This is a genomic window from Trichococcus alkaliphilus (genome assembly GCF_003008695.1).
Classification (GTDB): Bacteria; Bacillota; Bacilli; order Lactobacillales; family Aerococcaceae; genus Trichococcus; species Trichococcus alkaliphilus.
Genome location: NZ_PXZT01000001.1, coordinates 1 through 57,671, shown reverse-complemented (window position 1 = coordinate 57,671; position 57,671 = coordinate 1). Strand labels below are relative to the sequence as shown.

Annotated in this window: 47 protein-coding genes; 39 read left to right on the top strand and 8 right to left on the bottom strand. The window is 47.2% G+C overall.

Annotated elements, in window-relative coordinates; translation table 11 throughout:
- Positions 1-24 precede the first annotated feature (24 nt).
- The 7 genes from lepA to C7R73_RS00210 all read left to right on the top strand — a co-directional run bounded on the left by lepA (position 25) and on the right by C7R73_RS00210 (position 9,826).
- The gene (lepA, locus tag C7R73_RS00240) at positions 25-1,848 is read left to right on the top strand and encodes a translation elongation factor 4 (RefSeq protein ID WP_106448587.1); all 1,824 of its coding nucleotides are present in this window, start codon (positions 25-27) and stop codon (positions 1,846-1,848) included.
- A 390-nt stretch (positions 1,849-2,238) separates the two neighbouring features.
- Positions 2,239-2,799 carry an alkyl hydroperoxide reductase subunit C gene (gene ahpC / locus C7R73_RS00235; protein ID WP_106448586.1) on the top strand — a complete coding sequence of 187 codons (561 nt, stop codon included), beginning with the start codon at positions 2,239-2,241 and terminating at the stop codon, positions 2,797-2,799.
- Between the two features lie 11 nt (positions 2,800-2,810).
- The gene (gene ahpF / locus C7R73_RS00230) at positions 2,811-4,343 is read left to right on the top strand and encodes an alkyl hydroperoxide reductase subunit F (RefSeq protein WP_106448585.1); all 1,533 of its coding nucleotides are present in this window, start codon (positions 2,811-2,813) and stop codon (positions 4,341-4,343) included.
- Between the two features lie 161 nt (positions 4,344-4,504).
- A complete protein-coding gene (locus C7R73_RS00225; RefSeq protein ID WP_106448816.1) occupies positions 4,505-6,181 on the top strand; it encodes a formate--tetrahydrofolate ligase in 1,677 nt (558 codons plus the stop codon).
- A gap of 190 nt (positions 6,182-6,371) precedes the next feature.
- Positions 6,372-8,267, top strand: a complete 1,896-nt coding sequence (locus tag C7R73_RS00220; RefSeq protein ID WP_106448584.1) for an ABC-F family ATP-binding cassette domain-containing protein — start codon at positions 6,372-6,374, stop codon at positions 8,265-8,267.
- A gap of 19 nt (positions 8,268-8,286) precedes the next feature.
- Positions 8,287-9,234, top strand: a complete 948-nt coding sequence (locus C7R73_RS00215; protein ID WP_106448583.1) for a thymidylate synthase — start codon at positions 8,287-8,289, stop codon at positions 9,232-9,234.
- Between the two features lie 103 nt (positions 9,235-9,337).
- Positions 9,338-9,826, top strand: coding sequence for a dihydrofolate reductase (locus C7R73_RS00210; RefSeq protein ID WP_106448582.1), 489 nt, complete (start codon positions 9,338-9,340; stop codon positions 9,824-9,826).
- Between the two features lie 62 nt (positions 9,827-9,888).
- On the opposite strand, the gene trhA is transcribed toward C7R73_RS00210, so the two are convergent.
- Positions 9,889-10,539 (bottom strand): PAQR family membrane homeostasis protein TrhA, encoded by a 651-nt coding sequence (gene trhA, locus C7R73_RS00205; protein ID WP_234402575.1) that lies wholly within the window; start codon positions 10,537-10,539, stop codon positions 9,889-9,891.
- 183 nt (positions 10,540-10,722) lie between these two features.
- On the opposite strand from trhA, the gene C7R73_RS00200 reads away from it, so the two are divergent.
- From C7R73_RS00200 to C7R73_RS00125, 16 genes are all read left to right on the top strand, one after another.
- On the top strand, positions 10,723-11,346 hold the full coding sequence (locus C7R73_RS00200; RefSeq protein ID WP_161525829.1) for a YpmS family protein: 624 nt from the start codon (positions 10,723-10,725) through the stop codon (positions 11,344-11,346).
- A 15-nt stretch (positions 11,347-11,361) separates the two neighbouring features.
- A complete protein-coding gene (locus tag C7R73_RS00195; RefSeq protein ID WP_086985045.1) occupies positions 11,362-11,586 on the top strand; it encodes a YozE family protein in 225 nt (74 codons plus the stop codon).
- Between the two features lie 21 nt (positions 11,587-11,607).
- A complete protein-coding gene (gene deoD, locus C7R73_RS00190) occupies positions 11,608-12,309 on the top strand; it encodes a purine-nucleoside phosphorylase (protein WP_086628011.1) in 702 nt (233 codons plus the stop codon).
- 21 nt (positions 12,310-12,330) lie between these two features.
- A complete protein-coding gene (locus C7R73_RS00185; protein WP_106448580.1) occupies positions 12,331-13,812 on the top strand; it encodes a S41 family peptidase in 1,482 nt (493 codons plus the stop codon).
- Positions 13,813-13,967: 155 nt separating this feature from the next.
- The gene (gene lepB, locus C7R73_RS00180) at positions 13,968-14,516 is read left to right on the top strand and encodes a signal peptidase I (protein ID WP_106448579.1); all 549 of its coding nucleotides are present in this window, start codon (positions 13,968-13,970) and stop codon (positions 14,514-14,516) included.
- 33 nt (positions 14,517-14,549) lie between these two features.
- Positions 14,550-15,221 (top strand): signal peptidase I, encoded by a 672-nt coding sequence (gene lepB / locus C7R73_RS00175; protein WP_106448578.1) that lies wholly within the window; start codon positions 14,550-14,552, stop codon positions 15,219-15,221.
- A gap of 86 nt (positions 15,222-15,307) precedes the next feature.
- Positions 15,308-16,186, top strand: coding sequence for a ribosome biogenesis GTPase YlqF (ylqF, locus tag C7R73_RS00170; protein WP_106448577.1), 879 nt, complete (start codon positions 15,308-15,310; stop codon positions 16,184-16,186).
- Positions 16,183-16,959, top strand: a complete 777-nt coding sequence (locus C7R73_RS00165; protein WP_106448576.1) for a ribonuclease HII — start codon at positions 16,183-16,185, stop codon at positions 16,957-16,959. Before ylqF ends, C7R73_RS00165 begins: the two co-directional genes overlap by 4 nt.
- Positions 16,960-17,035: 76 nt before the next feature.
- A complete protein-coding gene (dprA, locus tag C7R73_RS00160) occupies positions 17,036-17,944 on the top strand; it encodes a DNA-processing protein DprA (RefSeq protein ID WP_153060326.1) in 909 nt (302 codons plus the stop codon).
- A gap of 115 nt (positions 17,945-18,059) precedes the next feature.
- Positions 18,060-20,129 carry a type I DNA topoisomerase gene (gene topA / locus C7R73_RS00155; protein WP_106448575.1) on the top strand — a complete coding sequence of 690 codons (2,070 nt, stop codon included), beginning with the start codon at positions 18,060-18,062 and terminating at the stop codon, positions 20,127-20,129.
- Positions 20,130-20,146: 17 nt separating this feature from the next.
- A complete protein-coding gene (gene trmFO / locus C7R73_RS00150; protein WP_106448574.1) occupies positions 20,147-21,457 on the top strand; it encodes a methylenetetrahydrofolate--tRNA-(uracil(54)-C(5))-methyltransferase (FADH(2)-oxidizing) TrmFO in 1,311 nt (436 codons plus the stop codon).
- A 71-nt stretch (positions 21,458-21,528) separates the two neighbouring features.
- Complete coding sequence (xerC, locus tag C7R73_RS00145; protein ID WP_106448573.1) at positions 21,529-22,455, top strand: tyrosine recombinase XerC; 927 nt, start codon at positions 21,529-21,531, stop codon at positions 22,453-22,455.
- A gap of 3 nt (positions 22,456-22,458) precedes the next feature.
- Positions 22,459-22,983 (top strand): HslVU peptidase proteolytic subunit, encoded by a 525-nt coding sequence (hslV, locus tag C7R73_RS00140; RefSeq protein ID WP_086628001.1) that lies wholly within the window; start codon positions 22,459-22,461, stop codon positions 22,981-22,983.
- Between the two features lie 16 nt (positions 22,984-22,999).
- Entirely contained in the window at positions 23,000-24,409 is a 1,410-nt protein-coding gene (hslU, locus tag C7R73_RS00135) for an ATP-dependent protease ATPase subunit HslU (protein WP_106448572.1), read from the top strand.
- A 73-nt stretch (positions 24,410-24,482) separates the two neighbouring features.
- A complete protein-coding gene (codY, locus tag C7R73_RS00130; protein ID WP_106448571.1) occupies positions 24,483-25,301 on the top strand; it encodes a GTP-sensing pleiotropic transcriptional regulator CodY in 819 nt (272 codons plus the stop codon).
- Positions 25,302-25,337: 36 nt separating this feature from the next.
- The gene (locus C7R73_RS00125) at positions 25,338-26,210 is read left to right on the top strand and encodes an aldose 1-epimerase family protein (protein ID WP_106448570.1); all 873 of its coding nucleotides are present in this window, start codon (positions 25,338-25,340) and stop codon (positions 26,208-26,210) included.
- Between the two features lie 95 nt (positions 26,211-26,305).
- Here C7R73_RS00125 and plsY read toward each other — a convergent pair whose 3' ends face one another.
- Entirely contained in the window at positions 26,306-26,911 is a 606-nt protein-coding gene (gene plsY, locus C7R73_RS00120; RefSeq protein ID WP_106448569.1) for a glycerol-3-phosphate 1-O-acyltransferase PlsY, read from the bottom strand.
- Between the two features lie 181 nt (positions 26,912-27,092).
- Here plsY and parE point away from each other — a divergent pair, with 181 nt between their 5' ends.
- From parE to C7R73_RS00075, 9 genes are all read left to right on the top strand, one after another.
- The gene (gene parE / locus C7R73_RS00115; RefSeq protein WP_106448568.1) at positions 27,093-29,162 is read left to right on the top strand and encodes a DNA topoisomerase IV subunit B; all 2,070 of its coding nucleotides are present in this window, start codon (positions 27,093-27,095) and stop codon (positions 29,160-29,162) included.
- 26 nt (positions 29,163-29,188) lie between these two features.
- Positions 29,189-31,624: a DNA topoisomerase IV subunit A gene (gene parC, locus C7R73_RS00110; RefSeq protein WP_106448813.1), complete on the top strand. Its 2,436-nt coding sequence runs from the start codon at positions 29,189-29,191 to the stop codon at positions 31,622-31,624.
- A gap of 300 nt (positions 31,625-31,924) precedes the next feature.
- Complete coding sequence (gene pflB, locus C7R73_RS00105; protein WP_106448567.1) at positions 31,925-34,153, top strand: formate C-acetyltransferase; 2,229 nt, start codon at positions 31,925-31,927, stop codon at positions 34,151-34,153.
- A 163-nt stretch (positions 34,154-34,316) separates the two neighbouring features.
- Complete coding sequence (pflA, locus tag C7R73_RS00100) at positions 34,317-35,078, top strand: pyruvate formate-lyase-activating protein (protein WP_106448566.1); 762 nt, start codon at positions 34,317-34,319, stop codon at positions 35,076-35,078.
- Positions 35,079-35,177: 99 nt separating this feature from the next.
- Entirely contained in the window at positions 35,178-36,107 is a 930-nt protein-coding gene (locus C7R73_RS00095) for a manganese-dependent inorganic pyrophosphatase (protein WP_106448565.1), read from the top strand.
- Positions 36,108-36,202: 95 nt separating this feature from the next.
- Positions 36,203-37,027 carry a metallophosphoesterase gene (locus C7R73_RS00090; protein WP_106448564.1) on the top strand — a complete coding sequence of 275 codons (825 nt, stop codon included), beginning with the start codon at positions 36,203-36,205 and terminating at the stop codon, positions 37,025-37,027.
- Positions 37,028-37,175: 148 nt separating this feature from the next.
- Positions 37,176-38,129, top strand: a complete 954-nt coding sequence (locus tag C7R73_RS00085; RefSeq protein WP_106448563.1) for a magnesium transporter CorA family protein — start codon at positions 37,176-37,178, stop codon at positions 38,127-38,129.
- A 141-nt stretch (positions 38,130-38,270) separates the two neighbouring features.
- Complete coding sequence (pulA, locus tag C7R73_RS00080; protein WP_106448562.1) at positions 38,271-40,274, top strand: type I pullulanase; 2,004 nt, start codon at positions 38,271-38,273, stop codon at positions 40,272-40,274.
- Positions 40,275-40,633: 359 nt separating this feature from the next.
- On the top strand, positions 40,634-42,310 hold the full coding sequence (locus C7R73_RS00075) for a peptide ABC transporter substrate-binding protein (protein WP_106448561.1): 1,677 nt from the start codon (positions 40,634-40,636) through the stop codon (positions 42,308-42,310).
- Between the two features lie 54 nt (positions 42,311-42,364).
- Here the strand turns inward: C7R73_RS00075 and C7R73_RS00070 are convergent, their stop codons facing one another.
- Positions 42,365-42,727 carry a DUF3899 domain-containing protein gene (locus C7R73_RS00070; RefSeq protein WP_106448560.1) on the bottom strand — a complete coding sequence of 121 codons (363 nt, stop codon included), beginning with the start codon at positions 42,725-42,727 and terminating at the stop codon, positions 42,365-42,367.
- 169 nt (positions 42,728-42,896) lie between these two features.
- Between C7R73_RS00070 and opp3b the strand changes: the two genes are divergently transcribed.
- From opp3b to C7R73_RS00045, 5 genes are all read left to right on the top strand, one after another.
- Positions 42,897-43,841, top strand: a complete 945-nt coding sequence (gene opp3b / locus C7R73_RS00065; RefSeq protein ID WP_106448559.1) for an oligopeptide ABC transporter permease — start codon at positions 42,897-42,899, stop codon at positions 43,839-43,841.
- Positions 43,842-43,843: 2 nt separating this feature from the next.
- Positions 43,844-44,890, top strand: a complete 1,047-nt coding sequence (gene opp3C, locus C7R73_RS00060) for an oligopeptide ABC transporter permease (protein ID WP_192875225.1) — start codon at positions 43,844-43,846, stop codon at positions 44,888-44,890.
- A gap of 11 nt (positions 44,891-44,901) precedes the next feature.
- Positions 44,902-46,047 carry an ABC transporter ATP-binding protein gene (locus C7R73_RS00055; RefSeq protein WP_106448558.1) on the top strand — a complete coding sequence of 382 codons (1,146 nt, stop codon included), beginning with the start codon at positions 44,902-44,904 and terminating at the stop codon, positions 46,045-46,047.
- Positions 46,047-46,991 carry an ABC transporter ATP-binding protein gene (locus C7R73_RS00050; protein WP_106448557.1) on the top strand — a complete coding sequence of 315 codons (945 nt, stop codon included), beginning with the start codon at positions 46,047-46,049 and terminating at the stop codon, positions 46,989-46,991. Before C7R73_RS00055 ends, C7R73_RS00050 begins: the two co-directional genes overlap by 1 nt.
- Before the next feature lie 160 nt (positions 46,992-47,151).
- Complete coding sequence (locus C7R73_RS00045) at positions 47,152-48,801, top strand: peptide ABC transporter substrate-binding protein (protein WP_106448556.1); 1,650 nt, start codon at positions 47,152-47,154, stop codon at positions 48,799-48,801.
- Between the two features lie 320 nt (positions 48,802-49,121).
- Here the strand turns inward: C7R73_RS00045 and ilvA are convergent, their stop codons facing one another.
- From ilvA to C7R73_RS00015, 5 genes are all read right to left on the bottom strand, one after another.
- The gene (ilvA, locus tag C7R73_RS00035) at positions 49,122-50,384 is read right to left on the bottom strand and encodes a threonine ammonia-lyase IlvA (RefSeq protein WP_106448554.1); all 1,263 of its coding nucleotides are present in this window, start codon (positions 50,382-50,384) and stop codon (positions 49,122-49,124) included.
- Positions 50,385-50,467: 83 nt separating this feature from the next.
- The gene (gene ilvC / locus C7R73_RS00030) at positions 50,468-51,463 is read right to left on the bottom strand and encodes a ketol-acid reductoisomerase (RefSeq protein WP_106448553.1); all 996 of its coding nucleotides are present in this window, start codon (positions 51,461-51,463) and stop codon (positions 50,468-50,470) included.
- Between the two features lie 87 nt (positions 51,464-51,550).
- On the bottom strand, positions 51,551-51,811 hold the full coding sequence (gene ilvN, locus C7R73_RS00025; protein WP_106448552.1) for an acetolactate synthase small subunit: 261 nt from the start codon (positions 51,809-51,811) through the stop codon (positions 51,551-51,553).
- Between the two features lie 4 nt (positions 51,812-51,815).
- Positions 51,816-53,516, bottom strand: coding sequence for a biosynthetic-type acetolactate synthase large subunit (ilvB, locus tag C7R73_RS00020; protein WP_106448551.1), 1,701 nt, complete (start codon positions 53,514-53,516; stop codon positions 51,816-51,818).
- Between the two features lie 359 nt (positions 53,517-53,875).
- Positions 53,876-54,745: a patatin-like phospholipase family protein gene (locus tag C7R73_RS00015; protein WP_106448550.1), complete on the bottom strand. Its 870-nt coding sequence runs from the start codon at positions 54,743-54,745 to the stop codon at positions 53,876-53,878.
- Between the two features lie 174 nt (positions 54,746-54,919).
- On the opposite strand from C7R73_RS00015, the gene C7R73_RS00010 reads away from it, so the two are divergent.
- The gene (locus C7R73_RS00010) at positions 54,920-55,693 is read left to right on the top strand and encodes an ABC transporter ATP-binding protein (protein ID WP_106448549.1); all 774 of its coding nucleotides are present in this window, start codon (positions 54,920-54,922) and stop codon (positions 55,691-55,693) included.
- A gap of 244 nt (positions 55,694-55,937) precedes the next feature.
- Positions 55,938-57,479: a flavocytochrome c gene (locus C7R73_RS00005; RefSeq protein WP_106448548.1), complete on the top strand. Its 1,542-nt coding sequence runs from the start codon at positions 55,938-55,940 to the stop codon at positions 57,477-57,479.
- Positions 57,480-57,671: the final 192 nt, after the last annotated feature.

Here is a 57,671-nt window from a genome sequence, read left to right as displayed (position 1 = left end):
CGTCAGAGAAAGTGAGCAACGATAATGAACTTAGAAGAGATGAAGCAACGACAAAAGAGAATCAGAAATTTTTCCATCATTGCCCATATTGACCATGGGAAATCCACATTGGCGGATAGAATCCTCCAAATGACTGATACAGTCGCCGATCGTGATATGCAAGCACAATTATTGGATTCCATGGACCTCGAGAGAGAACGAGGCATCACCATAAAATTAAACGCCGTCGAATTGACTTACAGGGCCGAAGACGGTGAAGATTACATCTTCCATCTGATCGACACACCTGGACACGTCGACTTTACGTATGAAGTATCCCGCAGTTTGGCAGCTTGCGAAGGAGCTATTCTGGTAGTGGATGCGGCGCAAGGGGTCGAAGCACAGACCCTCGCCAACGTTTATTTGGCTTTGGACAATAACCTGGAAATCGTGCCTGTCATCAATAAAATCGATTTGCCTGCCGCAGATCCTGAACGCGTCAGAGCTGAGGTTGAGGATGTCATCGGGATCGATGCCAGCGATGCGGTTTTGGCGAGCGCGAAAATCGGCTTGGGCATACCTGAGCTGTTGGAACAGATCGTCGCAAAAATCCCGGCTCCGGAAGGTGATCTGGAAGCACCTTTGCAAGCCTTGGTTTTTGACTCGATCTATGACCCATACCGGGGAGTCGTGCTGAATATCCGGATCAAAAATGGCGTGGTCCGCCCAGGCGACATGATCAGATTCATGGCTAACGGCAAAGAGTATGAAGTCATCGAAGTAGGGATTTTCTCCCCGAAACCGATCAAGCGCGACTTTTTGATGGTCGGGGACGTTGGCTATTTGACTGCCGGCATCAAAACGATCCAAGATACACAGGTCGGCGACACGGTTACGTTGGCGAACAATCCTGCCAGCGAAGCTTTGGCCGGCTACCGCAAAATGAACCCGATGGTATACTGCGGTATCTACCCAGTTGATGCGTCGGACTTCAATGACTTGCGCGAAGCTTTGGAAAAACTGCAATTGAACGATGCTTCCTTGCAGTTCGAGGCAGAATCTTCGCAAGCGCTTGGATTCGGTTTCCGTACCGGATTTTTGGGCATGCTGCACATGGACGTTATCCAGGAACGGATCGAGCGCGAATTCGATCTGGATATCATCACGACAGCTCCATCGGTTATTTATCGCGTCAACAAAACCGATGGCGAATTTTTGGAAATCGACAACCCTTCGGAAATGCCCGATGCGACAACCATCGAAAGCATCGAAGAACCGTATGTCAAAGCAAGCATGATGGTGCCGAATGATTATGTCGGTGCCGTCATGGATATCGCCCAGAAGAAACGCGGCAATTTCATCACGATGGATTATTTGGATGATTTCCGCGTCAACGTCGTCTATGAAATGCCCCTGTCAGAAATCATCTTTGATTTCTTCGACAGATTGAAATCAAGCACGAAGGGTTACGCTTCCCTTGATTATGAATTGATCGGCTACCGTCCAAGCAAATTGGTCAAGATGGATATCCTCTTGAACGGGGAAGCTGTCGATGCCTTGAGTTTGATCGTGCATCGCGATTTCGCCTATGCCCGCGGAAAAATCATCACAGAAAAACTGCGCGGATTGATTCCACGCCAACAGTTCGAAGTTCCGATCCAAGCGACGATCGGCAACAAGATCCTGGCACGGACCACCATCAAAGCATTGCGCAAAAACGTACTGGCTAAATGTTACGGCGGGGATATTTCCCGTAAGCGCAAATTGCTGGATAAACAAAAAGAAGGCAAGAAGCGCATGAAGCAAGTCGGATCCGTCGAGGTTCCACAAGAAGCCTTCATGGCCGTCCTGAAGATGGACGAGGATTAACCCAAAAAGGAGTCTGCAGATTCTTTGGAATAAATACAATTAAAGAACGTACCTGGGTAAGCATACAATCCAGGTACGTTCTTTTTCAATTGAGAATGCACATGCCTAATTGAGAATGATACTTATTCTGTTCAGCAGACAGTCGGGTCCTTTAAAGCAATAATTCGTCTGATATTACATTTCCACTGACATCCCCCTGAAGGGCAGGCAACTTTTTGAATCGGGCATCCCTATGTATTTAAAGGTTTTTAGATGGCAAAATCCACGCTTTCCAAAAATGGGAAAATAATTATAGTTATCAAGTGTTAAAACTTGACCGTTAATGACGGATTCTATATAGTTATTGATAGGGATTATTCTAAAATAATTATTATAATTGGAGGAATTGAAATGTCATTAATCGGAAAAGAAATAGTGGAATTTAAAGCGAATGCTTATCACAAAGGTGAATTTATTGAAGTTTCATCGGAAGACCTAAAAGGAAAATGGAACATCGTCTGTTTTTACCCTGCGGACTTCACTTTCGTTTGCCCGACTGAATTGGAAGATCTTCAGGACCATTACGCAACCTTGCAAGGCTTGGGAGTAGAGGTCTATTCTGTATCAACCGACACACACTTCACGCATAAAGCATGGCACGACCATTCACCAGCTATCGGGAAAATCGAATACACCATGATCGGAGATCCATCGCATGCGATTTCGATCGGATTTGATGTCTTGGATGAAGAAGGTTTGGCACAACGCGGAACGTTCATCATCGATCCGGATGGCATCGTGCAGGCAGTGGAAATCAATGCTGACGGCATCGGCCGTGACGCAAGCGGTTTGATCGACAAAATCCGTGCAGGCCAATATGTCCGCACCCATCCAGGCGAAGTTTGCCCTGCGAAATGGAAAGAAGGCGCGGAAACATTGAAACCTAGCTTGGACTTGGTAGGTAAAATTTAAGGAGGCTTCCCATGGCACTAGATACAGAAATAAAAGGGCAACTTGGCCAATATCTTGAACTGTTGGAGTCGGATGTAGTTTTCAAAGCCAGTCTGGGCGATGATGAGAATTCCGGTAAAGTCAGGGAGTTTCTGGAGGAAATAGCCGGGATGTCGGCGAAGATTTCTCTTGAGAATGCAACATTACCCCGCACACCCAGTTTTACGATCACACGCCCAGGAACGGAAAGCGGCATTACCTTTGCCGGACTTCCGTTAGGACATGAGTTCACTTCATTTATCCTGGCTTTGCTGCAGGTAAGCGGAAGGGCGCCAAAAGTGGATGACAGCATCATCAAACGGATCAAAGCGATCGACAAGGAACTCCATTTCGAGACTTATGTCAGCTTGACTTGTCATAACTGCCCGGATGTTGTCCAAGCACTGAACATCATGTCCGTCCTGAATCCGAAAATCTCTCACGTAATGATCGAGGGTGGGATGTTCAAGGATGAAATCGAAGCGAAGAAAATAATGGCTGTTCCGACTGTTTATCTTAATGGCCAATCATTCGCCAGCGGGCGCATGACGATCGAGCAACTGATCGACAATGCCGCCGGTCCGGCAAGCGTGGATGAATTCTCCGCTAAGGACATATTCGACGTACTTGTTGTAGGTGGAGGACCAGCTGGCAACAGCGCGGCCATCTACGCTGCCCGTAAAGGCATCAACACCGGCATGGTCGTCGAGACCTACGGCGGACAAGTGATGGACACTGTCGGCATCGAAAATATGATCGGGACGCCTTACACGGAAGGACCGAAACTGATGGCGCAAGTGGAAGCACATGTGAATCAGTACAAGGTCGACATCATGAAAGGCCAACGAGCTAAAAGTATCCGCAAAAATGATCTGATCGAAGTCGAGCTGGAAAACGGTGCAGTGCTCAAAGCGAAGACCGCTATTCTTACAGTCGGAGCGCATTGGCGCAATGTCAACGTGCCCGGTGAAGAAGAGTTCCGCACGAAAGGCGTCACCAACTGCCCGCATTGCGATGGTCCGTTGTTTGCTGGGAAAGACGTCGCTGTCATCGGCGGCGGCAATTCCGGCATAGAAGCGGCGATCGATTTGGCCGGTTTGGCGAAACACGTATACGTGCTGGAGTTCTTGCCGGAATTGAAAGCTGATCAAGTATTGCAGGACCGTGTCCATGCTTTGAAGAACGTCACAGTCATAACGAATGTGGCGACAAAAGCGATCACCGGGACCGATCAAGTGGAAGCCATCTCCTACGCGGACCGCGCTACGAATGAAGAGCACACCATCGCACTTGAAGGTGTCTTCGTTCAGATCGGCTTGGTTCCGAACACAGCTTGGTTGAAGGATTCCGGCGTTGCGTTGAATGAACGTGGCGAAGTCATCGTCGACAACCATGGTTCAACCAATCTGGAAGGCGTATTTGCTGCCGGAGATTGCACAAACAGTGCTTACAAACAAATCATCATCTCGATGGGTGCCGGAGCGACTGCCGCTTTGGGCGCATTCGATCACCTGATCCGTCAATAAGCTCAAATCCAGAAAGGGATTTCATCTTGAATTCCTTTCTGGATTTTTTGATTTGCCGTAAATGTAAGCAGTTTTATCAATGGAATAGCCATAAAACACGTTCTTTCTCTTGGTCTATGTGCTAAAATGTATGTAAACATGAAGAATTTGGAGTGATGGTTTTGAAGACGGATATCGAGATAGCTCAAGCAAATGAGATGCTTCCGATCAAAGAAGTAGCGGCAACCCTTTCCCTGACAGAAGATGATCTGAAACTGTACGGCAAATACAAGGCAAAAGTGGACATCAAAAAAATCAATTCCTTGAGTGAAGAGGCAGACGGCAAGTTGATCCTTGTCACTGCCATCAATCCTACTCCGGCTGGCGAAGGCAAATCAACCGTAACAGTCGGCCTAGGCGATGCGCTGACACGCATCGGCAAGATAGCGATGATCGCGATGCGCGAACCTTCATTAGGGCCGACGATGGGAGTCAAAGGCGGAGCGGCAGGCGGCGGTTATGCGCAAGTGCAACCGATGCAGGACATCAACCTGCATTTCACCGGCGACATGCATGCCATCACGGCGACGAACAATACCTTATCAGCTTTGATCGATAACCATATCCAACAAGGCAATGCCTTGAACATCGATCAACGCCGGATCACCTGGAAGCGCGTATTGGACATCAACGACCGGGCTTTGCGCAACATCGTCATCGGGCTGGGCGGACCGATCCAAGGCGTTCCCCGCCAGGACGGCTTCGATATTACTGTAGCGAGCGAAATCATGGCGATCCTATGCCTATCGACTTCGCTGACTGATCTGAAGAACCGGATCGGGAACATTGTCATCGGCTATACGTTTGACCGCGTACCTGTCACTGTCAGAGACTTGAAAGTGGAAGGCGCATTGACCTTGCTGATGAAGGATGCTTTGGAGCCGAACCTGGTGCAGACGCTTTACCATACGCCGGCATTTGTGCATGGCGGACCGTTCGCAAATATCGCGCACGGCTGCAACAGCGTATTGGCAACCAAAACTGCCTTGAAATTGGCCGATTACGTCATCACGGAAGCCGGTTTCGGAGCCGACTTGGGTGCTGAAAAGTTCATGGACATCAAAGTACCACAACTAGGCAAGAGCCCGGATGCAGTCGTTATCGTAGCGACCGTGCGCTCGTTGAAGATGCACGGCGGCGTATTGGTGAAAGACCTCAACAGCGGCGAAAATGTCGAAGCGGTCAAAGCCGGCTTCGCAAATCTGCAGAAGCATATCGAAAATATGCAACAATATGGTGTGCCTGTCGTTGTGGCGCTCAATGAATTCACGAACGACACCGCGGCGGAAATCGAAGCAGTCGTCAGCTTGTGTGCGGCACTGGAAGTCGAATGCATCCAGACAGCGGTTTGGGCAAAAGGCGCTGAAGGCGGAGAAGCGTTGGCGAATGCTGTCGTTAAAGCAATCGACGAAAACACAAAAGCTTTCGTTCCGCTTTATGTGGCGGAAGACAGCAGCATCGAAGAAAAAATCGAAACGATCGTCACCAAAATTTATGGCGGCAAAAGTGTCATCTATTCCAAAGAAGCCAAAAACCAACTGCGTCAGTACAAGAAGAATGGCTGGGACCGTTTGCCTGTATGTATGGCAAAAACACAGTATTCCTTGTCGGATGACCAGAAAGCGATCGGCCGTCCGGAAAACTTCGACATCACCATCCGTTCCTTTGTTCCGAAAATTGGAGCCGGGTTCGTCGTTGCGTTGACGGGGGATATCCTGACCATGCCGGGTCTGCCGAAAGAACCGGCCGCCCTTCGTATGGATGTCACCGAGGACGGAGTCGTTACCGGATTGTTCTAATTTTATAAAAACTATAAAAATAGAGAGGGAAACCTCTCTATTTTTTTGACGAAAGCGCTCCTGAAATACGGCTTGATTTTTAGGCCTTCAATGTCCCGCAGCCCAGCCGGATATGTTACAATGTCAAGAGACTATCAAGATCCCTGAACATAAAACGACATGGATTGAAAACAAAGGATGATTAAGACATATGAAAGACTTTAACGCCATTGAGTTAGAAAAATCCTACGGGATGAAGAAACTCTTCAATAAAATATCCTTCACGATCCGTGAAGGTGAACATATCGGCCTGATCGGTCAGAACGGAACAGGCAAGAGTTCCTTGCTGGAGATCATCGCGGGAATCGAAACCCTGGATGCCGGCAGCCTGGACGTGCCCAGTGATTATCGTGTCGGTTACTTGGCGCAAGAACCACAACTGAACAAGGAATCGACTGTTTTTGAAGCGGTCTATGAAGGCGAAGCGCCCATCATCAAGACGGTCCGCGCCTACGAGGAAGCTTTGGAATTGTTGGTGAACGACAGTCTGAATCCGGATTATCAGAACCGATACAGCAAGGCCGAAGCTGACATGAATGCGCAAAATGCTTGGCAAACAGAGGTTCAGATCAAATCCATCCTGAACAGGTTGGGTTTGGATGACATCACGAAAAAAGTAGGCGAGCTATCCGGTGGACAACGGAAACGCGTCGGCTTGGCGCAAGTGCTGATCCAAGCGCCGGACCTGTTGTTGCTGGATGAACCGACCAACCATCTTGACATGGATTCGATCACTTGGCTGGAAAACTATCTTGCCCAATACAAAGGCTCCGTCCTTTTGGTGACCCATGATCGCTACTTCCTGGAGAATGCCGTAACGAAAATCATCGAACTGAAGAACGGCGGAGTGGAAGTCTACACAGGAAACTACGAAGACTATTTGTTTCAGAAGAGCGAACGCGAAGCCATCCAGCAAAAAATGGATGAGAAACAGCTGAAACTCTACAAGAGCGAACTGCAATGGATGCGCAAGGGCGCCAAAGCGAGGACGACTAAGCAACAGGCACGGATTCACCGATTTGAGGATTTGGAAAAGGTAACGCAACAAAGCACGACCGATGCCAAACTCGAAATCCAGTTGGATGGTTCCCGCTTGGGCAAACGCGTCTTCAATCTGGAACATATTTCGCTTTTTGCGGGAGACAAACAAGTTCTCAACGATTTTTCCTATATATTTCAGTCGAACGATCGCATCGGCATCGTCGGCAAGAATGGAGCAGGCAAGACAACCTTGCTGAATATGTTGGCAGGCGAAATAGAGATTGCCAGCGGGAATCTGATCATCGGAGAGACCGTCAAAATAGCCTACTACAAACAACTTTCCGAAGTGCTCCCTGACGATAAGCGCGTCATCAATTACCTGCAGGAGATCGCCGAAGAGGTGAAATTAAGCGACGGCATCATCGTCAGCGTCAAGGAGATGCTGGAAACGTTCCTCTTCCCGCGGGAAACGCACGGCAGCCTGATCAGTTCGTTATCCGGAGGGGAAAAGCGTCGCCTTTACTTGTTGAAGTTGCTGATGACAAAACCGAATGTGCTGCTGATGGATGAGCCAACGAACGACTTGGATATCGATACGCTGACGGTATTGGAGGATTACTTGAACAGCTTCGGCGGAGCCGTCATCACTGTTTCACATGACCGCTATTTCTTGGATAAAGTGGCCGACAAGCTGTTGATCCTGAATGATGAAGGCAAACCGGGCGTATTCTTTGGGGATATGAGCGAATATTTGCTGGTATCCAGTCAAAAGGACAGCGAAACCGCTAAACAGCAAAATAAAAAAGCAGCAGCACCTGTTCCGTCTCAGGATGCGGTCACGGAAAAGACCAAATGGACCTACTTAGAGCAGAAGGAATGGGAAACAATCGAGGACGACATTGCCGCACTTGAGGAAAAAGGGCAGACATTGCAGACCGCGATGGCCGAAAATGCTTCGAACTTTGAAAATTTGACCCAATTGCAACAGGACCTGGACAACACGGAAGCTGCGCTTACCGAAAAATGGGAACGCTGGGAATATCTCAGCCAGTTCGCCAAAGATTAATGCACATAGGAGAACAAAGATGACAAAACAATATTTAGATTTAGCAAGAACTGTCCTGGAAACAGGCGCAACGAAACACGACCGTACCGGCACCGGCACGAAAAGCATCTTCGGCCATCAAATGCGTTTCGATCTGGCTGAAGGCTTCCCGATCCTGACGACCAAAAAAGTCGCTTTCGGCCTCATCAAGAGCGAACTGCTGTGGTTCCTGAAGGGCGACACGAACATCAAATACTTGTTGGAAAACAACAACCACATCTGGGATGAGTGGGCATTCGAGCGTTATGTGAAATCAGCAGATTACACAGGGCCGAATATGGAAGACTTCGGCCATCGGGTCCTGAAGGAAGAGGGCTTCAAAGCAATCTATGCTGCCGAAATGGCCAAATTCCGGGAAGCGATTTTGACGGATGCAGCCTTTGCAGCCAAACACGGTGAATTGGGCAATATTTATGGGTCCCAATGGCGCCGCTGGAAAACGACGCAAGGGGAATTCATCGATCAGATCAGCGATGTCATCGAGATGATCAAGACGAACCCTGATTCAAGAAGGTTGATGGTTTCGGCCTGGAATCCGGAAGATGTCCCTTCGATGGCTTTGCCGCCTTGCCATACACTGTTCCAATTCTATGTGACGGATGGGAAGCTCAGCTGCCAACTGTACCAAAGAAGCGCGGATATCTTTTTGGGGGTGCCGTTCAACATAGCCAGCTACGCTTTGTTGACGCATCTGATTGCAAACGAAACGGGTCTTGAAGTCGGGGAATTCATCCACACATTCGGGGATGCCCATCTTTACTTGAATCATATCGAACAGATCGAGCTGCAACTAACAAGGGAGCCTTTCGCTTTGCCTAAGCTCGTGCTGAAGCATCCGGAGAAATCCATTTTTGAAATGGAAAAAGAAGATATCGTCCTGGAAGGCTACGTGAGTCACCCGGGCATCAAAGCACCGATCGCTGTATAATTTACTGATTACCATACTGAGGAAAAGGAGGTTGCCGCCATCAGGATCCATATAGGTTCCTGATCGATCCGGGCGTTGGCTCGGCTGCGCGGCAAAACATGAGATGATCGCATTATTATGGGCTGAAGACGACAACGGAATCATCGGAAAAGGCGGCACGTTGCCTTGGCACCTGCCGAATGATCTGAAGTATTTCAAGGAAAAAACACTGAACCACAAAATTGTGATGGGCAGAAAAACGTTCGAGGGGATGGGGTCACGCCCGCTGCCGAAAAGGGAAAGCATCATCCTGACGAGGCAAACCGACTACACTCATCCGGGTGTTACTGTCCTGCATGACGTCAAAGAAGTATTGGCGCTGGATAACGAAGAGGAGACGCTATTCATCATTGGCGGTAGCGAGATCTTTGAGCTGTTCCTGCCTTTCGCGGATATCCTGTACCAGACCGTCATCCATGCAGACTTTGATGGGGACACTTATTTTCCGACAACAGACTGGAACGAGTGGGAATTAGTCTCGTCAACCGCAGGCATTGTCGACGACAAAAACCGCTATGAACATGAATTCAAAGTGTTCAAACGGGTGGAATAAGCAAAAAGGGCTGACTCCAATGTTTTTTGGAGTCAGCCCGCTTTTTGCATTTTTTGATTTTATCACACGTAAAGCAATATGCCGAAGTACATGAAAGCTGCGCCTGCCAAAACGAAGAGGTGCCAAATGACATGCATAAAGCCATATTTTTTGTTCGAGTAAAAAATAGTCCCCAAACTGTAACTCAAACCGCCCAACCCGATGAGCACAATGCCGTTCAGGCCGAGTGTCTGGTACATCGGTTGAATGATGAACAGCGCCATCCATCCCATACCCAGGTATAAGAGGGTGGAAATCCCGTTGAATTTTCCGACGAAAAAGATCTTCAGGATAATGCCGATGATTGCGATTGCCCAAACGGCAATGAACAAAGCTCTGCTTTGGCCGTTACGGACCGCAATCAAACAAAACGGCGTATACGTCCCTGCAATCAACAAATATATGGCTGCGTGATCGATGTAGCGGAAAATCTTTTGAAACCGGGTCATACTGAAACTGTGATAGAGCGTCGACGACAGAAAAAGCAAAATCATCGAAGCACCATAAATGGCATAAGCAACGACTTCTGTAACGTTTCCTGATTGGGACCCCTTCAAAATGAGTAAGACGCATCCTGCGATGCTAAGCAAGGTTCCGATTCCATGTGTTACGGCATTCAACACTTCGTTTACGATGATTTTGCGTCTGCCTTCTGTTTGCGGAAAAGTAGTCACATTCATTCCTCCTTGTTGCCTGTCAGCAATTGTTTTTTGGCCAAAGAAAAAAACAGTCTCCAACAACGTCCTTCTGAATGCATTATAGCACATTAAATGGTAAGATTTAAGAAAATAACAGTATCTCTCCTACCTGAAAATGACAGAAAGTTTCACGGGAATATTTTGAAAGGGGCGAATAGAATGGGAACCAATCAACAAAGAAGTGCGAAAAACAGCCCGAATCCATGGAAAATTGCTTTCATCACCTTGTCGCTCGTGCTGGTCATCGCGGTGGTTTGGCTATTCTCGAAAATCACGATGGAACAACCCGCTCAAACTGCAACTGATGCACAAGTCACTGCGCAATCAGAGGATCAGCTTTCGGTAGGATTGTCCTTGAGCAATACCGAATTGGCTGCCATCGCCAACGAATATATGAAGTCCGAGGAGAGCCTGGCCGGTTATTCGGTAGAAATCACGGATGTGGTGACTTTAAAAGGTGAAACTGTCCTGTTGGGATTTACGGTCCCGTTCGCATTGTCAGGGGAGCCGCATGCGACAACCGACGGCAATCTGCAGATGAAGGTGACGGACATTTCCCTGGGCGGGCTTTCTTTACCCGAAAAAGAAGCCTTGAGTCTGTTGGCTCAATTTTTGACGCTGCCGGCATTCGTCAACTTGGATGCGGGCTCGGAAACGGTGCTGATGAACTTGGCCAGCATGGAGCTGCCGAAAGAGAGCGCCATCCGTTTGCTATCCATCGATAAAGGGACGAAAGAATATTCATTTGAAGTAACCATACCAACAGAAAATTTGATAGAATAGAAAGAGGCCTAATTTATGAGACAATCTTTTTACCTTTTCATTCTCACGTATAGAGACCCATACAAAAAAGACGACAAAACAGCATTTGCAAATCGGGTTTCCGAGGATATCGGTTTTCCGAAGCAAATGACCGATTACCACGAACTTGCCGATTACCTGGAGTTGAGCGGAGAGTATACAGAGTTCATGTCCGTCTTTGATGAGTTGTTTGACGTATACGTCGAGAGGAACAGAAATTAGATAAAGAAAGAAGGAAATGAAATGAGTACACACATCGCAGCAAAACCTGGGCAAATCGCGGAAACAGTCCTGTTGCCTGGCGATCCCTTAAGAGCGAAGTACATTGCGGAGACTTATTTGGAGAACGTCGAGCAGTACAATTCGGTCCGGAATATGTTCGGTTACACAGGGACATACAAAGGCAAGCGCGTTTCTGTCCAAGGCACAGGCATGGGCTTGCCTTCGATCATGATCTACGCCAATGAATTGATCACCGAGTACAACGTGCAGAATCTGATCCGGGTCGGTTCGGCTGGGGCGATCCAAAAAGATATCCATGTGCGCGACATCGTCATTGCCCAAGGCGCGACAACAGATTCCAGCGTCGTCAGCAACACGTTCAACGGCCAAGTCAACTTTGCGCCGATCTGCAACTTTGAGCTGATGCACAATGCCTATATGGTCGCGAAGGAACGGAAATTATCCGTCCACGTCGGCAATGTCCTATCCTCGGACCGCTTCTACAACGAAGAGTTGGATAAACAGAAATTGGCTGACTATGGTGTGCTGGCCGTGGAAATGGAAGCTGCTGGATTGTACCTGCTGGCCGCCAAATATAACCGGAAAGCCTTGGCTTTGTTGACGATCAGCGATCATATCCTGACCGGGGAAGAAACGACTGCCGAAGAGCGTGAAACAACGTTCGACGACATGATGCTCGTTGCTTTGGAATCTATCTTATAATCATAAAGAGGTGTAGTATGAATGGGCAACAACGGGCATAAACTTAAAAACGGCAAAAAACGCGGAGTCAAACTCTCCTTCTATTTCCTTTCCTTGCTCATCGTCGCTGCTGCGGCAATCGGCGGAACGTATGCGTGGATCGGGAGAAGCGTCACGCTTCCCTCCACGGAAGAGATCATCCAAGGGACAAACAGTTCGACGTTGGATTCGGCTGCAGCGGACCGCATCGGAGCCGTCTATCAGACGCTTCTCAATAATTATGTCGAAGGTGTCGATGAAGAAGAACTGATCGAAGGCGCCTTGAGCGGCATGGTGGAAGCAGTCGGCGATCCCTACAGTCAATACTTGAACACAGAAGCGAGCGATAACCTGGATGAGACGATCTCCGCCTCATTCGAAGGCATCGGAGCTGAGATCATGTCCTTGAATCAACAGATCGTCATTGTATCGCCGATCAAAGGCTCGCCTGCCGAAAAAGCGGGGCTTTTGCCGAATGACATCATCCTCAGTGCGGATGGCCAGGCATTGCAGGGCCTGACAGCCAGTGAAGCAGTCGCTCTGATCCGGGGCGAAAAGGGCAGTGAAGTGGTTCTGGAAATAGTCCGCGGTGATCAGACTTTCAAAGTGAACATCATCAGGGACACGATTCCGATCGAAACAGTGACATTTGAACTCGATGAAGAACATCCGGAAATCGGCATCGTCCATGTCTCCAGTTTCTCAACACCGACCTATGACGATATCGTCAGTGCTGTAACGGATCTGCGCACACAGGGAGTCACATCCTTTGTGTTTGATTTCAGACAGAATCCAGGCGGTTTATTGGACCAGGCTCTGAAAATCAGCAATATGTTCCTTAACGACGGAGACGTCATCATGCAGACGCAAGAAAAAGATGCCGATCCGAATAAAATAGTGGCAAGCGCAAGCGAGTTCGGTGATTTCAAGATAACCGAACCAACCGTCCTGCTTGTCGATGAAGGAAGCGCCAGCGCTTCGGAAATCGTTGCGGGGGCACTGCAGGAATCTTCCGAGATACCATTGGTCGGGACAACGACTTTCGGCAAAGGCACTGTGCAAACAGTGTATCCGTTGACCGAAAGCAGCGAATTGAAATTGACTGTAGCGAAGTGGCTGACGCCGAACGGCAACTGGATCCATGAAAAAGGGATCGCAGTCGACTACGAAGTCGCACTTCCTGAATACGCCACATTGACGATCATCGATTCCACAGCAACCTATGAAGAAGGAACTGTCTCGGAAGAGGTCAAGAATGTCGAAGCGATGCTGAATGCCATCGGCTACGCAGTCGAGGCGGACGGTTACTATGATGAAGACACTGCCGAGCAGGTAGCGTCATTCCAAGCTGCAAACGAGCTGGAAACAACCGGTATCGTAACGGGTGACACGGCATTGGCGATAGTCGAACAATTGCGGGAAGTCCTTACGGAGAACGATACACAGTACGATAAGGCTGTGGAAATATTGATGGGGAACGAATAATCCGAAAGGTTTGGCAGCTCTTACGAAGTGCCAAACCTTTTTGGTGTTGCTTGGAATATTCGCCTTTGGACCGGTTGCGATTCTTTTTATGCGTAAAATGTGCTAAACTATGAGTGTTGTTTTAGCACATACTATAACCAAAAAGGTTGATACCGATGAAAGTAGATAAAAAGATGCAGGATGGTCTCTGGGATTGGATGAAGGCGATCACCTTTGCCTTGCTGTTGGTGATCATCATCCGTTTTTTTGTATTCATTCCGCTGAAAGTGGAAGGCGCCTCCATGAGCCCTACGCTGGCACAGGGCAACTATCTCTTATATGAGACGTTTTCTGACGTTGATCGCTTTGATATCATCATCTTCAGCAATGAAGAAGGGCAAACGCTCATTAAGCGGGTCATCGGATTGCCGGGCGATTCCATCGCTTACAGCGAGGATCAACTGTACCTGAATGGCGAGCCTGTTGAAGAGTCTTTTCTGGGGACGGAGAAGCAGCAGGGCATGGATGTTTTCACTTCGGATTTTGATTTGCTGACCTTGACAGGAATGGAGACGGTCCCGGAAGGCAGCTATTTTGTGTTGGGGGACAACAGAGTGCGCAGCAGGGACAGCCGGATCTTCGGCTTTGTCGCGCAAGCTGATATAGCCGGCAAAGCAGCGTTGGTGTACTATCCGCTTGAGGATTTTGGCTTTATTCAAAATTAAGTACCAGTTGGATTTATAAGAAAGGGTGATTCGATGTCATTTGGCAATAAAGATCATAACGACCAAGACTCTGGTTTTGTTTCAAGGAACGAAAGATTCGGGGTCGATCAAAAGAAAGAAATCCAACCAGAAAACAGAGGCAGTTTTTTGCGGGAAGCGCTGAATCTGATCCTTTCGGTGGCAATCGCCTTTGTGTTGTTCGTTGTCATCCGGACTTATTTATTTTATCCGTTCCAGGTTGTCGGCGATTCGATGGTGCCGACTTTGGAGACCGGAGACCGGCTGATCCTGAATAAATTGGCTGAAATTGATCGTTTTGATATCGTGGTGTTCCCTGCTCCTGACGGGACCGATGAAGAATATGTGAAACGCATCATCGGGCTGCCCGGGGACGAGATTGCTTATTTCCAGGATGAGCTGTACATCAACGGCGAAAAAGTCGAGGAGCATTATTTGGAGGCTTTGAAAGAGGCTAGCGATCAACAATTGATGTCTGATTTCACCCTGTATAGTTTGGATGCAACAGCAGGGTATTCCGTTGTCCCAGAAGATATGTATTTCGTCTTAGGGGATAACCGCAGTGTTTCCAAAGACAGTCGTGTTTTCGGGTTCATCCCGGCAGCACAGATCGAGGGAACAGCTGATTTAAGACTGTGGCCGCTGAACAAAATAGGCATCATCGATGACAATGGTGCAGTAGAATAAAGGGACAACCGCACACAAGTGTATTTGCACTTGTGTTTTGTCTTGAATGGAAGCAAAAGGATTTACTCAGAAAAGGAAGTGTCAATATGTTAATACAATGGTTTCCAGGCCACATGGCAAAAGCGAAACGTGAAGCGTTGGAAAAATTAAAAATGGTCGATTTGGTGATTGAGTTGCTGGATGCGCGCTTGCCGGTTTCGAGCCGTAACCCTTTGATCGATGACATCATCGGAAACAAACCGAGATTGATTGTCCTCAATAAGGCCGATCTTGCAGATAAGGCAGCCACAAAAGACTGGGTTGAATACTTCAAACAGGATAAGAAAGCGCAGCGTGCCGTTTCGATGTCGACACTGAACAATAAAGATGTAGAGAACATCAAAAAAGAGCTGAAGGAAATGATGGCCCACAAAACGCAGGCGATGATCAACAAAGGCGTCAAACCCCGCGCAATCCGCTTGATGATCCTTGGTATCCCGAACGTCGGGAAATCAACTTTGATCAACAAGCTGATGCAGAAGAACCGCGCGCAGACCGGTAATCGTCCAGGCGTAACCAAAGGGCAACAATGGTTGAAAATCGGCGGCGATTTCGAGTTACTGGACACACCAGGGATACTTTGGCCTAAGTTCGAGGACCAGCTGATCGGACAAAAGCTTGCCTTGACCGGAGCGATCAAGGATACCGTTTTCCATAAGGATGACGTCGCATTATTTGCATTGCGTTATTTTATGCAGTATTATCCGGGCAGGTTGCAGTCTTTCTATAAGGTGGACGAAAAAGAATTCGAAGGAGAGGTTCCAGAATTGTTGATGGAATTGACCACGAAATTGCGCTTTGGCGAAGATTACAGCCGGGCCAGCGAAAAAATCATTTTCGACATCCGCGGCGGCAAACTTGGTCCGTATACTTTGGACCAGGTTCCCGTAAAGGCTGCGGAGGCTGAAGAGGGCTTAGCGGAATGAACAAACCAGTGAGCATCGCTGCCATCAAGGAGCAATTGCAGGGAATCGAATCATTGGATGATCACCGTTGGGAAGCCATCCGAGCCGACTCCCGCAAAGGCGTCCAAGCTGCAGTCAAATCCTGGGAGCGAAATTATCAACTCGATCTTGCCCTAAAAGAGCGGCAAGTCCAGATGATGGTCTTCGAAGAAGAGTTGAAGGCGAAAGGCCGTCTTGCCATCGCAGGGATCGATGAAGTCGGCAGAGGCCCATTAGCCGGTCCTGTGGTCGCTGCGGCAGTCATTCTGCCAGCGGACATCCCTTTCCTCCCGGTCAACGATTCAAAACAACTCTCAGCCAAAAAAAGGGAGCAACTTTACGATCAGATCATGGCCATTGCCGATGTCGGCATCGGATTGATTTCGCCAGAAACGATCGACGCCGTGAATATCTATCAAGCCACGAAACTGGCGATGATGCAGGCAATCGCCAATCTGAAGCAAGAGCCGGACAGTCTGCTGATCGACGCCATGAAGCTGCCGTTGCCTGTTGAACAGCTATCCATCATCAAGGGCGATGCCAAATCCGTCTCGATCGCTGCCGCCAGCATTGTCGCGAAAGTATACCGTGATCGCCTGATGTCCGAGTATGCCCTGCAGTATCCGCACTATGGATTCGAGAAAAATGCCGGTTATGGCACGCAACTGCACTTAGCCGGATTGGATAATCATGGAATCACGTCAATCCACCGGAAGACGTTTGATCCGATCAAAAGCATGCTGAGAGAGCAATAAAAATTAAACAATATAAAAAGCAGAATCCGACTCCTTTCGTATTATCTTAACAGATGGTACGCAAAGGAGTTTTTTTATGGAAATGAACCGCGAAAATCTGACGGTCCGGGATAAACTGATTTATCATGCAATGACCGGCTTGTGCACGCCGAATTTTATGAAGCATCTGTACCTATCCTGGACGAGGGATCCTTTCTATTCAATAGAAGAAATCGTAAACAACTATGTGCCGATGAGCAATGAGAGCAAACAGCAGAAGTTGAAAATGGCGCTCGAAACGGCCTTCAGCAAGACGCCTTATGAAGAACTGAACGCGCTGTATCGGATCAAAAACATCCAAATTTTGACGATTCTGGACAACGGGTATCCGGGAGGCTGGCTGAACAGCTATTTGCCCCCTGTCGTGGTGTTTTGTGCGGGGAATATCGATTTATTGGAGCAGCCTTGTCTGAGCGTCGTCGGCAGCCGCAGTCCGACCTCCTACGGAAAGGCGGTCTTGGACGAAATGATCCCTCCGTTGGTTGCGGAAGGCATCACGCTCGTAAGCGGGCTCGCCAAAGGCATCGATCAAATGGTTCATTCCTGTGCGATCGCAAACGGCGGAGCCACAATCGGTATCATCGGGTCAGGTCTGGATGTTGCTTACCCAAGGGAAAATGCTGCCCTGCAGCGGCAAATGATGGCAGAGCAGCTCGTCATCAGTGAATATCCTTTAGGCTCGAAACCGGAACGATTCCATTTCCCGATGCGCAATCGCCTGATCGCCAACCTTTCGCTGGCCACTTTGGTGATCGAAGCGACGGAAAAGAGCGGCAGCCTCATAACCGCTAATTTGGCGCTGCAGGAAAACAGGGATGTTTATGCGGTTCCCGGAAATATTACCAGCCGTCTCAGTGTCGGCACCAATCAATTGATAAAGGCCGGCGCAGCTTGCGTTTTGAACGCGACTGACGTGCTGGAAGAAATGAAAACGCAGTGGAACTGAAGCACCCGCGAAATAACTTCCATTTGACAAACACCTAGTTTATGGCATAAGATGGGAAACGATTTAAATGACAGAAATATACATACAAAATATTTCGTTGAGAGGAGTCGTTTCTTTGGCTTATAAATATTTAGTCATCGTGGAATCACCTACCAAAGCCAAGACGATAGAAAAGTATCTTGGCAGAAACTATAAAGTGGTAGCAAGTAAAGGCCACTTGCGCGATTTACCAAAGAGTCGCATGGCAATCAATATCGAAAATGACTATCAGCCGGATTATATTTCCATTCGTGGTAAAGGCGACCTGATTAAAGAATTGAAAAAATATGGCCATAAGGCCGAAAAAATTTACCTGGCTTCCGACCCGGATAGAGAAGGGGAAGCCATCTCGTGGCACCTCGCTCACCTGTTGGGTTTGGACCCAGCAGATAATATCCGCGTCGTTTATAATGAAGTAACCAAAGATGCAGTAAGAGAAGCGCTGAAAAATCCAAGACCGATCAACATGGATCTTGTTTCAGCCCAGCAAGCCCGAAGGATACTGGATCGCTTGGTCGGATACTCCATTTCACCAATACTATGGAAGAAAGTCAAAAAAGGTTTGAGTGCCGGACGGGTCCAATCGGTTGCCCTGAAACTGATAGTCAACCGCGAAGAGGAGATTGCTGGGTTCGAACCTGTGGAGTCCTGGACGATTGATGGCACTTTCTTGAAGGACAAACATGTTTTTCAGGCAGCCTTTTATGGCTTGGGCGGGAAAAAGCTGAAGCTGAAGACCAAAGAGGAAGCGGATGCGGTCTTTGAGAAGATCACTTCCAATGTTTTTGAGATTTCCGATGTAACGAAGAAGCAGCAAAAACGCAACCCGGCTCAGCCGTTCACGACTTCCAGTCTTCAACAGGAAGCCGCCAACAAGCTGAATTTCCGTACGCGGAAAACGATGATGATCGCGCAGGAACTCTATGAAGGGATTCCGCTCGGCAAAGAAGGCTCCGTGGGTTTGATCACCTATATGCGAACGGACTCGACACGTGTGTCGGCCGGTTCGATTGAGGAAGCGCATGAATACATCACGGGCACATACGGTCCGGAATATGCCATCGAAAAACAGCGCGAGAACAAAAAGGCCCCATCGGCACAGGATGCGCATGAAGCCATCCGTCCTTCCAGCGTTTTAAGGGTGCCGAGCGAAATCGAAGCCTTTTTGACGAAGGACCAGTTCAAATTGTACCAATTGATCTGGGCGCGCTTTTTGGCGAGTCAGATGACGCCAGCGGTCTTCGATACGATGAAGGTGGACCTCAAGCATGAGGACGTCATGTTCCGGGCGACGGGTTCAAAAGAAAACTTTGCCGGTTACCGCAAAGTCTACGTGGAGGGCACCGCCAAAGAGAAAGACAACCTTTTGCCGGAAATGGCTGTAGGCGACACCGTCTTCTCGAAGGACATTGAACCGAATCAGCATTTCTCACAACCGCCGGCCCGTTATTCGGAAGCGACGCTCATCAAGGCTCTGGAGGAGAATGGCGTCGGAAGACCTTCGACCTATGCTCCTACGATCGAAACAATCCAGAAACGCTATTACGTAAAAGTGACGGCAAAACGTTTCGAGCCAACCGAATTGGGTACGATCGTCAATGGCTTGATCTCCACCTATTTCCCGGACATCGTGAACATTTCCTTCACCGCCGGAATGGAACAGGACTTGGACAGTGTCGAAGAGGGCAATATGGAATGGGTCAAAGTAGTCGATCGTTTTTACAAACCATTCGCCGAAGAATTGGCGAAAGCGGAAGTCGAGATTGAAAAAATCGAGATCAAAGATGAGCCAGCCGGATTCGATTGCGAATTATGCGGCCATCCGATGGTCATCAAAATCGGCAGATTCGGAAAGTTCTATGCGTGCAGCAATTTCCCGGAATGCCGAAACACAAAACCGATCGTGAAGAAAATCAACGTGACGTGCCCCGTGTGCCACAAAGGCGAGGTCATCGAACGGAAATCCAAGAAAAACCGGATATTCTATGGCTGCGATCAGTATCCAGAGTGCGAATTCATCTCATGGGACAAACCGATCGGCCGCGATTGCCCGAAATGTCAACATTATCTTGTTGAGAAAAAGGTCAAAGGCGGCATCCAAGTGAAATGCAGTCATTGTGAATACGAGGAAGATGTACAGAAATAACGTTATGGAGGCATACTATGACAGATAAAACAGTTACCGTAATCGGAGCCGGCTTGGCCGGAAGCGAGGCGGCTTTTCAAATAGCGGAGCAGGGCATCCACGTCGATCTCTATGAGATGAGACCGAAAAAGATGACGCCTGCCCACCATACATCTGGTTTCGCGGAATTGGTCTGCACCAATTCACTGCGGGGTAACCAAGTCACGAACGCCGCGGGATTGATAAAGGAAGAAATGCGTCATCTGAATTCCCTGATCATCAAAGCGGCAGATGCGACCGCTCTGCCGGCGGGGGGCGCACTGGCTGTCGATCGCGACAATTTTTCAGCCTATGTGACGAAAACATTGGAAAACCATCCCAATATAACGATCCATCTGGATGAACTGACGGCATTGCCGGAAGGGATCACGGTGGTAGCGACAGGCCCTTTGACTTCGGAATCATTGAGCCAATCGATTCAAAGCTTTATTGAGATGGAAGGACTGTACTTCTACGATGCCGCAGCACCGGTGCTGGAAAAAGACAGCATCGATATGGAAAAGGTATACTTGAAGTCGCGTTACGACAACGGCGAAGCCGCCTATCTGAACTGTCCGATGACAAAAGCAGAATTCGAATCGTTCTATCGCGAACTGATCGCTGCTGAAGTGGCCCCTCTGAAGGAATTCGAGGAGGAAAAATACTTCGATGGCTGCATGCCTTTCGAAGTGATGGCCTCAAAAGGCGAAAAAACGCTGCTGTTCGGTCCGATGAAGCCAGTCGGGCTTGAGGATCCAAAGACCGGAAAGATTCCCTACGCAGTTGTGCAGCTCCGTCAGGACAATGCTGCCGGCTCCTTGTACAATATCGTCGGTTTCCAGACGCACCTGAAATGGGGAGAGCAGAAACGGATTCTGCAGATGATCCCGGGACTGGAAAATGCTGAAATCGTGCGTTATGGAGTCATGCACCGGAATACGTTCCTAAACTCTCCGAAAATTCTGCGCGCCACCTATCAGAGCCAAAAACGCGATGATCTGTTCTTCGCTGGCCAGATGACGGGTGTGGAAGGATATGTCGAGAGTGCCGCCAGCGGCTTGCTGGCGGGCCTTAATGCCGCCAGAATGGCGGATGGGCAGGAATGTGTCGTCTTCCCGAAAGAAACGATGATCGGTGCCATGTCGCACTACATAACGAACACAGACAGCAAGCACTTCCAACCGATGAACGCTAACTTCGGCATAATCGAACCGTTGGGCGGCAAGAAAATCCGTGATAAACAGCTTAAAAACCAAATGATAGCCGATAAAGCGTTGGCTGCCTTGGACGAATTCGTGCAAACGATTTAAGTTCGTCAGCTTACATTGAAATCTCTCCAACATTGTGATAAATTTAGTCATAAGATGTTGGAGGGATTTTTTTGTCTAATCAAGAATTAATCGATCGATTCATAAACTATTTGGCAATTGAACGGCGCTATTCCGACGAAACGGTCAAAGCCTATCTGTTTGACCTGAAAAAATTCGAATCTTTTCTCGAAGAAAGTGGAACCAGCGACTTGATGGCGGTACAATTGTACGATGTCCGCCTGTATCTGAGTTTTTTGGATGAACAAAAACTGAGCCGAAACACCATTTCGCGCACGTTGTCGAGCTTGAGGGGGTTCTATCATTTCCTGATCCGCAACGACCTTCTTGATGAAAACCCTTTATCCTATATCTCTTTCAAGAAAAAGCAGCTGCGTCTGCCGCAGTACCTTTACGAAGAAGAATTGGAAAAACTCTTGCGTGCAGCCGAGGGGACCGAAATATTGGACTATCGTAACCGGGCGTTGGTGGAATTGTTGTATGCGACCGGAATCCGCGTCAGCGAATGCAAGAACATCAAACTGCAGGATATTTCCTTCGACCTGGGCGTCATTCTGATTTTCGGTAAAGGGAATAAAGAGCGCTATGTGCCGTTCGGGCATTATGCTGCCGCAGCCATCCAGGAGTACCTGGAAATGACCCGGTCGGAATTGATGTCAAAACACAAACGCAGCCACGACCATCTCTTTGTGAATCGCTTGGGCGATCCGCTCACGGCAGGCGGCATTGAATACATACTGAAACAGATCATGAAAAAAACAGGTTTGACCGGGACGCTGCATCCGCATATGCTTCGGCATACCTTTGCGACCGATATGCTGAATAACGGAGCGGATATGCGGACCGTTCAGGAACTTTTGGGACATGCCAGCCTGTCATCCACTCAAATCTATACACACGTAACGAAAGATGCCCTGCAACGGAATTACAACCAATTCCATCCGCGGGCGAAACGGGACAGCAAGAAACAGGGGGAATAACATATGACAACAATCTGTGCAGTGCAGCACAACGGACGTTCAGCCATGGCGGGAGACGGCCAGGTGACGATGGGCGAATCCGTCATCATGAAAGGGACCGCCAAAAAAATCAGACGCATCTATCATGATGAAGTCATCGTCGGCTTCGCAGGCGGCGTAGCTGACGCTTTCACCCTTGAAGACAAATTTGAAGAGAAACTCAATCAATACAAGGGCAACCTGATGCGCGCCTCCATCGAGGTGGCCAAGGAATGGCGCGGCGACCGTGCCCTTCAGAAGCTGGAGGCTTTGCTGATCGTCATGAACAAGGAGCAGATGCTGCTTGTTTCCGGGAGCGGGGAAGTCATCGAACCGGATGACGGGATCCTTACGATCGGCTCAGGCGGGAATTATGCTTTGGCTGCAGCAAGAGCCCTAAAAAGAAGAGGCTCCGATCTTTCCGCTAAGGAAATCGCCTACGAAAGCCTCAAGATTGCCTCAGAAATCTGCGTATTTACTAACGACAACATTATTGTTGAAGAATTTTAGATAGGTGGCTAATATAATGAAGGAACAGCACAACAGAACACCCAGAGAAATCGTCAAGGAGCTCGACCGCTATATCATCGGCCAGGATGCAGCCAAAAAAGCAATCGCTGTCGCTTTGCGGAATCGTTACCGGAGACAGCAACTGGATGCTGACATGCAAAAAGAAGTGACTCCGAAAAATATCCTGATGATTGGGCCTACCGGAGTAGGGAAGACGGAGCTGGCGAGACGCTTGGCGCTGTTGGTCGAAGCACCCTTTGTTAAGGTAGAGGCAACCAAATTCACGGAAGTCGGCTATGTCGGACGCGACGTCGAATCGATGGTCCGCGACCTGGTGGAGAACGCCATCCAGATCGTCGAAAAGCAAAAACGCGGCGACGTGTATGCCAAAGCCTATGAAGCGGCTTTGCAACGCCTGGCCAAAGTCATGAAACCGGGGATCAAAAAAGCCAAGCCCAAACAGGAAGGCATGAATGACTGGCAAAATATGTTCAAAAACCTGGGAATGCCTCTGCCGGAAAATCAGGAAGAGGAAACCGAAGAAGTGACTGCCGAAATCGCCCAGAGCAGAGCGGAAATCATCGAGCAATTGCGTAAAGGTTTGTTGAATAAACGTGAAGTTTCCATAAAAGTGGAGGAAAAACAAGCCAATCCATTAGGTGGCGGCGGAAACAACGAACAAATGATGATGCTGCAGTCGGCATTCGAATCCATGACGCCGAAAAAGAAAATCCAGCGGACACTTTTGGTCGAAGATGCCATCGAGGTGCTCGTGCAGGAAGAAACCGACAAATTGGTCAACAAGGATGATATTTCGCAGGAAGCTTTGAAGTTGGCCGAAATCAACGGCATCATTTTCATCGATGAAATCGACAAAATCACTTCCAAGTCACAAAACACAGGCGAAGTGTCGCGGGAAGGTGTGCAACGGGATATCCTTCCGATCGTCGAAGGCAGCCAAGTTTCCACTAAGTATGGGGCTATCCAAACGGACCATATCTTGTTCATAGCATCCGGCGCGTTCCACGTCTCCAAGCCAAGCGATCTGATCCCGGAACTGCAAGGACGTTTCCCGATCCGGGTGGAATTGAACGACCTCACGGAAGATGATTTCGTCCGCATCCTTACAGAGCCCAATAATGCGATGCTGAAGCAATACATCGCGCTGTTGGCAACGGAGGACGTCAACATCACCTTCACGCAGGAAGCCATCCGAAAAATGGCCGTCATCGCGACAGAAGTCAACCAGGAAACCGATAACATAGGCGCCAGAAGACTGCACACGATCATGGAAAAATTGCTGGAGGATCTGTTGTTTGAAGCTTCCGAAATTCCCGGGACAGATATCACGATAACGGAACATTATGTGGATGAAAAACTTGAGAAAATTGTAGAAAACAAAGATTTAAGAAAATATATCCTTTAAGCATAAAAAAATCCCCTTTAGGTTGGATGAACCTTGCGGATATTTTCTGATGGATGATCGTAGGGGGGAAAACATGGACGAATTATTAGAAAAGTTGAGAAGGATCAACTACATGCTGCAAAAAGAAGGGGGCTTCGTTGATGTCAGCGGCGAAGCGACGGCTTTGCCCTTTACGGAAATGGCGAGCGTGCTCGGCGACATACTGAGCGCCAACACGTATCTGATTGATCTGTCCGGCAATCTGTTGGGCTACAGCGAGGCGACCGATATCAACAATGCCCGCATCAAACAAATGCTGGAGGACAAGAAGTTTCCGGAGCAGTATGCCTGCAATCTGTCTGCGTTGTTTCAGACGACCGCGAACATCGGCATCGAATCCGATTTTACGGCCTTTCCGATCGAGAGCAGGGACCTGTTCATAACGGGTGTCACAACGATCGTTCCGATTTTTGCTTCCGGCAAGCGCTTGGGGAGCTTAGTTTTGGCGCGATTGTTTCCCGTCTTTGACAGCAGCGATCTGATTCTTGCCGAACATGGTGCCACCGTTATCGGCATCGAATTGCTGCATGCCATCAATTTGCGCATGCAGGAGGCAACGCGCGTGACCACACTGGTCCAGATCGCCATAAAATCGCTGTCTTTCAGTGAAATGGAGGCAGTCAAAGCGATCTTTGAGACTTTTCCATCCTTGGAGGAACGCATCACCGCATCAAAAATTGCGGCAGAAAAAAATATTACGCGTTCCGTCATTGTGAATGCCTTAAGAAAACTGGAATCAGCCGGTATTCTCGAGACGAGATCGCTCGGTATGAAGGGAACCTTCATCAGAGTCGTTTCTGCAGAATTGCTTGATGCTTTGAAAAGGGCTTTGTATCCAAAAAATGAACAGTAAGCAAAATGGTGTAAAGCCAAACTAGGGGGAAATGTCATGGAGTTTGTAATTGAAAACCAGCACCTTACGGTAACCGTAAAAGATAAAGGTGCAGAAATCACCAGTGTAATCGCAAAGAAAACCGGCATCGAATATATTTGGCAGGCTGATGAAAAAGTTTGGAACAGACATGCGCCTATCTTGTTTCCTTTTGTTGGACGCTTGAAGGATGATACCTTCCGACATAACGATAAAACTTACACAATGGGGCAACACGGATTTGCACGTGATTCGAAATTTTCGGTGCATGAGCGTTTGACCGACAGCATTACCTTCATCCTTGCGCCGAATGGTGATTTCAAAAATGTTTATCCATTTTCATTTGAACTGCAGTTGACTTATCAATTGTTCGAGAATCAATTGTCGATCAGCTACAAAGTGAAGAATCTGGATGCAAACAAGATGTATTTCTCGATCGGCGGACACCCAGGCTTTAATGTGCCTTTGACGGAAGGGGAAACATTCGAGGATTACTACATCAAAATGACTCCGGAAACTTCCCGCCAGCGCTTGTTCCTGGATGGGCCTTATCTTGCACCAGACAAAACGGTTGAAGTGGAACAAAATAAATTCCCATTGCAAAGGGATCTCTTTTTGAATGATGCCATCATTTTCAAGACGCCGGAACCGACAACTGTGACGCTGGCTTCCGATAAAAGCGAGCATGGGGTCACGATGTCCTATGAGGATTTCGAATACTTGGGCATCTGGACGAAGCCTCAGGAAGACGCCACTTATGTTTGTTTGGAACCTTGGTGCGGACTTGCTGACCGATCGGATTCGGACGGGGAGCTGGAACGGAAGACAGCCATCCAATCGCTTGAACCCGGGAATAAACGTTATTATGTCCATCGGGTCGATTTCTTTTAATTCAGTCGTCAGCTAGGCCCAGCAGCGTTTGTCTTTGGGCCTGATAAAAGGCGGGGCCGTAAATCATCGTTGATTTACGGCCCCGCCTTATTCTGTTATATTTCTTTAGCGCTCTTCGATTTGTAGCCGAAAGGCACTTTGCTTTCCGTTCCATTTTTGATCCGGTAAATATTGGAACGATGGCGATAGATGATGAAGATCGTCAAAAGGATCGTAACGAGCGTCAATGGCCAATCCTTAAAAAAGAAGGAAAGAGCGACCGCCGTAAAACAGACCAAGATGCTGGATAAGCTGACCATTCTGGAGAAGTACAGGTAGATGATGAAAGCAACGACTGCTTCCCCAAAAAAAAGCGGATTGTAGGCCAAGAGGATACCTGCGCTGGTGGCAACGGCTTTACCGCCTTTGAATCCGGCAAAAAGGGGATACGTATGACCTAAGGCTGCAACAACCCCGGCCAATAAGGGATGGATTTCGACTGCCAGCCAGATCGGCAATAAGGTTGCCGCTGAGCCTTTGAGCATGTCCATGATCAGGACGATGATGCCGGCTTTTTTTCCTAATACGCGGAAGGTATTGGTCGTTCCGCTGTTTCCGCTGCCGTATTTGCGGATGTCTGTTTGATAAAAATATTTTCCGATCCAAATGCCTGATGGGATGGAACCCAAAAGATAGGCCAGGACGATGACGATTGCTGTCATTCTCACTTCACTCCTAAGTTGATGCTCAGTTAATATACAATTGCAGTTCATTTTACCATTTTATCCGCAGTTTTCCTATAGGAGGCAGAATTCCGTCTCATTTTTTATACTTTCCAAAGTGAAAGTTATACAGTATGATAGAATAGATGTTCGGTTAGAACAGATACGAAGGAGTTTTTTTATGGCACAAAATAAAGAGAATAAATACAATGATGATTCCATCCAAGTTTTGGAAGGACTTGAAGCAGTCAGAAAACGGCCCGGGATGTATATCGGTTCGACTGATGCCCGCGGATTGCATCATTTAGTATATGAGATAGTCGATAATGCTGTAGATGAGGCCTTGTCGGGTTATGCTGATGAGATCGACATCACGATCCATGAAGACCAGAGCATCAGCGTCAAAGACAACGGACGCGGCATGCCTACCGGGTTGCACGCTTCAGGGGTGCCAACCATCCAAGTCATTTTCACCGTGCTTCACGCTGGAGGGAAATTCGGCCAGGGCGGCTACAAAACTTCAGGAGGTCTTCACGGAGTGGGAGCGAGTGTCGTCAATGCCCTTTCCAAGTGGCTGGAAGTATCGGTCATCCGCGAGAGCACACTCTATACAATGAAATTCAAGGATGGCGGAAAACCTGCCAGCAAATTGACCAAAGCAAAAACCACTGCAAAAGCATCCGGCTCGTTGATTCATTTTTTGCCTGACAAAGAGGTTTTCGGAACAGCGCAGCTGTCCTACGATGTGCTGGCGGAACGGTTCCGGGAATCAGCCTTTTTGTTGAAAGGCTTAACCATCACGCTGAAGGATGAACGAACCGAACAAAGCGATACTTTTTTCTTCGAAGAAGGAATCAAGGAATTCGTTACTTACTTAAATGAAGAAAAGGATACACTGCACGATGTCGTGTATTTCAACGGGGAAGCCGATGGGATCGAGATCGAGTTCTCATTCCAGTACAACGACGGGTATTCGGAAACGATCCTGTCATTCGTCAACAACGTCCGCACAAAGGATGGCGGCACCCACGAAACCGGTGCGAAGACCGCCATCACAAAAGCCTTCAATGAATACGCCCGAAAAATGAACCTGATCAAAGAGAAGGAAAAGAATCTCGAAGGCAGCGACGTCCGCGAAGGACTTTCGGCAGTATTGTCCTTGCGCGTACCGGAGAATTTGCTCCAATTCGAAGGCCAGACGAAGGAAAAATTAGGCACCCCGCAAGCGCGGGCAGCCGTTGATGGACTCATCAGCGAAAAATTGAGCATTTACTTGACAGAAAATGGCGAAACAGCCCAAATGCTCGCCAGAAAATCCTTGAAAGCCAGAGAGGCCAGGAATGCAGCGCGTAAAGCCCGTGAAGAGACGCGTAATGGCAAAAAACGCCAAAAAAACGAATCGCTGTTGTCCGGCAAGCTGACGCCTGCACAAAGCAAAAATCCGAAAAAGAACGAACTGTATCTTGTCGAGGGTGATTCCGCCGGCGGATCCGCCAAACAAGGGCGCGACCGCAAGTTCCAGGCGATACTCCCGTTGCGTGGGAAAGTCATCAATACAGAACGCGCGAGTATGCAGGATATTTTGAAGAACGAGGAAATCAACACGATCATCTACACAGTCGGTGCAGGGGTCGGGGCGGATTTCGACATTAAGGATTGCAATTATGACAAAATCATCATCATGACGGATGCGGACACGGATGGTGCGCATATTCAGATCCTGTTGCTGACTTTCTTTTACCGTTACATGAAACCGTTGCTGGAAGCCGGGAAAATATATCTGGCGCAGCCGCCCCTATACAAAGTATCCAAGGGCTTCGGCAAGAACGAAAAAATCCAGTACGCATGGACCGAAAGGGAACTGCAGGAAAAAATCGACATCATCGGCAAGGGCTATATCCTGCAACGGTACAAAGGACTCGGGGAAATGAACGCGGATCAGCTGTGGGATACCACGATGGATCCTGAAACCCGGACGTTGATCCGGGTGCTGATCGATGACAAGGCCCAAGCGGAGCGCCGGGTCACGACGCTGATGGGGAACAAAGTCGAACCGCGAAGGAAATGGATCGAGAAGCATGTCGAGTTTTCGATGTCCGACAATAAGAGCATTCTTGAGGAAGACATTGCACCAGCGTCCGATAGTGGGGAGGCGCATCTGCAGGAGAAAGTGAAGAAGGAATTTTCGGATCAGCAGACCGCTCATGACATGGAGCAAATTTCGTTAGATTTTGAAAGTGGTGAACTATAGTGGATAATCTGGAAATTAAAGAGCTGATGCTTGAAAACGTAATGGGGGACCGCTTCGGGCGATACTCGAAGTACATCATCCAAGAGCGTGCTTTGCCTGATATCCGCGACGGACTGAAGCCTGTCCAAAGGCGGATCCTGTACGCGATGGATGTTGCCGGGAACACTTCGGACAAAGGCTTCCGCAAATCGGCTAAAACTGTCGGGAATGTAATCGGTAATTACCATCCGCATGGCGATTCCAGTGTCTATGAAGCGATGGTCCGGTTGAGTCAGGATTGGAAGATGCGGGAAGTATTGGTCGAAATGCACGGCAATAACGGGAGTATGGATGGGGACTCAGCCGCAGCGATGCGGTACACCGAGGCCCGATTGTCAAAAATTTCCGCTGAACTGTTGCGCGACATCGACAAGGAAACAGTTGACTTTGTGCTGAACTTCGATGATACCGATCAGGAGCCGACCGTGTTGCCGGCTCGCTACCCGAATCTGCTGGTGAACGGCGCCACCGGTATTTCCGCCGGTTATGCGACAGATATCCCACCGCATAATTTAGGCGAAGTCATCGATGCGACCTTGCATCTGATCGATCACCCTGAGGCGGAGCTCAAAGCACTCATGAAATACGTAAAAGGACCCGATTTCCCTACCGGGGCAATCATACAGGGCTTGGATGGCCTGAAGGACGCCTACAACACCGGCAAAGGAAAAGTAGTCGTCCGCTCGCGCACTTCCATAGAGAGCATCCGCGGCGGCAAACAGCAGATCGTCATTTCGGAAATTCCTTATGACATCAATAAAGCGACACTAGTGAAGCGGATGGACGAAATCCGCATCAACCGCAAAATCGAAGGAATCGCCGAAGTGCGGGATGAATCGGACCGCACAGGGCTGCAGATCGTCGTCGAATTGAAAAAAGAAGCGAATGCAGAGGGAATCCTCAACTATCTGCTCAAAAATACGGATCTGCAAGTGAACTATAACTTCAATATGGTCGCGATCGACGAGCGCCGTCCGATGCAGGTCGGCTTGCACCAAATACTGAAAGCCTACATCCGTCACCAGAAAATCGTCATTACCCGCCGGACGAATTACAGCCTGAAGAAGGCTGAGACGCGACTGCATATCGTGGATGCACTGATCCGAGTCATTTCGATCCTGGATGAAGTCATCCAATTGATCCGTGACAGCAAAGACAAGAAAGACTCAAAACAGAACCTGATGAAGCGGTATGCTTTTTCGGAACCGCAGTCGGAAGCGATTGTTTCCCTGCAACTGTACCGGTTATCCAATACGGATATCACCGCCCTGCAGAACGAAAAGTTGGAACTGAATGAGCAGATTGCGACTTACCAAGAAATCCTGAAACAGGAAAAAACGTTGTACGCCGTGATGAAGACAGAGCTTACCTCAGTCAAAAAACAATACGCGAATCCTCGCCGGACTACCATCCAGCATGAAATTGAGGAAATCAAAATCGATACGGAAGTTCTCGTGCCGGTGGAGGAAGTCGTTGTCGTGATCACGAAAGAGGGCTATTACAAGCGCACCAGCCTGCGCTCATTTGGAGCCTCGACAATCGCAGAAATCGGCTTGCGCGAAGGGGATAAGCCGCTGTTTGTCGGGAAAGCATCGACCCTTGATGCGATCGTGATGTTCACCAGCAAGGGAGACTACCTTCACTTCCCAATCCATGAGTTGCCGGAACTGAAATGGAAAGATACGGGGCATCATATCTCGCAAAACATCCCTTTCGCTCCGGAAGAAAAGATCATCAACGTAGAAATTCTCCCGAACAACAGCGAACCGACCGGTACAATCCTTTTCGTTTCAAAAGAAGGCTACATCAAACAGACACTGATGAGCGACTTCCGGACTTTCCGGGGCTACAGAAACAAAAAAGCGGTCGCCATGAAGCTGAAGAGCGAGGCGGATGCGATTGTCTCCATCCAACGCTTGGAGGATCAACAAAACTATGATGTACTGCTTGTGACCCATTTCGGATTCAGCCTGCGTTATGCCGTGAATGAAGTAGGCATCATCGGAACCCGTGCCAGCGGAGTCAAATCAATCAATCTGAAGGACGGTGACGTTGTGGTTGGGGGTGCCGCCTTTAAAGAAGGTGATGAGGAATTCCCTGTCCTGGTGATCACGCAAAGAGGGAACATCAAGAAATTCAAATCCGGCGAGGTCCCGATTTTGGGCCGCGCGAAACGGGGATTGATGCTACTGAAGGAATTGAAGGCCAAGCCGCACCGCATCATCTTCATGGATTGTGAATTGTCAGTGCCTAACCGTTATGCAATCCGCACCACGACAGGTAACAGCGTCGTGGCGGAAAGCAAAGAAATACCGTTCAGTCCAAGGTATTCCAACGGCAGCTTCGCAATCAATGAGAAGACGGATGGCGAAGTGTCGGACATCGAGAAAGAGTTTGATTTTTCACAAATTAGAATTTTCTAATTAACTGTTATAAACAAAAAGCAAAAACGGAAACTGTGTAATAATACAGTTTCCATTTTTTTATGAAACAGATTTTTCGTCAAAATAAAGGTTTCACTAACTAATCGGAAGCCAGAGGCATTTTTTTATATTTATAAACGTTGATGCAGCAACGTTTATAAAATATTTACGAAAAAGTGACAAAAAGTTCAAAAAAAAGATTGATAGTTGTTGCACTTTCAACTGTACGTGTTATAATATTCATGTAGAAACCTGTTACACATATCACAATGTGAAAGCACTTTATAGGAGGAATATATAATGGAACAATGGCAAGGGTTTAAAGGCAAAACTTGGAAAGAAGAAGTCGACGTAAGAGACTTCATCATCAACAACTTCTCTGAATACACAGGCGACGAAAGCTTTTTGGCTGGTCCTACTGAAACTACTACTCAATTATGGGATCAAGTTATGGATCTTACTAAGCAAGAAAGAGAAGCTGGCGGCGTATTGGACATGGATACAAAAGTTGTATCTTCCATTACATCTCATTCAGCAGGCTACCTGAACAAAGAAAAAGAGCAAATCGTCGGTTTCCAAACTGAAAAACCACTTAAACGCAGCTTGATGCCGTTTGGCGGTATCCGCATGAGCGAACAGGCTTGTGAAGAAGCTGGCTACAAAGTAGACCCAGAAGTTTCAATGATTTTCCGCCAATACAGAAAAACACATAACCAAGGCGTATTTGACGCTTACACTCCAGAAATGCGTGCAGCAAGAACAACCGGCGTCATCACTGGCTTACCGGATGCATACGGCCGCGGCCGCATCATCGGCGATTACCGTCGTGTAGCTTTATACGGTGTGGACTTCCTGATGCAAGACAAATTAAATGAATTCGCTAAAATCGGCGACGGCACGATGACTGAAGAAATCATCCGTTTGAGAGAAGAATTCAGCGAACAATACCGCGCTTTGAAAGAATTGAAAGAATTAGGAAACATCTACGGTTTCGATATTTCCAAACCAGCAACAAACGCTCAAGAAGCTTTCCAATGGTTATACTTCGGCTACTTGGCTGCTGTTAAACAACAAAATGGTGCAGCAATGTCATTAGGCCGTACTTCAACTTTCTTGGATATCTATATCCAACGCGATCTTGAAAACGGAACATTGACTGAAGAAACAGCACAAGAAATCGTTGACCACTTCGTAATGAAATTGCGTATGATCAAATTTGCACGTACGCCAGAATACCAAGAATTGTACTCAGGAGATCCACAATGGGTTACTGAATCAATCGCTGGTATGGCACATGATGGCCGCTCAATGGTCACAAAATCAAGCTTCCGTTTCTTGAACACATTGACTAACTTAGGAGCAGCTCCAGAACCTAACTTGACAGTTCTTTGGTCAACTAGATTGCCTGACGGATTCAAAAAATACTGTTCTAAAATGTCTATCGAAACAAGCGCTATCCAATACGAAAATGATGACATCATGAGCCTTGAATGGGGCGACGACTACGGTATCGCTTGCTGCGTATCCGCGATGAGAATCGGGAAACAAATGCAATTCTTCGGAGCGCGTGCTAACTTGGCTAAAACATTGCTTTACGCAATCAACGGCGGGATTGACGAAACGAAGAAAAAACAAGTCGGACCTAAATTGCAACCAATCACTTCAGAATACCTTGATTACGCTGAAGTTGCTGAAAAATTCGATGTAATGATGGACTGGATCGTAGCTTTGTATGTGAATACATTGAACGTTATCCACTACATGCATGACAAATATTCATACGAGTCATTGGAAATGGCTTTGCATGATACACACGTTGTCCGCACATTGGCAACTGGTGTGGCTGGATTCTCAGTTACAATCGACTCACTTTCTGCTATCAAATATGCAAAAGTTAAACCGATCCGTGACGAAAACGGCATTGCAATTGACTTCGAAATCGAAGGCGACTTCCCTAAATATGGTAACAATGATGATCGTGCTGACCAAATCGGTATCGACTTGTTGAAACAATACATGGGCAAAGTTAAGAAACACCAAACATACCGCAACTCTATCCCTACAACTTCTGTCCTGACAATCACTTCTAACGTGGTTTACGGTAAGAAAACTGGTAGCACGCCAGACGGACGTAAAGCCGGCGAACCATTCGCACCTGGTGCTAACCCAATGCACGGAAGAGATACACACGGCGCTTTGGCAAGTTTGTCTTCAGTAGCTAAGATTCCTTACAAATATTCATTGGATGGTATCTCAAATACATTCTCAATCATCCCTAAAGCTTTGGGACGTGAAGAAGAAGTTCAAAAAGAAAACTTGACTGCCATGATGGACGGCTACATCGCTAAAGGCGGCCACCACTTGAACGTCAACGTATTCAACCGTGAAACATTGCTTGACGCTATGGATCACCCAGAAAACTACCCACAATTGACGATCCGTGTTTCCGGATACGCTGTTAACTTCATCAAGTTGACTCGCGAACAACAAATGGACGTCATCAACCGTACAATGCACGAAATGATGTAATCTGCTTCAACTTGCATATTAATCGTATAAATTTAAACGGATGGATCATTTGATTCATCCGTTTTCTATCAAAGGGAGCGAAAATTCGCTCTTTTTGATAGGAAATATTCCTTACGAGATATACAATGAAGTTAAGAAATAAACGACAGAGGAGTTTTTTGAAATGACTGAACCCTTAAAAGGATTTGTGCATTCAACAGAGAGTTTCGGTTCCGTTGATGGGCCCGGAATCCGTTTTATTATATTTATGCAAGGCTGCCGCATGCGTTGCCAATTTTGCCATAACCCGGACACTTGGAACATCGGCGGCGGCAATGAGATGACAAGCGATGAATTGCTGAACATGGCCTTGCAATACAAGCCTTTCTGGGGGCAAAAAGGCGGCATCACCGTCAGCGGTGGCGAACCATTGCTGCAGATCGACTTTCTGATCGAATTGTTCACGAAAGCCAAAGCCCAGGGCGTGCATACGACTTTGGACACCTGCGGCTTGCCGTTCACTTATGATGAACCATTCTTCAGCCAATTCAACAAACTGTTGGCTGTGACAGACCTGATCCTGCTGGACATCAAACACATCGACAGCGGAAAGCACAAAGAATTGACAATGTGGCCCAACGAAAGCATCATCGAATTGGCGAAATATTTGTCGGAAATCAATCACCCGATTTGGGTCCGCCATGTGCTGATCCCAGAGCGGACAGACTATGATGATTTCTTGATCCGTCTGGATGCTTTCCTGAAAACATTGAAAAACATAGTCAAAGTGGAGATTCTGCCTTACCATAAAATGGGCGTCTACAAGTGGGAAACATTGGGAATCCCTTATCAATTGGACGGAATCGATCCGCCTACCGCCGAGCGCGTCGAAAATGCCAGAAAGCTGCTGCATACGGAAGACTACAAAGGTTATTTGGATCTATAAAATAATACTATTTTTCAAGGAAGAAAAGAGAATTGCCATTGCTCTTTTCTTCCTTTTTTATTATGATAAATTTAGACAATGGAAGAGAGAGTGAATTGAATGAAAAAACTGTTAGTTTTTGGGCACCAAAATCCGGATACGGATGCGATCACATCCGCTATCGCATACGCCTACTATCTGAATCAAACCGGAATCGAAGCAGAAGCTGTGGCACTTGGCTTGCCGAGTGAGGAAACAGCCTATGCTCTGAATCAATTCAAGACGGAGGCTCCGCGCGTCATCGCGACTGCGGCAAACGAAACGGATACGGTTGCTTTGGTCGACCATAACGAAGCGCAACAAAGCGTCAGCGACATCAAAGATGTGGAAGTATATGCCGTCGTGGATCACCACCGCATCGCAAACTTCGAAACGGCTAACCCGTTGTATTACCGTGCAGAGCCAGTCGGTTGCACAAACACGATCCTTTACAAAATGTACAAAGAAAAGAATATCGCGATTCCTGCCGACATCGCCGGCCTGATGCTTTCTGCCATCATTTCCGACACGTTGTTGTTCAAATCACCGACTTGCACACCGGAAGATGAAGCAGCGGCAGCAGCTTTGACGGAAATCGCCGGTGTAGCCTTAAATGAATATGGCCTTGCAATGCTGAAGGCCGGAACGAATCTGGACGATAAGTCGATCGCGGAATTGTTGACTTTGGACGCTAAATCATTCCCGATGGGCGATAAAAACGTCCGCATCGCACAAGTCAATACCGTCGACGTTCAAGATGTTCTGAATAGACAAGTTGAACTTGTTGCCGCTATGGAAACTGAAAACGGTGCGCAAGGCTATGATGTCTTCCTGTTGGTGATCACCAACATCATCGATAGCGACTCGGCTCTGTTGGCTGTCGGCTCGCATTTGGACACTGTAGAGGCCGCGTTCGGCGTCTCATTGACCGAAAATGTGGCCTTGCTGCCGGGCGTTGTTTCACGCAAAAAACAAGTAGTGCCGCCATTGACGGAAGCATTCTCGAAATAATCACTGCGAAAGGGCGGAGCTGCAACTCAGTTAATCTGATATGCATCTTCGCTTTTTTTCACACCGTAAGCAAAGTAGGGAAAGGGGTTGAGGACGTGAAAATTGGGGTATTGTCGGACCTGCATATCGACTCGAACGCAAAAAGGCTGGCGCCAGGACAATCGTATGACCATCTCTTGGCGGAGCTGCTGTATAATCAAGAAATCGACTTGCTTTTGTTGGCGGGGGATGTCTCTTCCGATTACCACGATACCTTTACTTTCTTGGATCGCATGCGTGACCATAACGTTTCGAAAATCCAATTCGTGCCCGGAAACCATGATTTCTGGTCCATCCGCAATCACGAAGAGGATACGGACCGCATTTATCGGCTGTTCAAGGAGCGGGATGAAAATCCTGTCGGAAATCCGTTTCTGATCGGTGATAAATGGGCAGTGGTGGGGAATCCGGGCTGGTATGATTATGGCTTCGCCAGTGACCGCTATACAATAGAAGAGTTTTCCAGGAAAAAGCTGAAAGTCGGCGGGTGGAATGACCGCCAGTATGTGCATTGGCAGAACGATGATCGCTCGGTTGCAGCTGCTATGCAGGAGGAACTGGAAAGCGACCTGAGAGCCGTCAGCGATCGGAAAATAATCATGATGACCCACGTGGTGACGCATCCGCAATTCGTCATCCCGCTACCGCATAAGGTATACGACTACTACAATGCTTTCCTCGGCAGCAAAAGCTATATGCAATTGTATGACCGCTACCCGATTACGCACAGCATCATGGGCCATGTCCACTTCCGTAAAATACTGCAGGAGAATGATACAACTTTCTATTGCGCCTGCCTCGGCAGTGCGCGGCATTGGTATACGGAGGACCCTTACATCGAAATGGCCTATACTATGGAAGAAATCATGGTTGACGTGTAATTGGCAGCTTTCTCTCTAGTGGTTTAGTGACCAGAAAGGGTGCAACCTTTGCGAGAGGCTTATCGCTTTCCTTTTGGCAAAAATAAGTTATGCTTATCTTGTAGGCACGCACATTCAGAATAATACAACAGGTTAGAGGTGGAGTTCAATGAGAGCATTCGACTTGTCGGATAAAGGGGTTTACACTCAGACAAAGAATTGGAAAGCAGCTGATTGGATTCATGTCGAGAATCCGAGCGCCAATGATGTTGAGGATTTAATTACTATTTTCGGCATCCCAAAGGACTACATCATGGACTCGTTGGATGAGTATGAGATCCCGAGACAAGAGAAAGTCAAAAGTGGTGCAGGGGACAACGTCAATCTTCTGATTGTTCTTTTCCCTCAAATGCGGTCGGTTCAGGAAAAATATACGGAATATCATACGTATCCATTATCGATCATAACGATCAATGGTACTTTGATCACCGTCTGCAAAGAAACGCCTTCCTTTTTGACACGCATCATGAAGAATGAATCATTCAAAAATGAACCAGCGACAACACAACATCACATCATTTTGTATATATTATGGGAATTAACGAAGAGTTTTGTTCATCACCTGAGGGAAATCGATAGCATCATCGAGGACCTGCAGATACAAATTACCAGTGCAACCCATAATGAATATTTTTACAAGTTGATTGCCCTTCACAAGAGCTTGGTTTACTTTGAGACATCCATCAATAAAAATCATCCTTTGATAACGGAGTCCATTCAGGACTCGGTGTTAGGAGATGATGTGCAAAGCCAGGAGTTGCTGCATGATATCATCGATATCTCAAACCAAGCAGAAGTGATGGTAACTGAATCAAGCAAGATGATCGATCAGCTGAGTGAAGTGTTTTCGAGTGTCATCGCGAACAACTTGAACAACATCATGAAAGTTTTGACTTCTATCACCATCGTCCTGACAATCCCGACCATCATGGCAGGGTTTTGGGGCATGAATGTCGATCTGCCTTTTGAGAATCATCCGTGGGCGTTCGGCATCACCAGTCTGATCACAATTTTTATTTGCTTCTTAACGGTCTATTGGTTGAAGAAGAAAGATTACTTCTGACATGGAATCTGAATATAGGCAGTTGACATCACAATGGAGCGTAATCGGCAATTATTTCTGCCGGTTACGCTTTTTGGCATGCCTTTTAAGTAACCGGAACTCATCCAGGGTTGGTATACTATAGGAGGGAGGTGATGGGAGATGGTGGAGGATTTCCAGAGTTGGTTGGAGAGCTATGATTTGGAAAAACTCTTCAGCGATAAGAGGGATAAGGAAACAATCGATAAGGAAATGTTTCTGTTCGTCCGGTCGAATGATTTCGACACCTACTTTTCTTATGATGGCGAACTGGGAGCGCTATACGAAAATGAAGGCACACTATTGAGGGTTTGGACCCCGACAGCAAAATCCGTGGAAGTTTGGACGTACACAGATGAGTCCATCAAAAAGCCTTCCCAAAAAATAGCAATGGTGCAGAAACCCAAGGGGATTTTTGAAGCTTACCTGCCCGGTGATCAGCACGGTACCATTTATGTCTATAATATTCTGTTCCTGAATAACCGCGAAACGATCACTGTTGATCCCTATGCCCGAGCAACGACGGTAAACGGCACAAAATCGGTCATTACGGACTTGCTCAGGACGAATCCTGACGGGTGGGGGGAGCGGCTGCCTGCCTTCGGTCTCCCGGAAGAGGCAATCATCTACGAACTGCACATCCGGGATTTTTCCATATCCGAAACGAGCGGGATAACGAACAAAGGAAAGTTCCTTGGTCTGACCGAAAAAAACACTAAAAACCCCAGCGGGATAAGCACGGGTTTGGATTACCTGATTGATTTGGGCATCACCCATATCCAGATTTTACCGATGTTCGATTATGCCACAGTTGATGAGGCGAATCTGAAGGAACCACAATACAATTGGGGCTACGATCCACTGAATTACAACGTGCCGGAAGGTTCCTATTCAACGGATCCCTTTGACCCATTCAACCGGATCTTCGAATTGAAGGAAATGATCCGGACGCTGCATGAAAACGGCTTGAGGGTGATCATGGATGTCGTCTATAACCATGTCTACGATCCGAAAGATCAGGCTTTGGAAAGGACGGTCCCGGGCTACTTTTACCGCTATACTGCGGATGGGTCGCTGGCTAACGGCACGGGCGTCGGAAATGATACAGCATCGGAAAGGCATATGATGCGCAAATACATCATCGACAGCATCAAGTATTGGGCAAAAGAATATCATCTCGATGGTTTCCGCTTCGATCTGATGGGCATCCATGACTCAGTCACGATGAACGCGATCCGGCAAGCGCTGGATAAAGTCGATCCTTCCATCATCCTCATCGGTGAGGGATGGGAAATGAGTACACCGCTCCCCGAGGAATTGAAAGCTTCCCAGAAAAATGCGCAAGCGATGCCGAGAATCGCCCATTTCAACGATTCGATCCGAGTAGCTTTGAAAGGCAGCGACTTTGGCGACGAAACGGACAGGGGCTTCATCAGCGGCAAAAATTATCAGGAAGATCTGCTGATCCGGAACATAAAGGGCGGCATGCATCTTTCCAGCCACAGCAGTTATGTCGATCCGGAACAAGTCATCCAGTATGTAGAGGCGCACGATAATTTGACGCTCTATGATAAATTGTTGCGTTCGAATCCCAATGACAGCGAAGAGGTGCGCATAAAAAGGCATACGCTGGCAACCAGCGTACTCTTGCTGTCGCAGGGTGTTCCCTTCATCCATGGCGGCCAGGAATTTTTGCGCACAAAGGAAGGGGTAGCCAACAGCTACAAGTCCTCTGACGAAATCAATCAGTTTGAATGGGAACGGGTTACGACGTTCCAAAAATCAGTGGCCTACGTGAAAGGTCTGATCGCGCTGCGCAAAAGGGAATATCTGTTCAGGATGCATACCCTCGATGAAATTGATGCGCATTTCACAACGCTCAGCGAGAATTTCAATATCGTTGCCTTTGCCTTGCAGAACGAAGGGAAAAAGTACATCGTCGTTTTCAATGCGAACCGAAGCGATACGATCTTCCGAATGGAGAATGGGAAGTACGCCATCCTTGTCGAAGACAACCAGGTCTTCCTGGATCGAAAAGCCGAAGCTGCCGCGATGGAGAATATCCTGGTCAGAGCCCATACAACGACCGTGTTATACGCAGAAAACCAGAATAACAACGATTTTTAAAGAGAGTTGCGTCTATTTTTTTGTGAAAACGATTGAATATCTCTTTATCATGCAAATATATCAATATTCATATATTAAATCAATGTTTCTTAATAAACAAATGTTCGCCAGCTGTTTTTGCTGTTTTGACAACATTTGGCTTCGCTTACATTATTTTTCGGATGTTCTTACATGCCGTGTGAGATTCTCAATATATATCTAATATCGATATATAAACTCAAAAAAAGTGAAAATATGAATATATTAATCTAATTTTAATCAATTTATTAAATTCCCAAACTTGATTTTAATATCAGTCAGAACTATAATTAACCTTACTATAGAAATTATAGAAACAGAGGGAATGGGGGAAAAGAAATATGGGCAACAAGAAACTTTCATCTTTAGTGTTATTATCTTTAAGCTCCGCACTTGTATTAGCTGCATGCGGCGGAGAGGGAAGCACGGCCGATTCATCAGAGTCTGCAGGTGCGAACGGCAGTGGTCAGGTGTTAAATCTGGTTGAAAGCGCTGAAATTCCTACAATGGATTCTGTGCAGGCTACAGATACAGTTGCATTTACTGCTTTAAGCAACGTAAACGAAGGTCTGTATCGCCAAGGTTTGGACGGAACGGTTGAATTAGGAATCGCAGCAGAAGATCCTACAGTCAGCGAAGACGGTTTGGTCTACACTTTCACTATCCGTGATGAAGCAAACTGGTCAAACGGTGAGCCTGTAACGGCAGCAGACTTTGTTTATTCATGGCGCAAATTGGTTGATCCTGCATCGGCTGCTTCATATTCTTACATGATGGACGGCGTTATCGCTAACGCAACTGAAATCATGGCTGGCGAAGTTGGGCCTGAAGAATTAGGCGTCAAAGCGATCGACGAAAAAACGCTGGAAATCACATTGACTTCTCCAGTGCCATACTTCAAAGATCTTTTGACATTGGCTATGTTCTTCCCTCAAAATCAAGCATTTGTTGAAGAACAAGGCGACCAATATGCATTAAGCAGTGATGCTTTATTGTACAACGGACCATTTGTTTTAGCTAACTGGGATGCAGCGAGCTTATCATGGACCTATGAACCTAATGCAGAGTATTGGGATAAAGACGCTGTAAAATTGGATGCAATCAACGTAGAAGTCATCAAAGAAACTTCCACTGCTTTGAATCTGTATGATACAGACGCAATCGACCGCATGATCTTGACTGGTGAATACGTAGCACAAAGAACCGGCGATCCTGAAGTGCACACAATGCCGACTTCTTCTGTATTCTACTTGAAATTCAACCAACAAAGAGAAGGCACACCTTTAGAGAATGCCAACATCCGTAAAGCTTTAGCTATGGCTTTCGACAAACAAGCTTATGCTGATGTTGTATTGCAAAACGGTTCTATCCCTGCAAACGGATTGGTTCCTGAAAAACTTGCTTTGGACCCTTCAACAGGCGAAGACTACCGTGAACAAAATGGCGATCTTCTGACTTTCAATGCTGAAGAAGCTAAAACATACTTCGAACAAGGCTTGGCTGAATTGGGTGTTGAATCCATCACTTTGGAATTGTTGAGCGATGACACAGAAAATGCGAAACGTTCTTCTGAATTCCTGCAAAGTCAATTACAGACAAACCTGCCTGGCTTGACAGTAACTTTGCGTAATGTACCTTTCAAAGTCCGTCTTGAAGCTGATACCGCCGGCGAATACGATATCGAATTAGCTGGATGGGGAGCTGACTATGCTGACCCAATCAACTTCCTGGAATTGTTCCAGACAGAAAACGGCAACAACAAATCCGGTTACTCCAATGCTGAATACGATGCTTTGATCGATGAAGCACGCACAAACGTGACTGACCTTGATGCAAGATGGGCTAGCCTGCTTGCTGCTGAAAAGATCTTGATGGAAGATGCGGGTATCGCACCTCTGTATCAACGTTCTTACGCAGTTCTGCAAAAACCGTATGTAACAGATTTGGGCGAGCACTTAGTCGGTGCTGACTACTCCTATAAATGGGCTTCAAATTCTGGAACACAGAACGTGGATTAATTAAGGCAATAAAAAATCCATCTGGCATACATTCATGCCGGATGGATGTTTTATTTAAAAAATATAATCCCAGAGACAGAAAATGCTGATCCCCAACAACAACAGACCGATAGTCAGGACATTTTGATAACTTTTCCCGACGGAAGATGATAAAGCATGCGGATTCAATGGTTCTTTGAAGCCATCCTCCTTAGGCTCTCTTCTGAGCGTTTTTCTGACGCTGAAGTGAAAGAAGTCGAAACTTCCGGAAGCCAACACGAGTCCGGATAAACCGATGACCAATAAAAGACCCGCTATCATGAATAGGATGTTGGATGTTTCGGTCCAACTTAAGGATCCAAATTTAATCAGTTGATACACCAATGCACATATAAAAATGAATAATGAAACAAGTACGTTTTTTTTTGTGAGGTTCACTTATTTTGGCTCCTTTTTGTTTTCTCAATTTTAAATGTACAAAAAAAAGAAAGAAAACTCAATTAAAATATGATTTGATTTTGTGTTCATTTTCTTTTTTGTATATTTAAATATGATATACTATCAGGTGCTATTTACAAAATAACTATACAATGGAGGATGACAAACGATGAAAAGTTATGCAAAGTACATCGGCAAGCGTATTTTATATATGGCAATTACGTTGTTTTTGATTGCATCGATAACTTTTTTTCTGATGAAAGCTTTGCCGGGTACACCATACAGTAACCAAGACAAGTTATCTGAAGAACAAATTTTTATCATGAATGAGAAGTATGGACTGAATAAACCGATTCTGGTCCAATACGCAGTCTACATTTTTGGACTAATACGTGGAGACCTGGGTGTTTCGTTCCAGTTCAACAATACTCCGGTTACGGATTTGCTGAGCAGCAGAATAGGACCCTCCATGCAATTAGGGCTTCAAGCAGTTATCATAGGAACGATCCTCGGCATTGTGCTGGGTGTGATCGCAGCGATGAGACAGGGGACTTGGGTGGACACAGTTGCCACTTTGACAGCCATCGTCGGCCGTTCGATCCCTAACTTTGTTTTTGCAGTTATTCTTCAATTGGTATTCGGCGTGTGGCTGAAAGTGTTGCCGATCGCCTTGTGGAATGATGGTTTCCGTTCTTCGATCCTTCCTACGATCGCGTTGAGCATATCCCCGCTGGCCGATTCGGCCCGGTTCATGCGAACCGAAATGGTCGACGTATTGGGCAGCGACTATGTCGAACTCGCCAGAGCGAAAGGTCTGAGCCGTTGGGAAGTCGCGTTCAAACACGGTATCCGTAATGCGTTGATTCCGTTGGTCACCATCATCGGCCCGATGACAGTCGGTTTGATGACAGGTTCGATGGTAGTTGAAAATATTTTTGCCATCCCTGGCATCGGGGAACAATTCGTAAAATCCATCCTGACGAATGATTATCCGACAATCATGGGCGTTACGATGATGTATTCGACCATGTTGGTCATCGTCATTTTGTTGGTTGACATTCTTTATGGTATCATCGACCCTCGTATCAGAGTCGCTACAGAAGGAGGGGAATAAGCATGAGTGAAAATGAATTACGCAATAAAACAGCGATGCCGACAATCACGAAAGACCTTTTCGAAACGGCATCCGAGTCAAGCATGCAGGATAAAGAAAAAATCTCGGCGCCTTCCCTGAGCTTCATGGCAGATTCTTGGCGCCGTCTGAAGAAAAATAAAGTAGCGATGGTCAGTTTGGTCATCTTGATCATCATCACCATGTCCAGCTTGTTGGCTCCAGTCATCGCACCGCATGACCCGAATGCGCAAACTGTCCAGTACGCAAATATGCCACCGAAGATTCCCGGCATCGACATCAATGGACTGAATGGAACAGTGAAGCAGAATGGCGTCGTTATCGATAAGTACGAAGCATCCAACGTTCCAGAGGATGTTTACTACTACCTCGGTACGGACAGCTTGGGACGCGATTTGTTGTCGCGGATCCTTTACGGTACCCGCGTATCCTTATTCATCGCTTTTATGGCAGCTTTATTCAACCTGACACTCGGCGTTGTCTATGGTTTGACATCCGGCTGGTTGGGCGGGAAAGTCGACAATATCATGCAACGTATCCTGGAAATCCTTTCCGGCGTGCCTAACTTGGTAGTCGTTATTTTGATGTTGCTTGTTCTGAAACCCGGCATCAGTTCCATCATCATTGCTTTGGCTTTGACTGAATGGCTTTCGATGGCGCGTGTCGTCAGAGCGCAAACCCTGAAACTGAAAAATCAGGAATACATCCTGGCTGCCCGCACGTTGGGTCAATCACCGATGAAAATTGCCTTCGGACACATTCTGCCTAACTTGGCGGGTGTCATCATCATTCAAGTTATGTTTTCCATTCCATCGGCAATCTTCTTCGAAGCATTCCTGAGCTTTATCGGTATCGGTATTCCTGCTCCGAATGCATCGCTTGGTACATTGATCAACGATGGTTACAAGACATTCCGTTTCTTGCCGCATCTGATGTGGTATCCAGCCGGAATCATGAGCGTCATCATGATTTGCTTCAACTTATTGGCTGATGGACTTCGTGACGCGTTCGATCCAAAAATGAGAGATTAGGAGGTAACCAGATGGAAAATATATTGGAAGTAAAAGACCTACAAATTACTTTTGATACCTATGCAGGTAAAGTAAAAGCTATCCGTGGCGTCAGTTTTGATCTGAAGCCAGGTGAAACATTAGCCATCGTTGGTGAATCCGGCTCTGGTAAATCAGTGACTAGCCGCAGCATCATGCGTCTATTGGCGAACAACGCCAACATTGAACACGGTGAAATCTTGTTCAAGGGCGAAGATTTAGTGCACAAAACCGAAAAACAAATGCAGAAGATCCGTGGTTCGGAAATCGCAATGATTTTCCAGGATCCGATGACTTCTTTGAATCCGACTCAAAAAATCGGCAAGCAGATCGCAGAACCGATCATCAAACACCAAAATATCAGCAAAGAGGAAGCCTACAAAAAAGCTGAAGAATTATTGCAGCTAGTGGGCATCCCAAGCCCTGCGAAAAGAATGAAACAGTACCCGCACCAATTCTCGGGCGGTCAGCGCCAACGGATCGTCATCGCGATCGCTCTGGGCTGCAACCCGGATATTCTGATTGCCGATGAACCGACAACAGCACTTGACGTTACGATCCAAGCGCAAATCCTCGAGTTGATGAAGGATCTGCAGCAGAAAATCAAGACATCGATCATTTTCATCACCCATGATTTGGGTGTAGTGGCGAACGTTGCAGACCGTGTAGCCGTCATGTATGCCGGTAAAATCGTCGAAGTAGGGACTGTCGATGAAATTTTCTACAATCCGCAACACCCTTATACATGGGGACTGTTGAGCTCGATGCCAACATTGGACACTGCAGGATCGCTCTATGCGATCCCAGGGACACCCCCGGATTTATTGGATCCTCCGACTGGTGATGCTTTTGCACCACGGAGCGAATATGCAATGAAGATCGACACCTTGTACGATCCGCCGTTCTTTAAGGTATCCGATACCCATTCGGCTGCTACTTGGTTGTTGCATCCTGACGCACCTTCCGTGAATCCTCCAGAGGGCATCGTGAACCGACAGGCGACTTTCTCAGAAATGAAACTTGCTCCTTCCGATGAATTGAAAGTGATGGACACTGCAGATAAGGAACCGGCTGTAGTGCCTCATGGTAAAGGCCCAGCTATCGATCCGAAAATCACTGAGAAAGGAGGACTGCTGTAATGTATGATACAACAGGACAGAAAAAGATTCTCGAAGTAAAAAACTTGAAGCAGTATTTCAACGTCGGCACAAAGAATGAAGTCCGCGCTGTTGACGATGTTTCCTTTGATATCTATGAAGGCGAAACACTCGGCTTGGTAGGCGAATCTGGTTGCGGAAAAACGACGACCGGCCGCGCAATCATCCGCTTGTACAACCCGACTTCTGGTGAAATCTTTTTTGATGGCACCGAAATCCATACGCTGCATGACAGAAAAGAGCAACTGGCTTTCCGTAAAGATATGCAGATGATTTTCCAGGATCCGTATGCATCCTTGAATCCACGTATGAAAGTCCGCGACATCGTTGCTGAAGGATTGAAGATCCACGGACTTGCGACTACCGAGAAGGAAGTCGATGACCGGGTTGCGGAATTGTTGGATCTGGTAGGATTGAACAAAGACCATTCTTCCCGTTATCCGCACGAGTTCTCCGGTGGTCAAAGACAGCGTATCGGAATCGCCCGAGCCTTGGCGGTGAATCCAAAACTGATCATTGCCGATGAGCCCATTTCGGCTTTGGACGTATCCATTCAGGCTCAAGTGGTCAACCTGCTGATGGAATTGCAGAAAAAACAGAAACTGACTTTCTTGTTCATCGCGCATGATCTGTCCATGGTCAAGTACATCAGCAACCGCATCGGCGTTATGTACTTCGGTAAATTGGTCGAATTAGCGCCCGCAGACGACGTTTACAACAAACCTTTACATCCTTATACGGAAAGCCTGTTATCGGCCATACCGCTGCCGGATCCGGTGTATGAGCGCAACCGCACCCGCTTCACTTATGTTCCGCGTGAAGAGAATGGTGAGCCGGAAGCAATGCGAGAAATCGTTCCAGGGCACTTTGTATATTGCCGCGAGTCCGATGTTCCCGTATTGAAAGCCAAATACGAAAATTATTGATAAAAAAAGTCTGGAACTTGTTCCGGGCTTTTTTGCCATATAAAATTAATGAAATGAAGAGTTTATGAATTTTATATGATAATAATTCCCATATTTTATGGAATATGCTGATTATTTGTAGTATAATATTAAAATACGAAGAGAAAAAGGGGAGAGTTACATGAGGAGATTGAAAAGTTCTTTCATTTTAGCTACAACAGCTGTCATCTTGGCGGCTTGCGGAGGAGACGGCGCAACGGACGATAGCGCAGCAAATACAGCAAGTGAGGGCGCAGGCGGACAAGTTGTCAATTATACGGCACCGACTGAATTGGCGACATTGGATACAACGCTGATGACGGACATCAACAGTTCGAACTACATCAGCCACGCGATCGAAGGCTTATTGAAAATCAATGCAGACGGAGAGCCTGTACCCGCAATCGCAGCCGAAGCCGGCACTGTTTCGGAAGATGGCTTGACCTATACTTATAAACTCCGCGATGATGCTGTCTGGTCAAACGGAGAGCCTGTGACAGCGAACGATTTCGTATTCGCTTGGCAACGTTTGGTTGATCCGGAAGCGGGCGCATCCTACGCTTACTTGGCTGAAACCATCAAGAACGCCAATGAAATCATGGCTGGAGAAATGGATCCTGCAGAGTTGGGCGTAACGGCAGTCAGCGACACTGAAATCACAATCGAGTTGACGCAGCCGACTCCATACTTCGAATCATTATTGGCATTCAGCGCATTCTTCCCGCAAAACGAGGCATTTGTGACTGAAAAAGGCGATAAGTACGGAACAAGCAGCGAAAACATTTTGGCTAACGGACCATTCACTATCGAGAACTGGGACGGCACTGGCCTGACTTGGGATCTGGTGAAGAACGAAGATTACTATGCAGCAGACGAAGTCCAGTTGGAAGAAGTCAATGTTCAAGTAATCAAAGAAACGAGCACAGTCGTGAATCTGTTCCAACAAGGATCAGTCGACAACGCACAAGTGACCGGCGAATTGGTTAAGCAATTGGCGACTGATCCTAACGTAGTCGTTCAGAAAAAAGCCCGCACGGCGTACATCGAATTCAACCACGACAACGTCTACCTGCAAAATGCGAAGCTGAGAGCAGCGATCGGACTTGTCATCAATCGCGATGAATTGGTCAATAGCGTCATCGGCGACGGTTCGACAGCAATCGGGGGCTTCCTGCCAGCTGATTTTGTCAGCAACCCGACGACCGGCGAAGACTTTGCCGCTGAAGCCGGCTCTTATCTGGATTATGATCTGGAAAAAGCACAAACACTTTGGACTGAAGCCAAAGCTGAATTAGGCGTAGAAGAAATCACTTTCTCCTTGGTTGGGGACGATGATGAAAAGAACAAAAAAATCAGCCAATATATCCAAGGACAAATCCAAAATAACTTGGAAGGCATCTCTGTAGAATTGCGCAATGTACCGAAGAAAAACCGTTTGGAATTGGCGAATCAAGATGAATTCGACTTGTTGCAGACCGGTTGGGGAGCGGATTTCGCTGACGCAATCAACTATATGGACTTGTTGTACAGCACATCTGCTTATAACGAAGGACAATATGCGAATGCGGAATTTGATGCTTTGATCGATTCTTCAAAAACTACGAACGCAAACAATCCTGAAGCACGCTGGGCTGACTTGATGGCTGCCCACAAGCTGATCATGGAAGATGCAGCGATCATCCCGCTTTACCAGGAAGCAGAAACCCAGCTGAGAAACCCTAAACTGAAGGGCATCATCTTCAATTCCGTTGGGAATGAATTTGACCTGAGCAGAGCGTATATCGAAGAATAAGAATTTTTAGAACCCAAAGAAGGGCCGACTCAACCGAGTCGGTCCTTCTTTGGGTTTCTGGAGAGCGTGGGAGAAATGATACTTCGCGGTGGTATCGGGTTCGGGGCCGAAAAGATGAATACTTTGGTTTTATTCATCTTTTCGGTAACATATTGGTCTGAAACCATGAATACTTCACAATTATCCATGTTTTCCGCCTGCACAAGGCCTCACCAGTCCGCCACCCGCCGCCAATCAAACCAACAAATCAAAAAAAACTGACGCAAGCCTCTCAAGTGGCTCACGTCAGTTTTTAAGTTACTTTGTAGAATTGGTCCGGATCAGATCAGGAAGGAATACAGTTTGGAATTCTCGTTAACCGAAATGTAATGCGGATCGAATTTTTCGAGCCTGCTGAGCAAGCCCTCGATATCGTCCTTATTTTTCAACAAGATTCCGATCAGTACAGGTCCTTCGCTGCGATGGACCTTTTTCGTATATTCAAACTTGGTGATGTCATCGTTGCCGCCCAATATGTCATTCACGAACTCTTTCAGCGCGCCGGCCCTCTGCGGGAAGTTCACGATGAAGTAGTGCTTCAGACCTTGATAGAGTAGGGAGCGTTCATCAATTTCAGCCATCCGATTGATATCGTTGTTACCGCCGCTGACGATGCAGACGACTGTTTTATCTCTGATTTCATCTTTGTATTGTTCCAAGGCAGAAACGGAGAGTGCGCCGGATGGTTCCGCTACGATAGCTTGTTTAGTGTATAAATCGATGATGGTTCCGCAAACTTGTCCTTCAGGCACAATCAGGATGTCATCGACATTTTGTTGGCAGTGTCTGAAAGTCAAATCACCGACAGTCGCTACGGCTGTCCCATCACAGAATTTATCAATATCAGTCAAAGTCGTCACTTTATTCGCATCAAGAGAAACTTTCATGCCAGGAGCGCCCAAGGACTCCACGCCGATGATCTTCGTTTCGGGCATGGCTTCCTTCATGTAGCTACTGACGCCTGAAATCAAGCCGCCACCGCCGATCGCTGCGAATACCATGTCGGCCGTTTCGCCTTCAGCAACGAGATCCTGGTGGATTTCCACTGCCAAAGTGCCTTGCCCGGCGATCACATTGCGATCATTGAAAGGTTCAATGAAAGTCAGGTTGTGTTCATCCGCATAGGCATGAGCGGCTTCGTTTGACTCGTCGAAGGTATCGCCGATCAGTTTGATTTCAACATACTCTTTCCCGAAATAACGGACTTGGTCTATTTTTTGGGAAGGCGTTGTCGACGGCATGAAGATGGTAGCGTTGATAGCCAAATGATTACAGGTATAAGCTACCCCTTGCGCATGGTTTCCGGCGGAGGCACAGATTACCCCGGTCTCCGTTTCGGCTTCGCTCAGCTGCGAAATGGCATAATAGGCGCCTCTCAATTTGAAGGAGCGGACGATCTGAAGGTCCTCCCGCTTCAAAAAGATGTTGGCATGATACTTCTGCGATAGATATGCATCATGCTGCAAAGGTGTCTGCTTGACCACGTTGCGCAGTACTTTATATGCTTTAAGCACGTCTTCTTTGTTCACTAACTCATCCGTCATTCTATCTGCTCCTAATCTATTGAATACAATGATGAAGAGAGAAGGCTTAAAAATAAGGATGCTCTCAACCTACATCTGATTCATTATTGTTGTTCATTCACGAAAGGCATCATTTTACGCAATTCAGCACCGACTGCTTCGATCTGGTGGCCTTGTTGCTCAGCGCGCATTGCGTGGAAGTCAGGGAAGCCAGCTTTGTAATCGTCAGTGAAGCGTTTAGCGAATGCGCCTGTTTGGATGTCAGTCAAGACGTCCTTCATGCGGTCTTTCACGTCTGAAGTGATGACGCGAGGTCCGGAAACGTAGTCGCCGTATTCAGCTGTGTTAGAGATAGAGTGGCGCATTTTTTCCATGCCGCCCTCATACATCAAGTCAACGATCAATTTCAATTCGTGCAATACTTCGAAGTAGGCGATTTCTGGTTGGTATCCAGCTTCAACCAATGTTTCGAAACCTGCTTGAACCAAGTGAGTTGTTCCGCCACATAGTACAGCTTGCTCACCGAATAAGTCAGTTTCAGTTTCTTCTTTGAATGTTGTTTCCAAAACGCCTACGCGTGTAGCGCCGACTCCTTGTGCCCAAGCGATAGCGATGTCTCTTGCGTTGCCTGTTGCATCTTGGAAGACTGCGAACAAAGCAGGGACTGCCGATCCTTTAGCGAATTGACGGCGAACCATGTGGCCTGGGCCTTTTGGAGCAACCATGAATACATCGATGTCAGCGGCAGGTGTGATCGTACCGAAATGGATGTTGAATCCATGACCGAATGCGATGGCATTTCCAGCTTCTAAGTTAGGAGCGATTTCAGCCGCATAAACGTCAGCTTGTTGCTCATCAGGGATAAGGATCATTACTACGTCAGCTTGTTTTGTTGCTTCAGCAACAGAGAATACGTCGAATCCGTCTTCTTTTGCTTTGTCTGCAGATTTACCTGCACGGATTCCGATGATGACATCATTACCGTTGTCGCGTAGGTTTTGTGAATGTGCATGTCCTTGAGAACCATATCCGATAACGGCGATTTTTTTGCCCTCTAGTGCTTTTACTGTTACGTCTTGATCGTAGTATACTTTAGTCATATTGAAATGACCTCCTTATTTTTTTTATATTCTCAATGCTTTTTAAGCAATTTGATTCGGTCAGTAGGGTAGTGCGGTTGGTTGGAATTAAGCTCTTAGGCCTAAACGCTTTTCGGTGATGTCGGTTGCGCTGATGACGTCGACTTGTTTTTCCAATTGTTTCGTCAATAATTCAGCTGCATCCAAGGTATCGAAGTTGATGCCGACTGTGATCAAAGATACGTCATAATCTTCCGTACCTGTCAGCGTCAAGGTGTCGATGTTGTATTGCGGCTTCAGGATTACTTGCGTGATACGGTTCAAAACGCCGGGTTTATTCACGACTTTGGCTTGGATTAATCTTAGCATCGTCCTACACACCTTCCATTTCGTTATTTGGCCTGCCTGAAGCAACCATAGGGTATACCAATTCATCTTTGGAAATCAGGATATCCAAGACATAAGGACCAGGATAATTCAAGGCTGTCTGGATCGCTTCATCCACTTTATCGGGATCGGATACTCGCGCAGCTGTGATGCCGTAAGCATCAGCCAGTTTGACGAAATCAGGTGAATCCGGAATCTCAGAATGAGAGTAACGGCCTTTATAGAACTTGTTCTGCCATTGATGAACCATGCCCAGTACTTCATTATTCAGGATAAAGTATTTCACATTCAACCTGTTGGCATTCAGGATCGCCAATTCTTGGTTGGTCATCTGGAAACCGCCGTCGCCGACGAAGCAGACAACCGTTTTGTCAGGATAGGCCATTTGAGCACCAATCGCTGCCGGAATGCCGAAGCCCATCGTTCCCAAGCCGCCGCTTGTCAGCAATTGCTTGCCGTACTTGAACGGATAATATTGAGCCGCCCACATCTGATGTTGGCCAACGTCGGTTACAACAATGGCTTCACCATGAGTCAATTCACCGACTTGCTCGATTACATGTTGCGGCTTGATGAAAGTATCGGATTTTTCATAACCGAAAGGGTGTTTCTTTTTGTTGTCCATCACATGGCTGAACCAAACGGAGTGGTCAGGCACTTCAGCCAATTTCGTGTCGTTCAGCATGATCAGAGCCAATCTGGCATCAGACAATACCGGGATATCGGTGTGCATGATTTTGCCGATTTCGGCATTATCGATGTCAACATGGACAATGACTGCATCGGGAGCAAAATTGGTTGGGTCGCTTGCGACACGGTCATCGAAGCGTGCCCCGAAGTTGAGAAGCAAGTCACATTCCATCAAAGCCATATTCGAAGCATAAGAGCCGTGCATGCCGCCCATGCCCAATGCCAGGTCATGTTTGATAGGGAAGCTACCCAGACCCAACAGCGTGTTTACAACGGGAATTTGGTAGTATTCCGCGAAGGCCATGAGTTCTTTTTCAGCCTGGGCATGGATAACGCCTTGACCGGCCAAAATGATCGGTTTTTTGCTTGCTGCGATCGCTTCGTTCACTTTAGCGATCTGCTCAGGCACAGGCAGACATTCCGGTTTGTAACCCGGCAGATTTTTTTCGGGTTGGTTGTACTCCTCGAAGGTGACTTCCTGGATACCGATGTTTTTTGGTATGTCGATGACGACCGGTCCTTTTCTGCCTGTGTTCGCAAGGTAGAAAGCTTCGTGGATGATGCGCGGGATATCCTTGGCATTACGCACTTGATAGTTGTATTTCGTCACAGGTGTCGTCATGCCGATCATGTCCGTTTCCTGGAAAGCATCCTTGCCGATGCCTGCTTCGTGTACTTGGCCAGTGATTACGACTAATGGAATGGAATCCATTTGAGCGGTTGCGATTCCGGTCAACGCATTTGTTGCGCCGGGGCCGCTTGTAACGATGCAGACGCCAGGTTTGCCGGTAGCGCGGGCGTATCCGTCAGCTGCATGGACAGCGCCTTGTTCGTGTCTGGTCAATACGTGATTCGATTCGGATTTGTAGAATTCATCGTAGATGTGAAGAACAGCGCCGCCTGGATAGCCGAACAGAACTTCAACACCTTCATTTTTCAACGCTTCAACAAGAAGGGTTACGCCAGTTTTTGTTTTAGTTTTCATTTCAGATTCCATGTTAATCTCCCCGTTTCTCGTGTTTCCTATGTCCGTTTGCAATATGGATAAAAAAAAGCATCCTCATCAATCAATGATGGGATGCTTCATCCCATTTGATTACCACAAATAGGACTTAAACAATCTGTAAAAAATTTCTACAGTGTTTAACTCCTAGATCATTAAGACGATAATAATGTTTAGTGGATTCATCGTTTTCATATGGGATACCTGATTTCTATATGGATTTGTTATTGCTTAAGTGATTGATATAATCATATAAGATTTACATGAGAGTGTCAACGGTAATTTTCATATTATTTTCACTTATTTCTAATAATTGTCCAAAATGAACGTGCCGGATGATTCTTTTGTGCGGATCAGCGGTTTGACAAAAAGTCCTGCAACTCAGGCAGTTGCCTTTCCGCGGCTCGTTCTGCATATTGGTAGTAAGCATCCAAACGCTGCACGTTCCGTTCCATCCTGCCTATGGAAAGCTGGTCGGGCGCGATGACGAAAGCTTTGTTTTCCTGTTCCAATTGGTCGATCAATTCCATCGATCGGTTGTAGGCGATGTGCCGCTGTTCGATGGCTGCAATGACTTCGGGATAGGCCCGCAGTTGCTGCCGGATGATGGCATTGAAGCGCTGCTTTTCCTTGATGTAGCCACGCGGACGCGTCAGCAGAATCACGTGTTTTTGGTTGCCGTCTGCGATCGCTTTTTCGATTGGAAGCGAGTCGACGATGCCGCCGTCCAGATAGAATTTGCCATTGATCTCGGTAGGCGGCATCAGCAACGGCACAGTGGAAGAAGCTCTGATTTTGAGCGCCAATTCCTCGGTGGTTGCGATGTCTTCCTTGTCGAAATACACAGGCTCTGCGGTATCCATGTCGGTCGCAACAATCTTCATGGAAGCCGGATTCTGCTTGAAAGAATCGAAATGAAAGGGAATGTCGGTCGTGATCGCATCTTCATAGATGTATTTGGTGTTAAAATAACCCTGGCCATTGAGCAGGTATTTCATCCCGGAAAAAGCCGGATTTGCGGCGATATCAACAAATGAAGCTTTTGTGCGGGTAAGATCTTGGCTGATATAATTGATGCCATTGACCGATCCGGAAGAGACCCCAATCACATAATCCAAGTAGATTTTTTGACGCAGCATTGTGCTGATGACTCCTGCGCAAAAGACACCCCGCATGGCGCCCCCTTCTATGATCAAGGATACTTTTTCTTTGTTTTGTTCCATACATTTTTCACCTCATTCTATAGTATAGATGACATTGCGGTGTGATGCGATGCTTTTCTCATTTTTATACTGCGTATGGTGTGTGCTGGCGAAAGCCTTTTCTGCACGCGGCAGATGTGGTATATTCGCAATATAGATACCCAAGAACCACAAAACTTTAGATGGGGTGATGGAATGATCAGATTTGACCACGTGAATGTCATTCGCGATAACCGGAAAATTTTGAACGACATCAATTGGCACGCAAAAAAAGGCGAGCACTGGGCCATACTCGGCTTGAATGGCTCCGGCAAGACAACCTTGCTGCAACTGTTGAACGGCTATCTGTGGCCCAGCAGCGGCAAACTGGTCGTGTTGGGCGAGACTTTCGGGCAGACTGCCATCCCCGACTTGCGCAAACGGATAGGCTGGGTCAGCTCGGCCTTGCAGCAACAGCTGAATCCCAACGACATCGCCGAGCACATCGTATTGAGCGGGAAGTTCGCTTCGATCGGCGTCTGGACCGTCCCGACTGAAGTCGAAAAACAACAGGCGCTGGACCTGCTGATCAAATGCGGCGGCAAAGAACTGATCGGGTTTCGCTACGGCATCCTGTCCCAAGGGCAACAGCAGATCATTTTGATCGCTCGTGCTCTAATGGCCGACCCGGAAATTCTGATTTTGGACGAACCCTGCAACGGCTTGGACCTGTTCGCAAAAGAAAAACTTTTGGAGGATATCCAGCGGATCGCCGATGAGCCTGAAGGGCCGACAATGATCTACGTCAGCCACCACACCGAGGAAATCCTGCCGTGCTTCAAGAAACTGATGCTGCTGAAGGACGGTTCCATCCATAAGACAGGCAAAACAAGCGACTTGCTGAAAGAGGAAATCTTGAATGATTTCTACGAAAAACCGGTGCAGATGATCCGCATGTCCAAGGACAGGCTGGCGGTTTTTCCGAAATGAAGCATCTGAATCAATAGAAAACAGTGGCGAACCCAAGTATCTGCATATTGGGTTCGCCACTGTTTTTTTAGCATTGCCTTCACAGTTGAAAAGATTGTGCATAAAATATAAAAGTTTCCGATGCACCATCTCGGTAATAAATAAGAATATTATCAGAAAGCCATATTTGTAAAATTATTACTGTACAAATCATGATAAAAAAAATACAATATTAAAGTAAGTAGAAGAAATGGGGGAGTAAAAAATGAAGAAGAGAATTGGCTTATTTTCTGCTTTAAGTATGTTTATGTTGTTATCCGGTTGTGGAGCAAACACGGACAACGCTGCAGACTCAAGCGCTGCTGTTGAAAGTGAGGAATCGGTTGCTGCAAGTTCTGAATCAGTGGAGGCTGTGACAGGCGCATCGGAGGTTACCTATTCTGATCCGGAAGAACTGAAAGAAAGCTATGACGTCATCATCATCGGTTCCGGTGGTTCCGGCATGTCAGCCGCGATTTCAGCGAAAGATGCTGGCTTGAATCCGGTCATCTTTGAAAAAATGCCGGTACACGGCGGAAACACAATCAAATCATCTGCAGGCATGAACGCATCCGCAACGAAATTCCAAGCGGAACAAGGCATCGCAGATTCAAATGAATTGTTCTATAACGAAACATTAGCAGGCGGAAAAAATACAAACGATCCAGAATTGTTGCACTATCTTGTCGAAAATTCTGGTCCTGCAATCGACTGGTTGGACACAATGGGAATCACGTTGGACAACATCACCGTTACGGGCGGCATGAGCGTGAACCGTACCCACCGTCCATCAGATGGTTCTGCAGTCGGTCAATATTTGGTAGAAGGCTTATACGCGAACATCATGGAACGCGAAATTCCTGTGTTCGTGAATTCGGATGTGACTGAAATTGTCATGACGGATGATAAAGCGAGCGGCGTCAAAGTCGACTTCAACAACGAAGGTGAAATCACGGTTTCATCTGATGCAGTCATCATCGCAACCGGCGGATTCGGTGCCGATTTTGATATGGTCACTGAACTTGCTCCGCAACTTGAAGGCTATGTCACAACTAACCAACCGGGATCGACAGGCGACGGCATCAAAATGGCGGAAGCTATCGGAGCCGCTGTCGTTGATATGGATCAAATCCAGATCCACCCAACCGTACATCAGGAATCTTCTTACCTGATCACTGAAGCGATCCGTGGCGAAGGGGCTATCCTTGTGAATCAACAAGGCGAACGTTTCGTCAATGAAATGGAAACACGCGACACTGTTTCGGCAGCGATCAACGCTTTGGAAGAAGGCTATGCTTACCTGATTTTTGATGCTGGCGTGAAGGACCGCGTGAAAGCAGTCAACACGTACATCGAAAAAGGCTTTGTCCAGTCGGATGAAACAATCGAAGCTTTGGCTGGTCAATTGGAAATCGACAGTGCAACCTTGGCTCAAACGTTGACTTCATGGAATGAAACGGTCGCTTCCCAAGTGGATGGCGCATTCAACCGTACAACAGGTATGATTAACCCATTAGCAGCTGCACCATACTACGCAATCCAAATCGCACCTGGAATCCACCATACAATGGGCGGATTAAAGATCAATTCCAACGCACAAGTCATCAGCACGGAAGGCACTGTCATCGAAGGCCTTTACGCTGCCGGCGAAGTTACCGGAGGCGTACACGGCAGCAACCGTATCGGCGGCAATGCTGTAGCCGACATCATCGTATTCGGACGCCAAGCAGGGAATCAATCAGCTAGCTACGTTCAATCAATGGAATAAATGAATCACCAGTAACAAATAAGAACGGCAACCCAATCGCTGGGTTGCCGTTCTTATTTTTTGTTTGGTCGTATGATTGTCTGATCTTCTGGTTTGGGGTTCGAGTTCGTGATCATGAGCGTAATTCCCCGCCAAAGTGGTTTGAGGCTGCTGAAAAAGTCAGATAAAAATCTGGCTTTTTTTGTATTTTGG

Coding starts and splice junctions, on each gene's coding strand:
- lepA (WP_106448587.1), top strand. CDS start 25: ATGAACTTAGAAGAGATGAAGCAACGACAAAAGAGAATCAGAAATTTT.
- ahpC (WP_106448586.1), top strand. CDS start 2,239: ATGTCATTAATCGGAAAAGAAATAGTGGAATTTAAAGCGAATGCTTAT.
- ahpF (WP_106448585.1), top strand. CDS start 2,811: ATGGCACTAGATACAGAAATAAAAGGGCAACTTGGCCAATATCTTGAA.
- C7R73_RS00220 (WP_106448584.1), top strand. CDS start 6,372: ATGAAAGACTTTAACGCCATTGAGTTAGAAAAATCCTACGGGATGAAG.
- C7R73_RS00215 (WP_106448583.1), top strand. CDS start 8,287: ATGACAAAACAATATTTAGATTTAGCAAGAACTGTCCTGGAAACAGGC.
- C7R73_RS00210 (WP_106448582.1), top strand. CDS start 9,338: ATGATCGCATTATTATGGGCTGAAGACGACAACGGAATCATCGGAAAA.
- C7R73_RS00200 (WP_161525829.1), top strand. CDS start 10,723: ATGGGAACCAATCAACAAAGAAGTGCGAAAAACAGCCCGAATCCATGG.
- C7R73_RS00195 (WP_086985045.1), top strand. CDS start 11,362: ATGAGACAATCTTTTTACCTTTTCATTCTCACGTATAGAGACCCATAC.
- deoD (WP_086628011.1), top strand. CDS start 11,608: ATGAGTACACACATCGCAGCAAAACCTGGGCAAATCGCGGAAACAGTC.
- C7R73_RS00185 (WP_106448580.1), top strand. CDS start 12,331: ATGGGCAACAACGGGCATAAACTTAAAAACGGCAAAAAACGCGGAGTC.
- lepB (WP_106448579.1), top strand. CDS start 13,968: ATGAAAGTAGATAAAAAGATGCAGGATGGTCTCTGGGATTGGATGAAG.
- lepB (WP_106448578.1), top strand. CDS start 14,550: ATGTCATTTGGCAATAAAGATCATAACGACCAAGACTCTGGTTTTGTT.
- ylqF (WP_106448577.1), top strand. CDS start 15,308: ATGTTAATACAATGGTTTCCAGGCCACATGGCAAAAGCGAAACGTGAA.
- C7R73_RS00165 (WP_106448576.1), top strand. CDS start 16,183: ATGAACAAACCAGTGAGCATCGCTGCCATCAAGGAGCAATTGCAGGGA.
- dprA (WP_153060326.1), top strand. CDS start 17,036: ATGGAAATGAACCGCGAAAATCTGACGGTCCGGGATAAACTGATTTAT.
- trmFO (WP_106448574.1), top strand. CDS start 20,147: ATGACAGATAAAACAGTTACCGTAATCGGAGCCGGCTTGGCCGGAAGC.
- hslV (WP_086628001.1), top strand. CDS start 22,459: ATGACAACAATCTGTGCAGTGCAGCACAACGGACGTTCAGCCATGGCG.
- hslU (WP_106448572.1), top strand. CDS start 23,000: ATGAAGGAACAGCACAACAGAACACCCAGAGAAATCGTCAAGGAGCTC.
- codY (WP_106448571.1), top strand. CDS start 24,483: ATGGACGAATTATTAGAAAAGTTGAGAAGGATCAACTACATGCTGCAA.
- C7R73_RS00125 (WP_106448570.1), top strand. CDS start 25,338: ATGGAGTTTGTAATTGAAAACCAGCACCTTACGGTAACCGTAAAAGAT.
- plsY (WP_106448569.1), bottom strand. CDS start 26,911: ATGACAGCAATCGTCATCGTCCTGGCCTATCTTTTGGGTTCCATCCCA.
- parE (WP_106448568.1), top strand. CDS start 27,093: ATGGCACAAAATAAAGAGAATAAATACAATGATGATTCCATCCAAGTT.
- parC (WP_106448813.1), top strand. CDS start 29,189: ATGCTTGAAAACGTAATGGGGGACCGCTTCGGGCGATACTCGAAGTAC.
- pflB (WP_106448567.1), top strand. CDS start 31,925: ATGGAACAATGGCAAGGGTTTAAAGGCAAAACTTGGAAAGAAGAAGTC.
- pflA (WP_106448566.1), top strand. CDS start 34,317: ATGACTGAACCCTTAAAAGGATTTGTGCATTCAACAGAGAGTTTCGGT.
- C7R73_RS00095 (WP_106448565.1), top strand. CDS start 35,178: ATGAAAAAACTGTTAGTTTTTGGGCACCAAAATCCGGATACGGATGCG.
- C7R73_RS00085 (WP_106448563.1), top strand. CDS start 37,176: ATGAGAGCATTCGACTTGTCGGATAAAGGGGTTTACACTCAGACAAAG.
- pulA (WP_106448562.1), top strand. CDS start 38,271: ATGGTGGAGGATTTCCAGAGTTGGTTGGAGAGCTATGATTTGGAAAAA.
- C7R73_RS00075 (WP_106448561.1), top strand. CDS start 40,634: ATGGGCAACAAGAAACTTTCATCTTTAGTGTTATTATCTTTAAGCTCC.
- opp3b (WP_106448559.1), top strand. CDS start 42,897: ATGAAAAGTTATGCAAAGTACATCGGCAAGCGTATTTTATATATGGCA.
- opp3C (WP_192875225.1), top strand. CDS start 43,844: ATGAGTGAAAATGAATTACGCAATAAAACAGCGATGCCGACAATCACG.
- C7R73_RS00055 (WP_106448558.1), top strand. CDS start 44,902: ATGGAAAATATATTGGAAGTAAAAGACCTACAAATTACTTTTGATACC.
- C7R73_RS00050 (WP_106448557.1), top strand. CDS start 46,047: ATGTATGATACAACAGGACAGAAAAAGATTCTCGAAGTAAAAAACTTG.
- C7R73_RS00045 (WP_106448556.1), top strand. CDS start 47,152: ATGAGGAGATTGAAAAGTTCTTTCATTTTAGCTACAACAGCTGTCATC.
- ilvA (WP_106448554.1), bottom strand. CDS start 50,384: ATGACGGATGAGTTAGTGAACAAAGAAGACGTGCTTAAAGCATATAAA.
- ilvC (WP_106448553.1), bottom strand. CDS start 51,463: ATGACTAAAGTATACTACGATCAAGACGTAACAGTAAAAGCACTAGAG.
- ilvN (WP_106448552.1), bottom strand. CDS start 51,811: ATGCTAAGATTAATCCAAGCCAAAGTCGTGAATAAACCCGGCGTTTTG.
- ilvB (WP_106448551.1), bottom strand. CDS start 53,516: ATGGAATCTGAAATGAAAACTAAAACAAAAACTGGCGTAACCCTTCTT.
- C7R73_RS00015 (WP_106448550.1), bottom strand. CDS start 54,745: ATGGAACAAAACAAAGAAAAAGTATCCTTGATCATAGAAGGGGGCGCC.
- C7R73_RS00010 (WP_106448549.1), top strand. CDS start 54,920: ATGATCAGATTTGACCACGTGAATGTCATTCGCGATAACCGGAAAATT.
- C7R73_RS00005 (WP_106448548.1), top strand. CDS start 55,938: ATGAAGAAGAGAATTGGCTTATTTTCTGCTTTAAGTATGTTTATGTTG.